47 protein-coding genes and 1 pseudogene (2 of these 48 running past the window's edge) are annotated in these 57,671 nt (G+C 70.6%); 28 read left to right on the top strand and 20 right to left on the bottom strand.

Translation table 11 applies throughout. The annotated features are described in order from the left end of the window. Together ABIC28_RS14495 and ABIC28_RS14500 are read right to left on the bottom strand one after the other, a co-directional pair. Window positions 1-209: the 5' portion of an aldo/keto reductase gene (locus tag ABIC28_RS14495; protein ID WP_097213848.1), read on the bottom strand. Its footprint begins 787 nt before the window's first position; only the first 209 of its 996 coding nucleotides appear in the window; its start codon is at window positions 207-209; its stop codon lies off the left edge, out of view. A 108-nt stretch (window positions 210-317) separates the two neighbouring features. Continuing rightward, window positions 318-1,655 carry an acetyl-CoA C-acetyltransferase gene (locus ABIC28_RS14500; protein WP_097213886.1) on the bottom strand — a complete coding sequence of 446 codons (1,338 nt, stop codon included), beginning with the start codon at window positions 1,653-1,655 and terminating at the stop codon, window positions 318-320. Window positions 1,656-1,771: 116 nt separating this feature from the next. On the opposite strand from ABIC28_RS14500, the gene ABIC28_RS14505 reads away from it, so the two are divergent. Further along, on the top strand, window positions 1,772-3,118 hold the full coding sequence (locus ABIC28_RS14505; RefSeq protein WP_097213847.1) for a 3-oxoacyl-ACP reductase: 1,347 nt from the start codon (window positions 1,772-1,774) through the stop codon (window positions 3,116-3,118). Next, on the top strand, window positions 3,118-4,005 hold the full coding sequence (locus tag ABIC28_RS14510; protein WP_097213846.1) for a MaoC/PaaZ C-terminal domain-containing protein: 888 nt from the start codon (window positions 3,118-3,120) through the stop codon (window positions 4,003-4,005). Before ABIC28_RS14505 ends, ABIC28_RS14510 begins: the two co-directional genes overlap by 1 nt. A gap of 69 nt (window positions 4,006-4,074) precedes the next feature. On the opposite strand, the gene ABIC28_RS14515 is transcribed toward ABIC28_RS14510, so the two are convergent. Together ABIC28_RS14515 and ABIC28_RS14520 are read right to left on the bottom strand one after the other, a co-directional pair. Then, the gene (locus ABIC28_RS14515) at window positions 4,075-4,668 is read right to left on the bottom strand and encodes a TetR/AcrR family transcriptional regulator (RefSeq protein WP_077040206.1); all 594 of its coding nucleotides are present in this window, start codon (window positions 4,666-4,668) and stop codon (window positions 4,075-4,077) included. A gap of 125 nt (window positions 4,669-4,793) precedes the next feature. Beyond that, window positions 4,794-5,924 carry a glycoside hydrolase family 3 N-terminal domain-containing protein gene (locus tag ABIC28_RS14520; RefSeq protein WP_097213885.1) on the bottom strand — a complete coding sequence of 377 codons (1,131 nt, stop codon included), beginning with the start codon at window positions 5,922-5,924 and terminating at the stop codon, window positions 4,794-4,796. A 139-nt stretch (window positions 5,925-6,063) separates the two neighbouring features. Here ABIC28_RS14520 and ABIC28_RS14525 point away from each other — a divergent pair, with 139 nt between their 5' ends. The 4 genes from ABIC28_RS14525 (at window position 6,064) to ABIC28_RS14540 (ending at window position 12,421) form a co-directional block, all read left to right on the top strand. After that, window positions 6,064-6,531 (top strand): universal stress protein, encoded by a 468-nt coding sequence (locus tag ABIC28_RS14525; protein WP_097213845.1) that lies wholly within the window; start codon window positions 6,064-6,066, stop codon window positions 6,529-6,531. A gap of 67 nt (window positions 6,532-6,598) precedes the next feature. Then, window positions 6,599-7,705 carry an isochorismate synthase gene (locus ABIC28_RS14530; protein WP_097213844.1) on the top strand — a complete coding sequence of 369 codons (1,107 nt, stop codon included), beginning with the start codon at window positions 6,599-6,601 and terminating at the stop codon, window positions 7,703-7,705. 83 nt (window positions 7,706-7,788) lie between these two features. Further along, complete coding sequence (locus ABIC28_RS14535; RefSeq protein WP_077040203.1) at window positions 7,789-7,959, top strand: DUF2613 domain-containing protein; 171 nt, start codon at window positions 7,789-7,791, stop codon at window positions 7,957-7,959. Between the two features lie 37 nt (window positions 7,960-7,996). Next, entirely contained in the window at window positions 7,997-12,421 is a 4,425-nt protein-coding gene (locus ABIC28_RS14540; protein WP_354579501.1) for an alpha-(1->3)-arabinofuranosyltransferase domain-containing protein, read from the top strand. Between the two features lie 23 nt (window positions 12,422-12,444). On the opposite strand, the pseudogene ABIC28_RS14545 reads toward ABIC28_RS14540, so the two are convergent. Then, window positions 12,445-13,782: pseudogene (locus tag ABIC28_RS14545) on the bottom strand (acyltransferase family protein); the annotation flags it as partial. Here ABIC28_RS14545 and pgfA point away from each other — a divergent pair. Together pgfA and ABIC28_RS14555 are read left to right on the top strand one after the other, a co-directional pair. Continuing rightward, complete coding sequence (gene pgfA / locus ABIC28_RS14550; RefSeq protein ID WP_209928224.1) at window positions 13,697-14,872, top strand: cell envelope lipid trafficking protein PgfA; 1,176 nt, start codon at window positions 13,697-13,699, stop codon at window positions 14,870-14,872. The pseudogene ABIC28_RS14545 and the gene pgfA sit on opposite strands and share 86 nt — an antisense overlap. Window positions 14,873-14,964: 92 nt before the next feature. Continuing rightward, window positions 14,965-15,720 (top strand): Mut7-C RNAse domain-containing protein, encoded by a 756-nt coding sequence (locus ABIC28_RS14555; protein WP_209928223.1) that lies wholly within the window; start codon window positions 14,965-14,967, stop codon window positions 15,718-15,720. Here the strand turns inward: ABIC28_RS14555 and ABIC28_RS14560 are convergent. Beyond that, window positions 15,717-16,919, bottom strand: a complete 1,203-nt coding sequence (locus ABIC28_RS14560) for a polysaccharide biosynthesis protein (RefSeq protein ID WP_354579504.1) — start codon at window positions 16,917-16,919, stop codon at window positions 15,717-15,719. The two genes, ABIC28_RS14555 and ABIC28_RS14560, sit on opposite strands and share 4 nt — an antisense overlap. A gap of 6 nt (window positions 16,920-16,925) precedes the next feature. Between ABIC28_RS14560 and ABIC28_RS14565 the strand changes: the two genes are divergently transcribed. After that, window positions 16,926-18,749 (top strand): MmpA family trehalose lipid delivery protein, encoded by a 1,824-nt coding sequence (locus ABIC28_RS14565; RefSeq protein ID WP_502945018.1) that lies wholly within the window; start codon window positions 16,926-16,928, stop codon window positions 18,747-18,749. Here ABIC28_RS14565 and ABIC28_RS14570 read toward each other — a convergent pair. Beyond that, on the bottom strand, window positions 18,672-19,910 hold the full coding sequence (locus tag ABIC28_RS14570) for a glycosyltransferase family 4 protein (RefSeq protein WP_209928220.1): 1,239 nt from the start codon (window positions 19,908-19,910) through the stop codon (window positions 18,672-18,674). The genes ABIC28_RS14565 and ABIC28_RS14570 overlap by 78 nt on opposite strands. Before the next feature lie 153 nt (window positions 19,911-20,063). Here ABIC28_RS14570 and ABIC28_RS14575 point away from each other — a divergent pair, with 153 nt between their 5' ends. From ABIC28_RS14575 to ABIC28_RS14590, 4 genes are all read left to right on the top strand, one after another. Then, on the top strand, window positions 20,064-20,819 hold the full coding sequence (locus tag ABIC28_RS14575) for a class I SAM-dependent methyltransferase (RefSeq protein ID WP_136908149.1): 756 nt from the start codon (window positions 20,064-20,066) through the stop codon (window positions 20,817-20,819). Window positions 20,820-20,900: 81 nt separating this feature from the next. Then, complete coding sequence (locus ABIC28_RS14580; protein ID WP_354579506.1) at window positions 20,901-21,812, top strand: ROK family protein; 912 nt, start codon at window positions 20,901-20,903, stop codon at window positions 21,810-21,812. A gap of 89 nt (window positions 21,813-21,901) precedes the next feature. After that, window positions 21,902-23,104 (top strand): phosphotransferase family protein, encoded by a 1,203-nt coding sequence (locus ABIC28_RS14585; RefSeq protein WP_097213881.1) that lies wholly within the window; start codon window positions 21,902-21,904, stop codon window positions 23,102-23,104. Window positions 23,105-23,193: 89 nt separating this feature from the next. Next, entirely contained in the window at window positions 23,194-24,642 is a 1,449-nt protein-coding gene (locus tag ABIC28_RS14590) for an aldehyde dehydrogenase (protein ID WP_097213838.1), read from the top strand. Between the two features lie 64 nt (window positions 24,643-24,706). Here the strand turns inward: ABIC28_RS14590 and ABIC28_RS14595 are convergent, their stop codons facing one another. Beyond that, window positions 24,707-25,219: a hypothetical protein gene (locus ABIC28_RS14595; RefSeq protein ID WP_077040197.1), complete on the bottom strand. Its 513-nt coding sequence runs from the start codon at window positions 25,217-25,219 to the stop codon at window positions 24,707-24,709. Between the two features lie 141 nt (window positions 25,220-25,360). On the opposite strand from ABIC28_RS14595, the gene ABIC28_RS14600 reads away from it, so the two are divergent. Next, a complete protein-coding gene (locus ABIC28_RS14600) occupies window positions 25,361-26,338 on the top strand; it encodes a cation diffusion facilitator family transporter (RefSeq protein ID WP_209928214.1) in 978 nt (325 codons plus the stop codon). A 93-nt stretch (window positions 26,339-26,431) separates the two neighbouring features. Here the strand turns inward: ABIC28_RS14600 and ABIC28_RS14605 are convergent, their stop codons facing one another. From ABIC28_RS14605 to ABIC28_RS14625, 5 genes are all read right to left on the bottom strand, one after another. Continuing rightward, complete coding sequence (locus tag ABIC28_RS14605) at window positions 26,432-28,261, bottom strand: phosphoenolpyruvate carboxykinase (GTP) (RefSeq protein WP_097213880.1); 1,830 nt, start codon at window positions 28,259-28,261, stop codon at window positions 26,432-26,434. A 404-nt stretch (window positions 28,262-28,665) separates the two neighbouring features. Continuing rightward, the gene (locus ABIC28_RS14610; protein WP_245221115.1) at window positions 28,666-29,382 is read right to left on the bottom strand and encodes a hypothetical protein; all 717 of its coding nucleotides are present in this window, start codon (window positions 29,380-29,382) and stop codon (window positions 28,666-28,668) included. A gap of 221 nt (window positions 29,383-29,603) precedes the next feature. Further along, window positions 29,604-29,903: a DUF6802 family protein gene (locus ABIC28_RS14615; protein WP_245221114.1), complete on the bottom strand. Its 300-nt coding sequence runs from the start codon at window positions 29,901-29,903 to the stop codon at window positions 29,604-29,606. Window positions 29,904-29,976: 73 nt separating this feature from the next. Then, window positions 29,977-31,404 (bottom strand): hypothetical protein, encoded by a 1,428-nt coding sequence (locus ABIC28_RS14620; protein WP_209928212.1) that lies wholly within the window; start codon window positions 31,402-31,404, stop codon window positions 29,977-29,979. Beyond that, window positions 31,401-32,081, bottom strand: a complete 681-nt coding sequence (locus tag ABIC28_RS14625; protein ID WP_209928210.1) for a GTPase domain-containing protein — start codon at window positions 32,079-32,081, stop codon at window positions 31,401-31,403. Before ABIC28_RS14625 ends, ABIC28_RS14620 begins: the two co-directional genes overlap by 4 nt. A 356-nt stretch (window positions 32,082-32,437) precedes the next feature. Here ABIC28_RS14625 and trmB point away from each other — a divergent pair, with 356 nt between their 5' ends. Genes trmB through ABIC28_RS14640 form a run of 3 tightly spaced genes read left to right on the top strand, consistent with a single transcriptional unit; the run spans window position 32,438 to window position 36,548 of the window. After that, window positions 32,438-33,199 (top strand): tRNA (guanosine(46)-N7)-methyltransferase TrmB, encoded by a 762-nt coding sequence (trmB, locus tag ABIC28_RS14630; RefSeq protein ID WP_374102905.1) that lies wholly within the window; start codon window positions 32,438-32,440, stop codon window positions 33,197-33,199. Next, entirely contained in the window at window positions 33,196-33,915 is a 720-nt protein-coding gene (locus ABIC28_RS14635) for an NYN domain-containing protein (RefSeq protein ID WP_209928208.1), read from the top strand. The genes trmB and ABIC28_RS14635 overlap by 4 nt, the downstream gene beginning before the upstream one ends. After that, window positions 33,915-36,548, top strand: coding sequence for an MMPL family transporter (locus ABIC28_RS14640; RefSeq protein ID WP_209928206.1), 2,634 nt, complete (start codon window positions 33,915-33,917; stop codon window positions 36,546-36,548). Before ABIC28_RS14635 ends, ABIC28_RS14640 begins: the two co-directional genes overlap by 1 nt. Before the next feature lie 30 nt (window positions 36,549-36,578). On the opposite strand, the gene ABIC28_RS14645 is transcribed toward ABIC28_RS14640, so the two are convergent. The 5 genes from ABIC28_RS14645 to ABIC28_RS14665 form a co-directional block, all read right to left on the bottom strand. Beyond that, a complete protein-coding gene (locus ABIC28_RS14645; protein ID WP_209928204.1) occupies window positions 36,579-38,492 on the bottom strand; it encodes a DUF2339 domain-containing protein in 1,914 nt (637 codons plus the stop codon). 97 nt (window positions 38,493-38,589) lie between these two features. Continuing rightward, window positions 38,590-39,261 (bottom strand): DUF1707 SHOCT-like domain-containing protein, encoded by a 672-nt coding sequence (locus ABIC28_RS14650; RefSeq protein WP_097213829.1) that lies wholly within the window; start codon window positions 39,259-39,261, stop codon window positions 38,590-38,592. A 42-nt stretch (window positions 39,262-39,303) separates the two neighbouring features. Then, a complete protein-coding gene (locus tag ABIC28_RS14655; protein WP_097213828.1) occupies window positions 39,304-39,951 on the bottom strand; it encodes a response regulator in 648 nt (215 codons plus the stop codon). Then, complete coding sequence (gene macS, locus ABIC28_RS14660) at window positions 39,951-41,144, bottom strand: MacS family sensor histidine kinase (protein ID WP_209929208.1); 1,194 nt, start codon at window positions 41,142-41,144, stop codon at window positions 39,951-39,953. Before macS ends, ABIC28_RS14655 begins: the two co-directional genes overlap by 1 nt. A 44-nt stretch (window positions 41,145-41,188) precedes the next feature. After that, entirely contained in the window at window positions 41,189-42,349 is a 1,161-nt protein-coding gene (locus tag ABIC28_RS14665) for an AI-2E family transporter (RefSeq protein ID WP_097213827.1), read from the bottom strand. Between the two features lie 195 nt (window positions 42,350-42,544). On the opposite strand from ABIC28_RS14665, the gene ABIC28_RS14670 reads away from it, so the two are divergent. From ABIC28_RS14670 to ABIC28_RS14685, 4 genes are all read left to right on the top strand, one after another. After that, the gene (locus ABIC28_RS14670; RefSeq protein ID WP_097213826.1) at window positions 42,545-43,999 is read left to right on the top strand and encodes an adenylate/guanylate cyclase domain-containing protein; all 1,455 of its coding nucleotides are present in this window, start codon (window positions 42,545-42,547) and stop codon (window positions 43,997-43,999) included. A 30-nt stretch (window positions 44,000-44,029) separates the two neighbouring features. Beyond that, window positions 44,030-45,211: a lysylphosphatidylglycerol synthase transmembrane domain-containing protein gene (locus tag ABIC28_RS14675; protein WP_307861315.1), complete on the top strand. Its 1,182-nt coding sequence runs from the start codon at window positions 44,030-44,032 to the stop codon at window positions 45,209-45,211. A 209-nt stretch (window positions 45,212-45,420) separates the two neighbouring features. Then, window positions 45,421-47,118 carry a 2-isopropylmalate synthase gene (locus tag ABIC28_RS14680; RefSeq protein WP_209928202.1) on the top strand — a complete coding sequence of 566 codons (1,698 nt, stop codon included), beginning with the start codon at window positions 45,421-45,423 and terminating at the stop codon, window positions 47,116-47,118. A gap of 160 nt (window positions 47,119-47,278) precedes the next feature. Further along, entirely contained in the window at window positions 47,279-47,830 is a 552-nt protein-coding gene (locus tag ABIC28_RS14685; RefSeq protein ID WP_077040183.1) for a YceI family protein, read from the top strand. A gap of 70 nt (window positions 47,831-47,900) precedes the next feature. On the opposite strand, the gene ABIC28_RS14690 is transcribed toward ABIC28_RS14685, so the two are convergent. After that, window positions 47,901-49,445, bottom strand: a complete 1,545-nt coding sequence (locus ABIC28_RS14690) for an FAD-binding protein (protein ID WP_209928200.1) — start codon at window positions 49,443-49,445, stop codon at window positions 47,901-47,903. Between the two features lie 168 nt (window positions 49,446-49,613). Here ABIC28_RS14690 and ABIC28_RS14695 point away from each other — a divergent pair, with 168 nt between their 5' ends. The 3 genes from ABIC28_RS14695 (at window position 49,614) to ABIC28_RS14705 (ending at window position 51,813) form a co-directional block, all read left to right on the top strand. After that, window positions 49,614-50,000: a DUF3054 domain-containing protein gene (locus ABIC28_RS14695; protein ID WP_257017775.1), complete on the top strand. Its 387-nt coding sequence runs from the start codon at window positions 49,614-49,616 to the stop codon at window positions 49,998-50,000. Between the two features lie 53 nt (window positions 50,001-50,053). Further along, complete coding sequence (locus tag ABIC28_RS14700; RefSeq protein ID WP_209928198.1) at window positions 50,054-51,523, top strand: peptide MFS transporter; 1,470 nt, start codon at window positions 50,054-50,056, stop codon at window positions 51,521-51,523. A 113-nt stretch (window positions 51,524-51,636) separates the two neighbouring features. Continuing rightward, entirely contained in the window at window positions 51,637-51,813 is a 177-nt protein-coding gene (locus tag ABIC28_RS14705; protein WP_027502587.1) for a hypothetical protein, read from the top strand. Between the two features lie 91 nt (window positions 51,814-51,904). Here ABIC28_RS14705 and ABIC28_RS14710 read toward each other — a convergent pair whose 3' ends face one another. Beyond that, on the bottom strand, window positions 51,905-53,773 hold the full coding sequence (locus tag ABIC28_RS14710) for a penicillin-binding transpeptidase domain-containing protein (protein ID WP_209929207.1): 1,869 nt from the start codon (window positions 53,771-53,773) through the stop codon (window positions 51,905-51,907). A 210-nt stretch (window positions 53,774-53,983) separates the two neighbouring features. Between ABIC28_RS14710 and ABIC28_RS14715 the strand changes: the two genes are divergently transcribed. The 4 genes from ABIC28_RS14715 to ABIC28_RS14730 all read left to right on the top strand — a co-directional run. Further along, window positions 53,984-54,295 carry a hypothetical protein gene (locus ABIC28_RS14715; protein ID WP_097213820.1) on the top strand — a complete coding sequence of 104 codons (312 nt, stop codon included), beginning with the start codon at window positions 53,984-53,986 and terminating at the stop codon, window positions 54,293-54,295. A gap of 147 nt (window positions 54,296-54,442) precedes the next feature. After that, window positions 54,443-54,997 (top strand): ATP-binding transcription factor AbmR, encoded by a 555-nt coding sequence (gene abmR, locus ABIC28_RS14720; RefSeq protein ID WP_097213875.1) that lies wholly within the window; start codon window positions 54,443-54,445, stop codon window positions 54,995-54,997. 165 nt (window positions 54,998-55,162) lie between these two features. Continuing rightward, the gene (locus ABIC28_RS14725) at window positions 55,163-56,752 is read left to right on the top strand and encodes an ABC-F family ATP-binding cassette domain-containing protein (protein ID WP_209928196.1); all 1,590 of its coding nucleotides are present in this window, start codon (window positions 55,163-55,165) and stop codon (window positions 56,750-56,752) included. Window positions 56,753-56,816: 64 nt separating this feature from the next. Continuing rightward, on the top strand, window positions 56,817-57,671 hold the 5' portion of the coding sequence (locus ABIC28_RS14730) for an amidase (RefSeq protein WP_209928194.1). It continues 558 nt past the right edge of the window; the window shows 855 of its 1,413 coding nt (coding positions 1-855); its start codon is at window positions 56,817-56,819; its stop codon lies beyond the right edge, outside the window.

Here is a 57,671-nt window from a genome sequence, read left to right on the forward strand (position 1 = left end):
AGCACCTCGCCGACGGCCTTCTCACTGTCGCCGTTCCCGTACACGTTGGCCGTATCGAGGAAGGTGACGCCGATGTCGATCGAGTGGTGCAGGGTGGCGAGGGCCTCGGCCGGGTCGACCGGTCCGTAGACGGGGGCCACCGACATGGCCCCGTACCCCAGGGCACTGACGTCGAGTCCTTCGGCGAGCGCAACGGTGCGAACAGTCATGGCTCGTATCCTCACGCACCACAAAGACAAACGCACGGTCTGGGATCAACGTGATTCCAGACCGTGCGTCGACAGCAGCAACAGGCTCGGCGGCCTGCCCGTTCGGTTTTACCGCTCGATGATCGCCGTGACGCCCTGGCCACCCGCGGCACAGATGGAGATCAGGCCCCGGCCGGATCCCTTCTCCGCTAGCATCTTTGCCAACGAGGCCACGATGCGGCCGCCGGTCGCCGCGAACGGATGCCCGGCCGCGAGCGAGGAACCGTTGACGTTGAGCTTGCTGCGGTCGATGGAGCCGAGCGCGCCGTCGAGGCCGAGGCGCTCCTTGCAGTACTCGTCCGACTCGAAGGCCTGCAGCGTCGCGAGGACCACCGAGGCGAACGCCTCGTGGATCTCGTAGTAGTCGAAGTCCTGCAGGGTGAGCCCATTGCGGGCCAGCAGGCGCGGGATCGCATAGGTCGGCGCCATCAGCAGCCCGTCGCCACCGTGCACATAGTCGACCGCCGCGGTCTCCGAGTCGACCAGGTGCGCGAGCACCGGCAGGTTCCGCTCGGCCGCCCACTCATCGGTGGACAGCAGCGCCGCCGAGGCACCGTCGGTGAGCGGGGTGGAGTTGCCCGCGGTCATCGTCGCGTCGCCGAGCTTGGTGCCGAACACCGGCTTGAGGGTGGCCAGCTTCTCCACCGTCGAGCCGGGCCGAAGGTTGTCGTCGCGGGTCAGCCCGAGGAACGGGGTGACCAGGTCGTCGAAGAACCCGCGGTCGTAGGCCGCCGCCATGTTCTTGTGGCTGGCCGCGGCGAGCTCGTCCTGGTCCTCCCGACGGACGCCGAACTCCTTGGCGGTGATCGCCGCGTGGTCGCCCATCGACATCCCGGTGCGGGGCTCGCCGTTGCGCGGGATCTCGAGGCCGAGCATGGAGGGGCGCACGTTGCCGAGCAGCTTGATCCGGTCGCCGGTGGTCTTGGCGCGGTTGATCGAGAGCAGGAACTCGCGCAGCGCGTCGTTGACGCCGATCGGGGCGTCGGAGGTGGTGTCGACGCCGCCGCCGATCCCGGCCTCGATCCGGCCGGAGGCGATCGCGTCGCCGACCGCGATGATCGACTGCAGGCCGGTGCCGCAGGCCTGCTGCAGGTCGTAGGCCGGGGTGTACGGGCTCAGCGCGCTGCCGAGGACGCTCTCGCGCATCAGGTTGAAGTCGCGGCTGTGCTTGAGCACAGCGCCGCCGACCACCATGCCGAGCTGCTCGCCCTGCAGGTTGAAGCGACTCACCAGGCCGTCCAGCGTCGAGGTGAACATGTCCTGGTTCGATGCCTGCGCGTACGCCTTGTCGGAGCGCGCGAAGGGGATGCGGTTGCCGCCGACGATGGCGACGGGGCGAAGCTGCTTGCCGCCCGCGCTCGGGGCTGCTGCGGCCGGCTTCTTGGCGGTTCGGGCTCTGGGGGTCACGTCGGTCTCCATGTATGTGGGATCCTGCCTCGACATTGAACTTACTCCAGAGTAAGTTCAATGTCGACACCGCACCCGAAATCCGGGTGCCCCGATTGCGACAAAGAAGGTGGACCGTGGCAGCCAGCAAGGGCGCTCCCGACCTCTACTCCCAGTTCCTCTCCTCCGCGCCGGGCGCGTTCATCGCCAAGCAGGCCGGACTGCCGCAGCCCGAGAAGCTGCGCCGGTACAAGGCAGGCGAGCCTGCGCTGGCAGGCCCGGTGCTGATCGGCGGCAAGGGCCGCCTGGTCGAACCGCTGCGGAACCTGCTCTCCGACTACCCCGCCGCCGCACCCCACGACGACCGCCTCGGCGCGCTCGTCTTCGACGCCACCGGCATCGGCCAGGTCAGCGAGCTGGTCCAGCTCTTCGAGTTCTTCCAGCCGGTGATCCGCAACCTCGCGCCCAGCGCCCGGGTCGTGGTCCTCGGCACCACCCCCGAGGAGACCTCGGGCGTAGACGAGCAGATCGCCCAGCGCGCGCTCGAGGGCTTCACCCGCAGCGTCGGCAAGGAGGTCAAGCGCGGCGCGACGGCGCAGCTGGTCTACGTCTCGCCGAACGCGTCGACCGGGCTGTCCGGCGTCGAGTCCACCCTGCGCTTCCTGCTCTCCGCCAAGTCCGCGTTCGTCGACGGCCAGGTCATCCGCGTCGGCGCAGCCGACTCCGTGGCCCCGGCCTCCTGGGACCGCCCGCTCGAGGGCAAGGTCGCCGTGGTGACCGGTGCCGCCCGCGGCATCGGCGCGACCATCGCCGAGGTGCTCTCGCGCGACGGCGCGAAGGTCATCTGCGCCGACATCCCGGCCGCGGGCGAGGCGCTGTCGGAGACCGCGAACAAGGTCGGCGGCACCGCGCTTGCCCTCGATGTCACCGCCGACGACGCGGGCGAGAAGCTGGCCGAGCACCTGCTCGAGCGCCACGGCGGCGCCGATATCATCGTGCACAACGCAGGCATCACCCGCGACAAGACGCTCGCGAACATGGACGATGCCCGCTGGAACATGGTGATCGCCGTGAACCTGGCTGCCCCGCAGCGGATCACCGACACCCTGCTCGCGAAGGGTGCGCTCCGCGGCGGTGGCCGCGTGGTGGACGTGTCCTCCATCGCCGGCATCGCGGGCAACCGCGGCCAGACCAACTACGGCACCTCCAAGGCAGGCGTCATCGGCCTGGTGCAGGCCACCGCCCCGGTGCTGGCCGAGAAGGACATCACCATCAACGCCGTCGCGCCCGGCTTCATCGAGACCGCGATGACCGCGGCCATCCCGTTCGCCACCCGCGAGGCCGGCCGTCGGATGAGCTCGCTGCTGCAGGGCGGCCAGACCGTCGATGTCGCCGAACTGGTCTCGTACTTCGCCAGCCCCGCGTCCAATGCCGTGACCGGCCAGGTCGTCCGGGTGTGTGGCCAGTCGCTGATCGGCGCCTGATGTCCGCGCGGAAGGGCGATCTCGTGCAGCTCACGGAACAGCCCAAGACACTCGAGATCTACGCCCGCGCTGCGCTCGGCGCGCTGCCCGTCGTCGGCAAGTCCGGCACCAGGCGCAGCCTGCCGAAGCAGACCCTCGCCCTCGAGGGGCTGCGGGTGGACCCGGACAACCTCGCGGCGTACGCGCGGGTGTGCGGGCTGCGGTTCGGCGACACCCTGCCGATCACCTACCCCTTCACCCTGGTCTTCCCGACCGTGATGAAGCTGATGGTCTCGGCCGAGTTCCCGTTCCCGGCAATCGGTTCCGTCCACACGGACAATGTGATCGAGCAGCTGCGCCCGATCTCCGTCAGCGAGCCGCTGGACCTGAAGGTGCACGCGGAGAACATCCGCAGGCACCCCAAGGGCACCCAGGTGGACCTCGTCAGCGAGGTGTCCGTCGGCCGCGAGCTGGTCTGGCGGCAGGTCAGCAGTTTCCTGAAGATGCACCCGACCGGCGAGCCGAAGGAACCGAAGCAGGTGCACGCGGACGAGGTGCCGCCGCGCCCGATGCGGACGCTGCGGGTCGATCAGTCGACCATCAGCCGCTACGCCGCGGTGTCCGGGGACCGGAACCCGATCCACGTCTCCTCCCTCGGCGCCAAGGCGTTCGGGTTCCCGCGCACCATCGCGCACGGGATGTGGAGCGCGGCCGCGGTGCTCGGTGCGATCGAGGGCCGGATCCCGGACCGGGCCACCTATAGCGTCAAGTTCGGCAAGCCGATCGTGCTGCCCGCCACGGTGAACGTCTACGCCGATCAGGTACCCGGACCGGACGGCACCGGCTGGGACCTGGCCCTGCGCCACCCGAAGAAGGGCTATCCGCACCTGACCGCGACCCTGCGGTAAGGCGGCTCCGCCGCCTGTGCGCGGTTGATGAGTCCAGGGACTCGTCAACCGCGCACAGGCGCGCAGCGCCTACTTTTTCTTGCCGGACAGACCGCGCCAGGCCAGGCGCTCGAGCAGATCGGCCGCGGCGTCCACGGCGATCTCCCCGCCCGCGATCCGGTCCGCGACGGCCTCGCCCGCGCCGACCAGTGCGACGGCCATGATGGAGAAGTCGGTCCCCTCGTCGGGATCCTTGGTGCTCGATTCGAGGAGCTTGGCGGTGAGCTCGATCAGCCGGTCGCGGGAGCCGCGCACCTGGCCTGCGAACGCCTGCTGACCGATCGCCTGCCGATAGAGCACCATCCAGGACGAGCGATTCTGATCGACGAAGCCGAGGAACCCGACCAGGGCGGCGCGCAGCTGCTCGCGCGGGGACAGGCTCGGGTCACCCGCGGGCGTGATCGCCTCGACGAACCGCAGGCCCTCGCGGTGGATACAGGCCGCGAACAGCTCCTCCTTGGAGCCGTAGTACAGGTAGAGCATCGGCTTGGAGATCTGCGCGGCAGCGGCGATTGCGTCCATCGACGTGTCGTGAAACCCGTTGACGGAAAACACCTCGACCGCGGCGTCGAGCATCTGCTGCTCGCGAACCGCCCGAGGTAGGCGTTTGGTCCCGCCAGCCATGTGTCCTCCAGAGGTAAGACCCTTTATCTTACTCTAGAGTAAGTAGATCGATTGACGTCCTACATTCTGCCGGATCCGCCCGGTGCGCCCGCACGCGGCCGGTTGCGCCCAGGAAAAAGCCGCCGCTAGCAGGTGACGACGCCCTTGGCCCGCGCCACCCGCAGCACGGAATCGTCCACCTGCTGCTGACTGAGCTTGCCGGAGGCCACCAGCGCCTCGAGGTGGTCGAGGACCTCGGGGACCTCGTCGGTGGTCAGCCATAGCGCGACGTCGGCGCCAGCGGTCAGGGCCGCAGCCACCGCCTGCGGGGTGTCGAGCTTGTCGGTGATCGCGCGCATGCCGCTGAGGTCGTCGGTGAAGATCGGTCCGTCGAAGGCGGGCGCGCCGTACCCGGTCCCCGTCCGCAGCAGGGTCATCGCGGCGGGGCTGATGCTCGCGGGCACGCCCGGCGCGGTCAGCCCCGGCACCTCCAGATGCCCGACCATCACCCCGACGCCGGTGTCCACCAGCTCTCGGAACGGCACCAGGTCGCGGGTCTGCAGCTGGTCCAGCGGCGGCGTGGTGACCGCACCGGTGTGCGAATCACCCGACGCCGCACCATGTCCCGGGAAATGCTTGATCACGGGCAGCAGACCCGCGTCGCGTAGGCCGCGGGCGTACTCCCCGGCGTATTCGGTGACGACGTCCGGATCGTCGCTGAACGAACGGTCCCCGATCACCGAGTTCGCGGGCTGGCTGCTGACGTCCACGACGGGGGCGTAGTCGACGGTGATGCCGAGGCCCCGCAGGCCCCGCCCGCGTTTCAGCGCCATCTCGTAGGTCTGCTCGGGCGTCATCGTCTCGGCCACGGTGCGCGGCGGCGGATCCTCACCGAGCAGGTCCGCGACCCGCGACACCCGGCCGCCCTCCTCGTCGATGCTGACCATCAGCGGCACCTTCGCCACGGCCTCGACCTGCGGCACCTGCTTGCCCGCCAGCATCGACTCGTCGGTCCAGCTGCCGATGAAGATGCCGCCGATCTGCTCCTTCCGCACCACGTCCACCGCGTCGGCGGTCCCGGTCACGCCCACGTTGAGCAGCTGCGCCAGCTTCTGCCGCCCCGTCAGGGACGCGAGGAAGTCGGCACCGCAGTGGGCAGGCAGGGTCTGGTCCCTTGCCCCGGTGACGAGGTCGCGCTCGGGTGCCGCCGACGGGGACGGCGAGGCGGAGGTCGACGGCGCGGTGTCGGTCGCGGTGCTGCCGCAGGACACGAGCATCCCGAGGCCGAGGACGAGGGCGGCGGCGCGGGGCACTCGAGTGATCTTCACCGTTCGAGGGTAGGACAGATCCCCCGTCCGCCACACCCTCCACCGGGTAGCGTGGGAGGTGGATCGCCCCCGAAACGAGGAGGTCTCGATGCCTGCAGACCTGATGCTCATCGCCTACGACGGCTCCGACGATGCCAAGCGCGCAATCGAATACGCCGGCCGCTTTCTCAGCGCCGAACGGGCAGTCGTGATGACCGCCTGGGAACCGATGGTCCGCCAGGCCGCCAGGATGTCCGGGCTGTCCGGCGTGATGCAGCCGGAATGGGTTCCGGACGAGGAGTCCGAGGACATCGCGCTGACCGACGCCAAGGCCATCAACATCGAGGGCCTGGACCTGGCGCGGGACGCGGGCCTCAATGCCGAGGGCCGAACCGTGGAGTGCGTCACCACCATCTGGACCACCATCGTCGAAGCCGCAGACGAACTGAACGCGGACATCATCGTCACCGGCACCCGCGGCACCACGGGGCTGCGGTCCCTGCTGCAGTCCTCGGTTGCCGACCACGTCCTGCGGCACAGTCACCGGCCCGTGCTGATCGTCCCGCCGGGCGCATAGGCCACCGGGCACCGAGCCACCGGCCGGGCAGGCCGTCGCGGGGGCGCGGGACTATCGTCGTGAACCGATGGACGGTTTCCTGCTCTCCCGCGCCGACCGGACCCTGCGCACCTCCGGGAGCCGGGAACGGTTCCACGAGATCGACGCCGCCGCCGAGGCTCTCGCGCGGCGTGACATACCGCTCGTGGTCGGCGCGCTGCCGTTCGACCCCGCCGGACCCGCCGCGCTGACCGCGCCGGAGACCGCGCGTGTCACCGACGGACCGTGGCGGCCGGACTCGCTGCCCGCCCTGCCCACCGTGCGCTTGACCGAGGAACTGCCCGAGCCCGCGGAGCACCTGCGCCGGGTGGCCCGCCTGATCGACCGGCTCCGCGACGGCGACCTGCAGAAGGTGGTCGCGGCGCGCTCGGTGGTGCTCTCGGCCGCCGCGCCCATCGACCCGTGGTCGCTGCTGGCCCGGCTGGTGTCGCGGGACCACGCGGGCAACGGCTTCGGCGTCGACCTGTCGCCCGCGGGCGACGGCTACGCCGGGCACGCTCTCGTCGGGGCCAGCCCCGAGCTGCTGCTGCGCCGCACCGGCCGCGGAGTCGAGTGCTTCCCGCTGGCAGGCACCGCCCCGCGCCACGCCGACCCCGACGAGGACCGCGCCGAGGGGCAGCGGCTGCTGGCCTCGGCGAAGAACCGGTCGGAGCATGCCTTCGTGACCGAGTGGATCCGCTCCGTGCTCGACCCGGTCTGCACCGAACTGACCGTGCCGCAGTCGCCCCGGCTGATCGGCACCCCCGCGGTGTGGCACCTCGGCACCCCGATCGCGGGCGTGCTGCGCGATCCGGCTCCTTCGGCGTTGGAGCTGGCCCGCCTGCTGCACCCGACGCCCGCCGTCGGCGGCACCCCCACCGACGGTGCGATCGTCGCGATCCGCGAGTGCGAGGAGCCGCGCCGGTTCTACGGCGGCGCGGCCGGCTGGTGCGACCACGACGGCGACGGCGAATGGGTGGTGGCCATCCGGTGCGCCGAGATCGACGCGGACGGCCTGCGCGCGCGAGCGTGGGCGGGCGGGGGCATCGTGGCCGCCTCCGACCCCGATTCCGAGCTGGCCGAGACGTCCGCGAAGCTCCGCACGCTGCTCGGGGCGCTCGGCGTCGACCCCGAACCGGCCGGCCGCGGCGCGTAACCGGTAAGCGAACCCGACCGTCGGGTCCCAGGTGATACCTTGACGCGAGACGTTTCCGGTCAGTAGCAAATGGGAGATCCGAGATGAAGTTCCTTGTCCCCGGTGTGGCAAGCGCAGTGATCGGTGCGGTGCTCGGTCTGGGCGCCGTCTTCGGGGTTACTGCGGCCGCGTCGGACAACACTCGTCCGGACATCGATCGCAGCGGCAACGCCGATTCCTCCCTGCTGAACCAGGTTGAGTACGGCAGCCGTTAAGAACGCTGGAAGCGCGAGTTCCCGCACTCCTTCTGTCTTGGCGTCCGAGGCGCCGAACAACGCCCCACTGACCCGTCGGTGGCTGTTCGGCGCCTCCGCCATAGCGTTTCTTCTTGCGTTCCTGCAGGCCCCCGGCCAGCTGGTCGCCGACACCAAGTTCGACCTCACCCAGAACCCGATCGGGTTCCTCGAGCGCGCGTCGCACCAGTGGAGTAGCCAGGCACCTCTCGGCCAGGTGCAGAACCAGGCCTACGGCTACTTCTTCCCGCACGGCGCCTTCTTCAGCCTCGGCGAGCTCGCGCACATCCCACCGTGGATCACCCAGCGCATCTGGTGGGCGCTGCTGCTCATCGCCGGGTTCTGGGGCATCATCCGGGTAGCCGAGGCCCTCGGCATCGGCAGTCGGAGCTCCCGGATCATCGCGGCCGTGGCGTTCGCGCTGTCGCCGCGGGTCCTGACCACCCTCGGGTCGATCTCCTCCGAGACGCTGCCGATGATGCTGGCGCCCTGGGTGCTGCTGCCGGTCATCCTGGCGACGTCCTCGCTCGTGAGCACTTCCGGCCCCCGGGCGGACCAGAAGTACTCACCGGCGCGGCTCGCGGCCCAGTCGGCGCTCGCTGTCGCACTGATGGGCTCGGTGAACGCCGTCGCCACCGCGGCCGCGTGCCTGGTCGCGGCCCTGTGGTGGGCCGCGCACCGCCCGAACCGGCGCTGGTGGATCTTCACCGCGTGGTGGATCCCGCTCTGCGTGGTCGCGACGGCGTGGTGGATGGTGCCGCTGCTGCTGCTCGGCAAGGTCAGTCCCCCGTTCCTGGACTACATCGAGTCGTCCGGGGTCACCACCCAGTGGACGAACCTGGCGGAGGTGCTGCGCGGCACCGACAGCTGGACGCCGTTCGTCTCACCCGAGCGGATCGCGGGCGCGGTGCTGGTCACCCAGCCCGCCGCGGTCCTCGCGACCGGACTGATCGCCGCCGCAGGCATGGCCGGCCTGGCGATGCGTTCGATGCCGGCCAAGGGCAGGCTGGCGCTGATCCTGTTCGTCGGGCTCGCGGGCCTGGCCGCGGGCTACGTCGGCGACCTCGGCTCCCCCATCGCCGAGCAGGTCCGGGTGTTCCTCGACTCCGGCGGCGCCCCGCTGCGCAACGTGCACAAGCTCGAGCCGCTGGTCCGGCTGCCGCTGGTCCTCGGTCTCGCGCACCTGCTCGGCAAGGTCCCGCTGCCGGGATCGGTCCCGCGCGCCCGCTGGCGGACCGCGCTCGCGCACCCCGAACGCGAGCCGATGGTCGCGCTGACCAGCCTGATCCTGGTCGCGCTCACCCTGGCGACCTCGCTGGCCTGGACCGGCAAGCTCGCGCCCCGCGGGGCCTACCCGGAGGTGCCGAGGTACTGGCACGAGGCCGCGGACTGGCTCGGCGAGCACGTGGCGGGCACCTCCCCCGACGGGTCCGACGCGCAGCGCGCGCTGCTGGTGCCCGGCGCCCCGTTCGCGACCCAGTTCTGGGGGCTGACCCGCGACGAGCCGATGCAGGCACTGGCCGACACCCCGTGGGCGGTGCGCGACGCGGTGCCGCTCGTACCGCCCGGCGCGATCCGCGCGCTGGACTCCGTGCAGCGCCTGGTGGCGGACGGCAGCCCCTCGGCAGGCCTCGCGGAAACCCTGCTGGGACAGGGCATCGGCTACGTCGTCGTGCGCAACGACCTGGACCCGGAGACGTCCCGCTCGACCCGTCCGGCGCTGGTCCACCAGGCGATCGACGGGTCGCCGGGACTGGAGAAGGTCGCGCAGTTCGGTGAGGACATCGGCGCGGGCGAGGCCGACGGGCTGGTCACCGACAGCGACCTGCGGCCCAAGTACCCGGCCGTCGAGATCTACCGGGTCACCGTCCCGGCCCTGCCGAGCGCCGTCGGCTCCGGCCCGTACACCGTGGACTTGAACGGGACGCCGAGGGTGCAGGGCGGACCGGAATCGTTGCAGCGCTTGGCCGCACGACGCGACCTGGGCGACGCCGGCCTTGACCTGCCCGCAGGCCCGGTCCTGCTGGCCGCCGACGCCGAGCGCGCCGGACTGCCGGTGGACTCGGTGGTCGTGACGGACACCCCGACCGACCGCGAGACCGACTACGGCCAGGTCGACAACCACAGCTCGGCGCTGCGTACCCCCGACGACCCCCGGCGAACCCACAACCTGGTGCCGGACTACCCGGTGTCGGGAGCCCCGCTCGTCACGGGCGAATGGGACGGCGCGCGGATCACGGTGTCCAGCTCGGCCGCCGACGCCACCCAGCTCGGCGGCACCGCGCCCGGCAGCGGTCCTGCGGCAACCGTGGACGGCGACCCGGCGACCGGCTGGTTCAGCAACGGCCTGGAAAGTGCTCTCGGACAGTGGATCCGATTGGACTTCGACGCGCCCGTGACCAGCGGCCTGCTGAAACTGCGGACCAGCCCCGGGGCGCTCGGCGTGCCCGTCAAGCAGCTCGAGGTGACCACACCCAACGGCAGCACCGCCGTCCGCGTCGGCAAGCCGGGCGAGGTGATCACGGTGTCCCTGCCAACCGGCAAGACGGACTGGCTCAAGATCACCGCGACCAAGACCGAGGACGGCTCGGTGGGCACCCAGTTCGGTGTCAGCGAGATCTCCGTCGAGGATTTCTCCGATCGCGATGCCCCCGTGCAGGTGCCGATCCGGTTCCGCACCGTGCTGCCGCCCACCCCGGCGGACGCGACCGTCGCGGGCTGGGACCTCGGCCAGGAACTGCCCGGCCGGACCGGCTGCGTCGAGGCGCCGGACCGGGTGCGGTGCAGCCGGGGACTCGGCCTCGCCCCGGAGGAGCCGGGCACCTTCCAGCGCACCCTGTCCGTACCGGCCGCCACCGCGGTGACACCGCAGCTGGTCCTCCGCTCCCGGCAGGGCCCGGCGCTCGACGCGCTACTCGCCGAGCCCGGCCGCGCACAGGCCGTCGGGCAGGCCGCCGTGGGCGACCTGCGCGGGTCCGCCTTCGCCGCCACCGACGGTGACCCCCGCACGGCGTGGACCGCATCCGAGGACACCACCAGCGGCAAGGATGCGAAACCGACTCTGACGGTGAATCTTCCGGAGCCGACACTGGTGACGGGGCTAAACCTGATGTCGAGCCTCGGCGCCCTCCCCGCGGCCCCGACCACCGTCGCGGTCGACCTCGGCACCGGCCCCCAGGTCCGGGAGCTGAGCGACGACGAACCGATCCGCCTCGAACCCGCCGTCACCGACCGCATCGTGCTCAGCCTGGTCGACTGGGAGGACGTCCTCGACCAGACCGCCCTCGGCTTCGCGAAGGTGCAGCCGGCCGGGCTCGCGGAGATCGGCGTCCTCACCACCACCGAGGACGGAACCGACCTGGTGGTGGCAGGCACCGGGGTGGAGGAACAGCCCACCGACCGGACCGTCACCGTCGGCTGCGCCGACGGGCCGACGCTCTCGCTCGCCGGGCGGACGCTGCGCGCCTCCGTCACCGCGACCGTGGGGCAGTTGCGCTCCGGCGCGCCGGTGCCCGCGACCGTGTGTCCGGACGACACCGGCGCGGTCGACGAAACCGAGAGCACCGCAGTCGATCCCGATGCGCTCGCGGCAACCGTGATCTCGCTGCCCGCCGGACGTCAGGACGTCACCGTCGCGCCCGGCGCCGCATTCTTCGTCGACGGACTGCAGCTCGCCGCCACCCCCTCGGCCGGAACGGCCCCGGTGGCACAGGACGCCGTCCGCGTGCCCACCGACGGATGGACCCCCAACCAGCGGGCACTGCGGGTGGCCGCCCCCGACGGCGACCGGCTGCTTGTGGTGCCGGAGTCCCACAACATCGGCTGGGTCGCCACCGCACCGAACGGCGCCGAGCTGACGCCGGTCGTCGTCAACGGCTGGCAGCAGGGCTGGATCGTGCCCGCGGGCACCGAGGGCACCGTCGTCCTCGAGTTCCCGACCGACCGCTGGTACCGGCTCGGTATCTTCGGCGGCCTCCTGCTGCTGATCCCGCTGCTGCTGCTGGCGGTTATCCCCGCCCGTCGACGCGTGGCCGCAGGCCCGGCGCCGCGGACCTGGCACGCCGTCACCGTCGGCTACCTCGGGCTACTCGCGCTGGCGACGGTGATCGCCGGACTGCCGGGCACGATCGTCGCGGCGCTGGTGACCGGCCTGGCCCTGATCCTTCGCGTCCGACGCGGGCCTGCCAGTGCCGCGCGCATCCTGGTCGGAATCGCCGGGGCGGGCAGCATGCTCAGCGCCGCCTTGCTGTCCACCGGTCCGTGGCGGGCGCTCGACGGCTACGTCGGCCACTCGGTGCTCGTTCAGCTCCCGGCGCTGATCGCGGTGGTCGCGGTGGGGCTGGCCGCGTTGCCGCTGGCTTCCTCGGCCCGCGCCGCCCGGGCATTGCGGCGTCTCTCCCAGTTCTTCACCGCGAGGCGGGTCGGCTCCTCGACCAGCGCGTAGCTCGCGGAGGCGACGGCCAGACTCAGGCAGGTCGTCACCACGAGCACGAACACGAAACTCCCGCTGAACGGCACGATGCCGAACACCGGGAAGATGATCGACAACACCGCGAGGTGCCAGATGAACAGCCCGTAGGACCAGCGCCCGATCGTCAGCGAGAGCGGGCTCGCCAGGATCCGGTGCTTCTCGGTGTCGCCGAGCACCAGCGGCGCCAGCAGCGCGAACGCGAGCACCGCGCCCAACGCGATCTTCACCGAGTACTGCCACGGCTCGGCGCGGGTGAGCCCTTCCGGCCCAGCCAGATCCGTGCACGAGAGCGCGAACGCGGCCACCGCGATCGCTCCCATCAACACGCGCCTGCGCGCCAGCCGGTGCACCGGGCCGTCGACCTGCAGCGTGAGTTCGGCCAGCACCATGCCCGCCGCGAACCACGGCAGGTATCCGGGCAGCCAGTTGTCGGAGTGGATGGCCTCCGGGGTCGGCACCGGCACGAACACCCAGCCCAGGCTGAGCGCCGCCGCGCCGAGCAGCACCGGGACCCGCAGTCGCGCGGTCGCACCGCGCAGGCCGACGAACGCCAGCGCGATCAGCGGGAGCAGCGCGTAGAACGCCACCTCCACCGACAGGCTCCACATCTGGGTCAGTCCGCCGGTCAGCGTCAGCGGCACGAACACCTGGGCAAGGCCGAGGTTCGCCAGCCACACCTGCAGCCCGCCGCCCGCCTCAGGGAGGAACAGCAGGATCAGCACGACTGCCACCCAGTAGGCGGGCAGGATACGGGCGGCACGGTGCATCAGGTACCGCGCGACCGGCGGGGTCGAGCCCAGTCCGCGGGCGGCCACCGCGTGCGGGCGCCACAGCAGGAACCCGGACAGCGCGAAGAACAACGCCACCGCCATGTCGAATCGGCCCCAGATGCGGCCGAGCACCGGATCACCCGTCGCGCCGGTCTGAAATGCGACGTGGGTGACCAGCACACCGAGCGCGGCGAATCCCCGCATGCCCTCCAACGCGGGGATGAACCCGCGCGGTGCTGACACGACCTGCTGCGGGTGGGAAGCCTCGGTACTCATTTGCCGACCAGTGTGCCCCAGCCCCGGTGTGTCCGAGGAGGACACCCGGATGCCATGACACGGAAATACGGCGTGCCAGCGCAATCGGACACTGGACACTGTTACTGTCTGGCTCACTGAGTGTCGCAACCCGGACGCTCTGCGATCGGTGCCGCCCACGGCAGCACCTCGGGCTGACAATGATTGACGAAGGAGATTCAGCATGGCGGGACGCTCAGGGCCGAGCAGGACACTTGCCTGCATCCTGGTGGGGCTCGGCGCTTTCCTATTGGCGGCCGCTGTCCTCATCCCGACGTACACCGTCGGCAAGCTGAAGAAGACACCGCTCGACCTCGAGGTCACCACGGTGGCCGAGGGCATCGGCGACGTCCTCGACTCGAAGTCCCTGACCGCAGGCAAGGCCGTCGTCAACAACAACGTGCCGCTGGTCGCCCAGCGTTACGTCACCGTCGTCGACCCGTCCGACGCCGAGAAGATCACCGTCCAGGCCGGACAGACGCTGCGCCGCACCGACAAGCAGGGCGACACCGGCCTGCTGACCGCGAGCGTCGACACCGTCACCCTGGACCGGGTCAGCTCGATGCCGATCCAGGACCCGATCGGGTCGATCCAGACGCAGCCCGACAAGCCGGCCGACGAGGTCGAGCACACCGGCCTGCAGTACAAGTGGCCGTTCGACGCCGAGCAGCAGGCGTACCCGTACTTCGACATCAACTCCCGGTCCACCCACGACATCAATTTCGTCGAGGAGACCGAGATCAACGGCCTGAAGGTGTACCACTACAACCAGAAGGTGGAGCCGGTCGACCTGTCCAAGGTCGTCGCCTCGCCGACGAACAAGCTGACCCTGCCCGCCGCCACCTGGGGCGTCGAGGGCGGCGACGCACCGGTCACCATGACCCGCTGGTACGCCAACGAGCGCGACACCTGGGTCGACCCGGTCACCGGCGTCGTCGTCAAGGGCCAGGAGAAGCTGTACCAGTACTACGCCCGCACAGCCGACAAGCCCGAGGTCACGGTCATCAAGGCCACACTGCCGTTCAACGAGGACACCATCGAGTACCAGATCGGCCAGGCCAAGGACGGCGCGGACAAGCTGTCCATGTTCGGCCGCACCCTGCCGATCATCCTCGGCATCCTCGGCCTGATCTCCCTGATCGCGGGCATCTTCCTCGGCGTCCGCGGAGGCAGCGGACCGAAGACCCCCGCCGCCGCGAACGGCGCGGACACCACCCCGAGCGGCCCCGCGCACGAGTCGTACGACTCCGGCAACGCGGAGACCGAGCAGTTCCCGCGTCACGACTGGACCTCGGACAAGACGGAGGAGTTCCCGGCCGTCGACACCCGCGACCAGGAACCGCCGACCACCCGCCTGTAGGCAAGCACGCAACGCGAAGGGCCCGCACTCATCTCGAGTGCGGGCCCTTCGCGTTGCCGGGCGTAGGTTGGGCGGTAGTCGAGAGTGCGCACATGAGTCCGTCCCGTCGCCACTGCGAGTTCCGCTTCTACGAGGAGCTGAACGACTTCCTGCCGCCCGCGCTGCGCAAGCGCGACGTCGCGCACGACTTCGACGGCACCCCGACGGTGAAGGACCGGATCGAGTCGCTCGGCGTGCCGCACACCGAGGTCGACCTGATCCTGGTCGACGGCGACTCCGTCGGATTCGGGCACCGACTGCACGGCGGCGAACGGGTCGCGGTCTACCCCGTGTTCGAGCGCTTCGATCTGGACGGCCTCACCCGACTGCGCCCGCTGCCACTGCGGGAGCCGCGGTTCGCGGCCGACGTGCACCTGGGCCGGCTCGCCTCCTACCTCCGTCTGCTCGGCTTCGACTGCCTGTACCGCAACGACTTCGCGGACGAGGAGTTGCTCGCGCTCTCGCTGAGCGAGCACCGGACGGTACTGACCCGCGACATCGGTCTGCTCAAACGCGCGGCCCTGCGCCGCGGCGCCTTCCTGCACGAGACCGACCCGCGTCGGCAGCTCCGCGAGGTGCTGGACCGGTTCCAGCTGGATGCGCGAATCGCGCCGCTGACCCGGTGCGCCCGCTGCAACGGGCCCGTCGCCCCGGTGCCGAGGCGGGTCGCGGCGGGACTGGTACCAGCGGGCGTGGCCCGCGAACAGCGCGAGTTCAGCCGCTGCGGTTCCTGCGGCCGGATGTACTGGCCTGGCAGTCACCTGGTGCGGCTGCGTCGGCGGCTGGGCGAGGTCGGGGTGTGGCTCTAGCTCTCCGCGGCGCCGTCGGCGCCGCGCAGGGCCGCGACGCTCACCACCGCCGCCGCCGATGCCGCCGTGACCACCGCGATCGTGATCAACTGCCGGATCGTCGAGGCGAAGCCCAGGATCAGGACGACCTCCACCGCCAGCGCCGCCCACGCGGCCAGCGCCAGCCGGGTGCGCTCGCGGGCGATAGCCGACAGGAGCGCCCCCTGCAGCACCGCGAGGCACGCCCCGTCGAGCGCGAACAACCACAGCAGGCCCTGCACCGGCGCGTAGGCCTGCCCGACCAGCAGCGGCGCCAGCGGCGCGACCAGCGCGACGCCCGCGACCGTGACCGCGCCGAGCCCCACCAGCACGCCGAGCGCCGAGCGCACCGCACGCGCCGAGTGCGTCGGACTGGCCATCCGCGGGTACAGCACCACCCCGACCGCGGCGGGCAGCCAGAAGGCCGCCTTCGTCGCCACCGCGCCCAGTGCGTACTGCCCGGCCTGCGCCTCGTCGAGCACCACCCGGGTCAGCAGCAGGTCCGCCGAGGACAGTGCGATCAGCGCCAGCTGGACCTGAGAGGCGCGCAGCACCGCTGCGACCCCGACCGGGACGGCCCGCTCGGTACCGGCGATCGTGCCCTCGCGGCCGACCAGCACCCGGGCGCCCGCGGCCACCGCGCCGGTCCCGATCGCCGCCACCGTCAGCGCGGCGCCCGCCCCCAACCCGATCGCCAGGGCCGCGACCGCGGGCACCACCTTGGCGATGCCCGTCGCGGCCAGGATCACGCTCAGCTCACCAAATCGGCCGCGTCCCTGCAGGAGTCCCTGTTCGGTGGCCAGCAGGACCAGCAGCGGCGCCGTGAGCAGCGCGGCGGCGGTCGCACCGACCCCGGTGTCCAGCACCGCCGCCACCGGGACCACGAGCGCCGCGGCGAGCACCGCGACGATCACCGCGCACCGGCGGCCGAGGCCGCGCAGCGCGGCGTCGCCCCCGCCGAGCACCACCTCGCGGGCGACCACAGTCTGCAGGGCGAGCGCGGGCACCGCGAGGACCAACTGGGCGGCGAGCAGGCTCGCGAACTCGCTGTAGCCCGCAGGCCCCAGCCAGCGGCTGGCGAGCAGGGCCAGCACGTACGAGGCCAGGTTCGCGGTCATCGAGCCGACCGTCACCATCGTCATCCCGGCCACCGCGGAGGTGGCGGCGGGGCGAGGTGTCATCCGCCCATGATCGCACCCGTTATCGTCGGGACCATGATCGCGCGGCCCGCGGGGCTCACCCGGGCCGTTCCCGCGCTGTACTCGCTTGCGCTCGCGGCGCTCGTCCTCGGGCCGCTGCTCGGACCCGGATACCTCCTGCTGCGCGACGCGGTGAGCACCCCCCGCTCGTACCTGACCGATTCGGCATTGGGGCTGACCGACGCCGCCGCGCGCGCGGTCCCGCAGGACGCCTTGATCGCCGCGCTGACGTCGGTCGTGGACGGCGGTCTGGTGGTGAAGGCGATCCTGCTGTCGGCGCTGTGGCTCGCCGGGTGGGGCGCGGCCAGGATGGTCGCCGCGCTGCTCCCGACGACCGGACTCGGTCCGCAGCTGCTGGCCTCGACGGTGCTGCTGTGGAACCCATACGTGGCCGAGCGGCTGTTGCAGGGGCACTGGAGCCTGCTGACCGGGTACGCGGCGCTGCCATGGACGGTGCTCGCCGCGCTGCGCCTGCGGCGCTCCCCCGTCCCGTGGTCGCCGCGGTCGTGGTGCCCGCTCGGGCTCACGCTGGCGGCCGCCGGGCTCACCCCGACCGGCGCGCTGCTGGCCAGCACGCTGGCCGCAGTGTTGCTGGCCCTTCCTGGCGGCGCGGGCGCGCGGTGGTCGCGGCTGGCGGTGACCGCCGCGCTGGCGGTGGTGGCGTCGGCGCCGTGGCTGACCGCGACGGCGCTCTCCGGCGCCGGGGCACAGGGATCGGACCCTGCCGGGGTGGCGGCGTTCGCCGCGCGCGCCGAGCCGGGACTGGGGACGCTCGGCAGCCTGGCCGGGCTCGGCGGGATCTGGAACTCCACGGCGGTCCCGGCGACCAGGACCGGGATCTTCGCCCTGGTCGGGACGGCGGTGCTGCTGGCGGTGGTCGCGTGCGGGCTGCCCGCGCTGTGGCGGCGCCGCGGCAACCCGGTGATCGTGGCGCTGGCCGTGGTCGCGGCCGCGGCGGTCCTGCTGCCCGCGCTGGCCGCCACCGGCTGGGGCCTGACCGCGGGCGAATGGGCGGCGACCCGGGTGCCCGGCGCCGGGCTGCTGCGCGACGCCCAGAAGTGGGTGGCTCTGGCGGTGCCGTTCTACGCGCTGGCCGCGGCGGCCGGGGCCGGAGCACTGGCCCGGCTCGGCGGCCGGGTGTTCGGCACGGCCACCGCCGGGCGGACCCGAACGGGGGTCGCCGCCGCGGTCGGGATCGTCGCGGTGCTGATCGCGCTGCCCGACCTGGCCTGGGGGGTGGGCGGGGCGCTGCGGCCGGTGCACTATCCGGCGTCCTGGGAGCGCGTCGCCTCGCAGCTGCGGACCGCCGACGAGAGCGGCGACGTCGCGGTGCTGCCCGCGGGGATGTTCCGGCTCTTCCCCTACAGCGGCGACGCCCCCGTCCTCGATCCGGCACCGCGGATGCTGCCCGAGGACGTGCTGCAGACCGGCGAGCTGATCGTCGCGGAGGGCACCGTCGAGGGCGAGGGCAGCAGGGCCCGCGACGTCGAACGACTGCTGCTCGCAGGCGAAGACGCGGATGACCTGGAAAACCTGGGGGTGCGGTGGGTGCTGGTCGAGCACAGCACCCCGGGCCCGCTTGCGCAGTCGCGCCGCACGCTCGATCAGCTCGACGAGGTGTACGCCGACGAGGAGTTGTCGCTGTACCGGGTGGCCGGGCCCGTCGAGATCACCGCCGCCGACCCCGCGCGCCGCGCGGCCTCCGTCGCGGCCCACCTGGTGTGGGCGGCGTTGCTAGCCGGCAGCGCGCTGGGACTTCTGGCCCACAGGGCCCGCGACCGCCGCGGCCGGGGCCGCACCGATCAGGCCTGAGACGGGCCGCCCGGCGGCCGACGCCGACAGCACCGTGCGCACCCCGGACGCGGTCTGCGCCCAGGAGAACTCCGCGGCCCGCGCGCGGGCCTTCTCGCCGAGCTCGGCGCGCTGCTCCGCGTCCGCCAGGAGGGATTCCACCGCCTCGGTCAGGTCCGCGACGTCGCTGTCCGCGACCTCGTCGCCGCCGACCAGCGACCCGGTGACCCCGTCGATGATCGAATCGGTCAGGCCCCGCGAGCTGCGGTAGCCGACGGTCGGGACGCCGTGCAGGGCGGCCTCGATCACGGCGAGACCCCAGCCCTCCTTGCGCGAGGGCATCACGTGCACCCAGGACCGGGAGAGCAGCTCGTGCTTGCGATCCTCGGGGACGTGCCCGTGGAAGGTGACGGCGTCGGCGATGCCGAGTTCGTGCGCGCGGTCCCGGAGGTTCTCCTCCCACCAGCCGCCGCCGATCACGTCCAGGTGCAGCTCGGGGGTGTCGCGACGCAGCGTCGCGACGGCGGAGAGGGCGTCCTCGATCTGCTTGTGCGGCACCAGCCTCGAGAGCACGCACACGCTGGGGTGTTCGGTGCGGGTGTCGTCGGACCCGATCCGCACGGCGGGCGGGACCGAGTCGGCGCCGTTGCGCACCACCGCGATCCGTTCCCGGTCGACGCCGAGCGCGGTGAGCTCCTCCGCGGAGGGCAGAGACACCGTCAGGTACTGGTTGCGGCGGTGTACCCGCGGCGACAGGGTGGACTCGACCCACCAGCCGACGCGCGCCATCAGCCGTCCGGCCACCGGCCACTGCTCGCGGTGGCAGTGGTGCACGAGGACGGTGACCGGGGCGCCCGCGACCGCGCGCGCGAAGAAGGGGATGCCGTTCTGGGTGTCGATCACCGCGTCCGGGCGCACGCCCTTGAGGGGGCCGATGCCGAGGCGGCCGAGCGCGATGGCGGCCAGCGCCCGCGGGTAGACGGTCAGCCGCCCGCCGCCGCGACTGATCGCGATGCCGTCGAGGGTGTCCGTGCGCGGCGCGCCCCGGTAGCGGGCGGTACGCAGCGTGACCTTGACGCCCTGCTCTGCGAGTCCGGCCCCGACCTGCTCCAGGTACCGCTCGCTGCCGCCGCCCTGCGGGTGCCCGCTGTCACGCCAGCACAACAGCAGAACCTCGCGCACGGTCACAACTCCTGTTTCGGATGCCTACGGCCGCGGTGGCGGTCAAGTGGACACAATAACCGCTGCGCAGCGCGATCGTGTCCGCTACGGTGATCCGTCGATCCGTGTGCCTCGGCGCGGCCGCTATGGTTCCTACCCGTGACCGCCCTTCCCGTGACCCGCATTTTCGCCCGTCGGGCCACCCTCCGCCGGTCCGTCGGACTGCTCGGCGACTTCCGCCACGAACAGGACGACCCGGACCTCTTCTACGGCGCGTTGGCACGAGATTCGCTGGAGCTGATCGAGGATCTGTACGCCGGGATGACCGGTCAGGACCTGACCGGCCGGACCGTGCTCGACGTCGGCGGCGGTCCCGGCTACTTCGCGGAGGCCTTCCACCGGGCTGGCGCGCGCTACATCCCGGTCGAGCCGGACCCGACCGAGATGCACGCGGCGGGGCTGACGGTCGGCGGCGCGATCAGGGGTTCCGGGATGGCACTGCCCTTCCGCGACGACAGCGTCGACATCTGCTTCTCCTCCAACGTCGCCGAGCACGTGCCCGAGCCATGGACGATGGCCGACGAGATGCTGCGGGTCACCAAGCCGGGCGGTCTGATGGTGCTCTCGTACACCCTCTGGTGGGGACCGTTCGGCGGGCACGAGACCGGTCCCTGGCACGTGTTCGGGGGCGAGTACGCCGCCCGCCGCTACGCGCGCAAGAACGGCCGCGAGCCCAAGAACCGGTTCGGGGTGTCGCTCTTCGACGTCGGGGCGGCCGACGGATTGCGCTGGGCGCGCACGACAGCGGACGGCGAGCTCCTCGCGGCGTTCCCGCGGTACCACCCGCGCTGGGCCTGGTGGATGGTCCGCATCCCCGGCCTGCGCGAACTGCTTGTGAGCAACCTCGTCGTGGTGCTGCGCAAAAAGTAGGCGCTGCGCGCCTGTGAGTACTTTTGGCCCCGCTCAGGGCTAAAAGTACTCACAGGCGGCGGAGCCGCATACCCTCGCGGGATGACCGGACTGGCCCTGGACATCGGCGGCACCAAGCTCGCGGCGGGGCTGATCTCGCCCGACGGTGAGCTGCTCGCCGAGGAGCGCAGCCCGACCCCGACCACCGGGGTGTGGGACGCCGCCGCGACGCTGCTGCGCGCGGTCGCCGACGGGCACGCGATCACCGGGGTCGGGATCGCGTCCGCGGGTCCGGTGAACATCGAGGCAGGCACGGTCAGCCCGCTGAACATCCCCGACTGGCGCGACTTCCCGATCGTGGACGCGGTGCGCGAGCTGTTCCCCGGGGTACCGGTGCGGATGGCGATGGACGGGACCTGCACCGCGCTCGGTGAGTACCGCTTCGGCGCGGGCCGCGGCACCCCGGACATGCTGGGCATGATCGTCTCCACCGGGGTGGGCGGCGGGGTGCTGCTCGACGGCAGGCCCGTCGGCGGCCGCACCGGGAACGCCGGGCACATCGGGCATGTCGTGGTGCCGGGCGCCGAGGACATCGCCTGCGCGTGCGGCGGCATCGGCTGCCTGGAGGCGGTGGCGAGCGGACCCTCGTCGGTGCGGTGGGCGAACGAACGGGGCTGGACGGGCTCGACCGGACTCGAGCTCTCGGAGTCCGCGCAGGCGGGCGACGCGATCGCGCTGGCCGCGCTGCGCAGGTCCGGGACCGCGGTGGGGGTGGCGATCGCCTCCGCCGCCGCGCTGCTGGACCTGGACCTTGCGGTGGTCGGGGGCGGTTTCGCGCAGTCCGGCCCGCCGATGTGGGAATCGATGCGACGGGCCGCCGCGGCCCGGGCAGGCCTGTCCTTCACCCGGGGGCTCCGGATCGTGCCCGCGGAGCTCGGCGGGCGCGCCACCCTGATCGGCGCGGGCGCCCTGACACTCGGCGATCAGCCGGATCCCGGTTTCGTTCAAGCCTGACACGAAAAGGGGGCTGATTTGCGCCCGGAAGTTCTGTAACGTGTTCTAGTGTGCTTCTCACCACACCTCTGACGACGAATGAGGGCACCGTGAGTACAGCCGACATCACCCAGGACAACGGCGACAACTTTGCCGAGGTCGCCCGCCCAACCGGATCGCAGCGCGACACCGCCGAACTGGGCCGCGAGCTCCAGGAATGGCTGACGGGCCGGCTGCCGGACGGCGCCGATCCCGTGGTCTCCGACGTGCGACTCCCCGCCGCGAACGGCATGTCCAGCGAGACCATCCTGTTCGACGCGACCTGGACCGAATCCGCCACGGACCCGCTTGCCGATGCGGAGCCGGGTACCCGCCGCACCCACGAACTGGTCGCACGCGTCGAGCCCGGCGCCTCCTCGATGCCGATCTTCCCGAGTTACGAGATGGGCACCCAGTTCTCGGTCATGAAGACCGTCCGCGAGCTGTCCGACGTCCCCGTCCCCGCGGCCTACTGGTCCGAGCCGGATGCCGGGCCGCTCGGCGCCCCGTTCTTCGTCATGCAGCGGATCGACGGCGACGTCCCGCCCGACGTGATGCCCTACAACTTCGGCTCCTGGGTCACCGAGGCCACCGAGGAGCAGCGGCGCGCCCTGCAGGACTCGTCGGTCGAGATCCTGGCCGGGCTGCACGCGATCCGGGATCCGCTGGAGCACTTCCCGTTCCTGCGACTGCACGATGCGGGACCCACCGCCGAGCAGTCCTTCCGGGCGCACCTGGCCCGTCAGCGCGGCTACTACGAGTGGGCGACGGCGGACGGGCCGCGCTCGCCGCTGATCGAGCGCTGCCTCGACCGGCTCGAGGCGAACGTGCCCGCCGACGACTCCCCCGCCGTGCTCTGCTGGGGCGACTCCCGGATCGGCAATGTCATGTACCGCGACTTCACACCGGTGGCGGTGCTCGACTGGGAGATGGCCGCGATCGGCCCGCGCGAGATGGACCTCGCGTGGATGATCTTCCTGCACCGCTTCTTCGAGGACCTCACCACGATGGCGGGGCTGCCGGGCCTGCCCGACTTCATGCGCCGCGACGACATGGCCGCGCGGTACCGGGAACTCACCGGGCACCAGCCGGAGAACCTGGACTACTACAGCCTCTACGCCGCCCTGCGGCACGCAATCGTCATGTTCCGGGTGCAGAGCCGCGCGATCGCGTTCGGCCAGTCCGAGCGCCCGGCCGATCCGGACGACATGATCCTGCACCGCAAGGCACTCGAGGCCATGCTCGACGACACGTACTGGGCGCAGGTGCGCTGATGGACGACCTTCACCGAGGAGGACCCCCGACGTAACCCCGCGTTGCCCCTTCACGACGGACCCCCGAACAGACCAGCAAGGAAGCACTCATGACTGATTACGACAAGCTCTACATCGGCGGGGAGTGGGTGGCGCCCGCCACCGACGAGCGCCTCGAGGTGTTCTCGCCCGCGACCGAGGAGCGGGTGGGCAGCGTCCCGGTCGCCGCCCCGGCCGACATCGACGCCGCGATTGCCGCCGCGCGCACCGCACTCGAGACCGGCCCCTGGCCGCAGACCACCCCGGCGCAGCGTGCCGAGATCCTCGTCAAGGCGGCGAAGCTGATCGAGGAGCGTTCCGACGAGCTGTGCACCATGATCTCGGCCGAGATGGGCGCGCCGCGCGCGAGCGTCGAACTCATGCAGAAGACACCGACGCTTGCCACGATGAACAGCTTCGCAACGCTGGCCGAGACGTTCTCCTGGGAGGAGGAGCGCACCGGACCGTTCGGTGTCTGCAAGGTCATGCGCGAGCCGGTCGGTGTCGTCGCCGCCGTCATCGCCTGGAACGTCCCGCTGTTCCTGCTGGTCAACAAGCTGGCGCCCGCCATCATCTCCGGTTGCACCATGGTGCTCAAGCCCGCACCGGAAACCCCGATGAACGCCAACCTCGTCGCGGAGATCTTCGCCGAGGCCGGTCTGCCCGCGGGCGTGCTGTCCATCGTCCCCGGCGGCGCGGAGACCGGCGAGTACCTGGTCTCGCACCCCGGCGTCGACAAGATCACCTTCACCGGCAGCAGCGCCGTCGGCCGCAAGATCGGCGCTATCGCCGCGCAGAACCTCAAGCGTTGTTCGCTCGAGCTCGGTGGCAAGTCCGCCGCCATCCTGCTCGAGGACATGGACGTGCCTGCGACCATGCCGATGCTGGTGCTGTCGGGCCTGATGAACTCCGGCCAGGCGTGCGTCGGCCAGACCCGCATCCTGGCGCCGCGGTCGCGCTACGACGAGATCGTCGAGGCCATGGCCGCTTTCGTCGGGTTCTTGCCGATGGGTATGCCGGACGATCCGGCCGCGCAGCTCGGCCCGATCATCACCGCCAAGCAGCGTGACAAGGTCCTCGGCTACATCGAGAAGGGCAAGGAGGAGGGCGCCCGCCTCGTCGTGGGCGGCGGCGTGCCTGCCGGTCTGGAGACGGGCTACTTCGTCGAGCCGACCATCTTCGCGGACGTCGACAACTCGATGACGATCGCGCGCGAGGAGATCTTCGGACCGGTCCTGTCGGTGATCCCCTACGACAGCGTCGAGGAGGCCATCAAGATCGCCAACGACTCCGACTACGGTCTGGCCGGCTCGGTCTACACCACCGACATCGAGAAGGGCCTCGAGGTCGCCAAGCAGATCCGCACCGGCACCTTCGGGATCAACTGGTACGCCTTCGATCCGGGTTCCCCGTTCGGCGGCTACAAGAACTCCGGCATCGGCCGCGAGAACGGACCCGAGGGCCTGGACGAGTACTGCGAGCTCAAGTCGGTGCTGATGCCCCCCGGCTACGGCGCCTGATCGACAGACAACGCAGAACGGCCCCGCGAACCACTCGGTTCGCGGGGCCGTTCGGCTGTGTGGACTAGCTGCCGAACGGAAGGGCGGAGCTGCCGTCCGAGCTGCCGCCGGGCAGGAGCCCGACCTGCATGATCTTGGGGCTGTCGATGACGGGGTTCATCAGGTCGAGCAGGCTCACGCACCCGCCGATGACGCCGTACACCCCGGTCGGGATCTCGTTGGTGGTGCTGTTGACGGTCATGCCGGGGAGGGCGCCGAACAGCGTCAGCGGGTTCGCCACGTTCGGGTACACGACCACGCCCGGATCGAGGAGCTTGACCGGGTTCTCGACCACCGCGGGCACGTCCGCCGCGTTGACCACGAAGGCCTGGCATCCGGTCAGGCTCAGGATGGGGTTCGGGTTCTTGATGGACATGGTGATGCTGTTGCCCGACGACGAGGCGTTGACCTCGGGCGGCAGGATCGACGCCGCGGATGCCGTGGCCGGCATGGTCATCGTGACGGTGGCGACGGTGGCGACGGCGATCGCCGCACCGCCGGCGAGACGCTTGAGACCGCCCCGGGTTGCTGCCTGCATATTCGACCCTCTCAACTGAACGAATGTCCACATGAACACTGACAAACCGAAAGGGTAAGGCGTCCGGGGGGTCTCGCGTGGACGATCCGTGCAACGGTTGGACAATTCACACGGCTGGGGCGCGGCAACTATTGTTCGGGAGTGAGCCAGTCCGATACACAGCCCGACGCCGGTCCGGAGCAGAACGCGAATGCCGGCGACGAGAGCACGCTCACCGTGCTCCTCGCGTTCGGCGCGAATCTCGCTATCGCAGTGGCGAAGTCGGTCGCCGCCGCGATGACGGGTTCCGCCTCCATGGTCGCCGAGGCGACCCATTCCTGGGCGGATACCGGCAACGAGGTGCTGCTGCTGATCGCCAACCGGCGGTCCAGGCACGCGGCCGACAAGGCACACCCGCTCGGTTTCGGCCGCGAGGCCTACATCTGGTCGATGTTCGCGGCCCTCGGCCTGTTCGCCCTCGGCGCGGGCGTCTCGATCACCCACGGCGTCCAGGAACTGTTCAATCCGGAGCCGGCCAGCGATTTCGGGGTGGCCTATGCGGTCCTCGGGATCTCGTTCGTGCTGGAGGCGATCTCCTTCCGACAGGCGTACCGGCAGCTACGCACGGAGGCGTCCGACGCCGACCGGGATCTGCTCGAGCACGCGCTCAAGACGTCCGACCCGACGGTCCGCGCCGTGTTCGCGGAGGATGCCGCCGCGCTGATCGGTCTGGTGATCGCGTTCGCGGGCGTGCTGGCGCACCAGCTGACCGGGTCCCCGATCCCGGACGCCCTCGGCTCCATCGCGGTCGGCGTGCTGCTCGGCGTGATCGCGCTGATCCTCATCGACCGCAACCGGCGGTTCCTGGTCGGCGAGGAGGCGTCGCCGCAGCTGCGCGGCGCCGGTCTCGAGACGCTGCTGTCGCTTCCCGAGGTGAGCCGGGTGACGTTCCTGCGGATGGAGTACCTGGGCCCCCGGCAGGTGTACCTGGTCGCGGGCGTCGACCTGGTTGGTGACCTGGCCGAGCACACGGTGGCAGGCATCCTGCGCGACCTGGAGGGTCAGCTCGAGGCGCACCCGCACATCGTCAAGGCCGTGCTCACGCTGTCGAACGAGGACGAGCCGAGCCTGCTCGCCTGACGCAGGCCCGCGCCCATCCCCCCTGAACGACCCGATGCCACACCGGTTCACGCGAGGTGAACCGATGTGGCATCGGTGGAGAACTGGGTCGGACTAGCCCAGACGCTGCTTGAGCGCCTCGAACTCGTCGCGGATGCCGGAGGGCACCTTCTCGCCGAGGAACTCGAACCACTCGGTGATGAGCGGGATCTCCTGCTTCCACTCGTCGACGTTGACGGCCAGCGCCTCGTCGACGTCAGCGGCCTCGACGTCGAGCCCGGTCAGCTCCAGGTCGGCCGCGGTCGGCACGTATCCGATCGGGGTGGCCTGTGCGCCTGCCTTGTGCTCGATGCGGTCGATGATCCACTTGAGCACGCGGGAGTTCTCGCCGAACCCGGGCCACAGGAACCGGCCGTCGTCGCCGCGACGGAACCAGTTGACGTAGAAGATCTTCGGCAGCTTCTCCGAGTCGGCGTTCTTGCCGAGGGTGATCCAGTGGTTCAGGTAGTCACCGGCGTTGTAGCCGATGAACGGGATCATCGCCATCGGGTCGCGGCGAACGGTGCCGACCGCACCCTCGGCCGCGGCGGTCTGCTCGGAGGAGAGCGTCGCGCCGAGGAACGTGCCGTGCTGCCAGTCGAAGGACTCGCTGACCAGCGGGACGGTGGTCTTGCGGCGGCCGCCGAACAGGATCGCCGAGATCGGCACGCCCTGCGGGTCGTCCCACTCGGGGGCCAGGATCGGGCACTGCGACATCGGGGTGCAGTAGCGCGAGTTCGGGTGGGCGGCCTTCTCGCCGGACTCGGGGGTCCAGTCGTTGCCCTTCCAGTCCACCAGGTGCTGCGGGTCGCCCTCGAGGCCCTCCCACCACACATCGCCGTCGTCCGTGAGTCCGACGTTCGTGTACAGCGAGTTGCCCGCCTCGAGCGTCTTCATCGCGTTGGGGTTCGAGCCGTAGTTGGTGCCCGGCGCGACGCCGAAGAAGCCGAACTCCGGGTTGACGGCGTACAGGCGGCCGTCCTCACCGAAGCGCATCCACGCGATGTCGTCGCCGAGGGTCTCGGCGCGCCACCCGGGGATGGTCGGCTGGATCATCGCGAGGTTGGTCTTGCCGCACGCGGACGGGAAGGCCGCCGCGACGTAGTACGCCTTGTCCTCCGGCGAGATCAGCTTGAGGATCAGCATGTGCTCGGCCAGCCAGCCCTCGTCGTGGGCCATGGCCGACGCGATGCGCAGCGAGTAGCACTTCTTACCCAGGAGGGCGTTGCCGCCGTAGCCGGAGCCGTAGCTCCAGATCTCGCGGTCCTCGGGGAAGTGGGTGATGTACTTGGTGTCGTTGCAGGGCCACGGCACGTCGGCCTGGCCGTCGGCCAGCGGCGCGCCGACGGAGTGCAGCGCCTTCACGAACGGCTTGTCGGAGCCCAGCTTGTCGAGCGCGGCCTGGCCCATCCGGGTCATGATGCGCATCGAGACGACGACGTACTCGGAGTCGGTGATCTCCACGCCCAGCTTCGGGTCGTCGGCACCGAGCGGGCCCATGCAGAACGGCACCACGTACATGGTGCGTCCGCGCATGCTGCCGCGGTAGAGGTCGGTCATGAGGCCGCGCATCTCGGCCGGGTCCATCCAGTTGTTGGTGGGGCCGGCGTCGATCTCCTCGCGGGAGCAGATGTAGGTCCGCGACTCGACGCGCGCCACATCGGAGGGATCCGAATTGCCGAGGAACGAGTTCGGCTTCTTCTCCGCGTTGAGCCGCGTGAAGGTGCCCGCCTCGACCAGCTTGTCGGTGAGCCGCTCCCACTCCTCGTCGGAGCCGTCGGCGAACACGACGCGGTCGGGCTGGGTGAGCTCGGCAACCTCTTGCACCCAGGCGAGCAGCTCGCTGTGCGAGGTGGGTGCGGTGCCGTCAGTTCCGTTCAGACCGGGAATGGTCGCTGAGGTCATCAAACTCTCCTGGGTGTGCCGGAACCGTCCAACCACCGTCAGCTGCACGAATGCACTTGACGATGTAGTCGGTTTTCCCCTCTCGGCGGGGCGCATCCCGCTGCTCCGTCGACGCATGCGTGCGAACGCAGACGGCAAACGGAGGACACGGGCGCCGGGTGTCCTGGTACGAGGTTAACGCTGAGTGTCCCCCCGTAGGGAATCGGGTCTTGTCCGATGAGTCACAAGACCGATTCAGTGATCTCACGCGGGGCGTTCTCGGCCGCGCGCAGGCTTGAGACGGCCGGAGACAGCCGAACACCCCCGGAGGCGACTGAGGACCGAACGCTCGTCCTCGGAGGGGTCCCCGACGGTCCCCTCCCGACATCTCCGGGGGTGTTCGTGGTCTAGCTGTTCAGAAAGGACTAGCTGCCGTTCTTGAGGACGTTGCTGATGGTGTCGCCGAGAACGTCGCTGATCGAGCCGGTGGAGCTGAGCTGACCCTCGGCGGAACCGGTGCCGGTGCCGTCCGCGACGCTGAGCACGGCCTCACCCGGGTTGGGGATACGCACGGTGAAGCAAGCCGTCAGGTTCGGCAGTTCCGTGCCGACACCGACGGTGCCTGCGACGCCGGTGCCCCGGCTGGTGATCTGCGAGCCGGGGGCGGCATTGGCAGGAACCTTGTAGGTCGTCTTCAGGGTGACCGGGTTGCCGGAGTTGACGAACCAGCCGGTGCTGGTCACCTTCCAGCCGTCGCCGTTCGCCGTGGGGGTGACGTCAGCCTCGTGCTGGCCGGTCGGGATGCCAACCGAGAACGCCGTCACGGTCGCCTTGACGGGAGCGCCGAAGCCCACCGGCGGGATGTCGTTGATGGTGTTGACATACGGGTTTCCGATGCCGGTGGTGCCGACGACCGTCGTGTACGTGACGAGGGTGCCCGGGGCGGCCTGGGTGGCCGAGACCGTCTTGGAGTAGGTGTGGGTGACGCCCCACGTCGAGATGTCGTTCTTGGTGGCCGTGCTGGACTGGCTGCACTCGGCGGCGCTGGCAGTGCCGGCGCCGAGGCCGACGGTCAGACCGGCGGCGACGAGGGCGGCAGACGCGGCCACTGCCGCAGTGCGGCGCATCGGGGTGTGAGACATGTGGAGATCTCCATTCGATCAGTTACAGCGCCAACCACGTAGTGCCGGACTGTCACGGCCGACGGGCGCCGGATTTGCAGGGGGTGGGCGAGGTCATCGCACCGTGACCTTTATACGGACAAGCGTCCAACCCCACAGCCAATTGCGAAAAATCGCCCACGGCACAGCCGGCGACCCCTCGTGATCCACTCCGCTCCGGCCGCGGATCCAACGCTCGGCGCCTACAGGCTGCCGTGGTCGGTCCTGGCCCACCGGACCTCGCCGTCGGCCCCACGGTTGGCCTGCCATGACTCGTACCCACCGTCGCCCTCGATGGCGGTCACATGGTCGGCGAACCCGTCTTCGTCCAGGTCAGAGGCCACATACAGGGTCCCGCCCGTCGAGTAGGTCCTGGTGTCGAGGATCCCGTCGCCGTCGAGGTCCGCGGTGGGAGCGTGCAGCTCCATCTCGCCGGCGTCGGGGCCCATCGGGTGCTGGGCGGGGCCGAGCGTGCCGAGCAGCAGCATGTCGTCGTGCATCATCACCACGACTCCTTCCGTTGGCTGGACTGGTCGCTACTGATTGGACGCAGCGCCGCCGCGGGCGGTTCCACCGTTACCGAACGGTGACGCTCGCGTACACCTCCAGCACGGCGAGGTCACGGTCGCAGGCGGCCAGTTTCCCGGCCCTGCTGCCCGCGCGCTCCCGCAGCTGCCGATCGAGCGCCGCCAGCCGGTCCTCGGACTCGCGCGTCCGCTCCCGATGCCTCGCCAGGATCGCCTCCGCACACCGGGCCTCGGTGTCGACCAGCCGGCCGAGCACCCGCTGCTCCAACACCGACCGCACCGTCGCAAGGGTCTCCACCGCCCACTGGCGAAGGTGTGCGCGATCGGCGAGGTGCCCGCGGGCCCTTGTCAGCCACCACGCGGCGCCGCCACCGAGAAGCAGGGTCACCGGGATGCTGGCGAGGTCGAGCGCGGGCACGGTCGACAGCGGAGCCATCACCATCCGGCCGAGGCCCAGCCCGGCGGACGCCCCGAACACGATCATCATCCGGTCCTCGAGCCCGCGGTGCCGCGGCGCGGGCGGCTCGATCGCCGGCACGGTAGGCGTTCGGTTCTCGTCGTGCAGCGCCCCACCCAGCACCCGCGCGCTGACCTCGGCCAGGCGCGCATCCGCCGCCGCATCCACCCTCGCGGTGAGCGCCGCGACCGCGTCCCGCAGGTGTTGTGGGGATGCCGCCAGCGCGGTGCGGTCGGCCCGGTCGATGGCCTCCCGTGCCGCGGTGGACTCCGCCCGTACCTGGTCGCTCACCTCGTGCACCAGCTCCACCCGGGCCAGCGCGGTGAGCCTGCGCAGGACCGCGGCCCGATCGCCGCGCCACCCGTCCCGGTCTGCCACCAGCGCGGACCGCTCTGCCCGCAGGGCCGCGGTGTCGTCGGTCGCGCGCAGCGATTCGGCGGAGGCCCGGATCAGGGCGGCGGCCTGTTCGGCCGCGCCCGCGGCCCGCACGCGCAGCCGTGCCTGTCGCTCGGGGACGGCGGTGGTCGCCTCGAGGATCGCCGCACGCAGCTCCTCGATGCCGCGACCGTCCGGCACCGAGACCGGATGGATCACGACACCCGCGAATCGGGGCAGGTGCTCGGTGAGCAGCTCGGTGTTCCGCCGGGCGACCGCCGCCCAGTCGTGGTGCGCGTCGACCCCGGTGAGCGCGAAGAGCACGGTGTGCGCGGACTCGGCGCCGGCCCGCAACAGTTCGAGTTCCTCCCGACCGAGCGGTGCCGCGGCGTCGAGCACCATCAGGGCCACGCCTGCCGCGGGATCGGGTGCCTCGGCGAACCGCAGCTCGCGGCTCCCGGCCCCGCCCTCCGTGAGCGCAGCGATCAGATCGCCGCGACCACTGCCGGGCACGCCGAGGACCACCACCGTCACCGCGCCGCCCGGATCCGGCGCGGGCGGCGCGGGCCGCTCCAGACCGGGCAGCGCGCCGGGATTCCACCGGCGCAGGACGGCGGCCAACTCCGGCGGCACCGTCTCGTTCACCGGACCTCCCCGCGGACCCACTGCCGAACCGCGTTCCGGTGCAGCGTCATGGCCGCCCTTGTGCCGCGGGCGTCGAAGCCACCGTTCATCCGGCCCCGCCACGTCCGGGCCCGACGCAGCGCGAGAGCGGGATCGTCCGGCGGCGACTCCGCCGGCATCTCCCCTTCGTGCGGGAGGATCGCCGCGACCGCGACAGTCAGCGCCTCGTCGCCCGCCAGGTACTCCTCCACCGCGTCGCGGACGCTGGCGGTCCCGATCAGCGCCCGCAGGTCCGCCGACAGCGCCGCTGCCCTGGCGGCCAGGCAGGCCTCGAGCCGATCGGTGACCGCGATCCGCAGATCGGCCACCCCGAACTGCGACCGACTGTCCACGGGCAGACAGGGCACACCGAGGACCGCCGCGGCGCGCTCGGCCGCGACAGCGGAGTCGGCCAACGTGTCCGCCTTGTTCAGGACGGCCAGCCCCCGATCCCCCGCGATGCCCGCCGCGGCCACGTCGGCGCGGCGCGGCGGGTCGCACACCACGAGCACGATCAGTTCCGCGGTCAGTGCCGGGTCCTCGGCGCCAGGCACGTCCCAGGCGGGGGTCTCGACGACCTCGGCCCCCTGCATCGGCCCGAGCGCCGTGATGACCGCGGACCGACCGACCCCCGCGCGCCCGGTCACCTGTATCCGCACCGGAGCGCGATACCGCCGCACAGCCCGGCTCACCAGAGCCCCGGCCGCCGGATCCGCCTCCGTAACCGATCGTCGTAACCCGTCGACCGTCGCATCGAATTTCATCGACGCCATCGCGCCACCCCCCCCAAAGAAAAGAACGCGCCCCCCGGCGCGCCCCGAATGATCGCAGCCTCCGTGGCCCGACGCACCACGAGGCCAGGAATTCGTCGATCACATCACCGAAACGCCAGGTCGCGACCTGTTCACCGGCGGCGGCCGCGGCGGCGCGACCCGCGTCCGGACCCCCACCCGGCGGCACCCGCCCGGGAAAGTCTCAACTTTCACTTCAGACCCACCTGCCACAACCCTCCGTCATGCGTGACAATGGTCGGGTGAATGACGCGAAATCCCGGGTGGCAGGGGCCACCGAACAGGGTTCCCGCCTGTACCCCCGGGTGACCAGTTTCCGCTCGCGCCGCGGCGCCCTGACCGACCCTCAGCAGCAGACCTGGGACCGGCTGTGGCCCGAGATCGGCGCCGATGTCTCCGACGCTCCACTGGACGTCGCCGGGTGGTTCGGCCGCGAGGCCCCGACCATCGTGGAGATCGGCAGCGGCACCGGCACCGCGACCGCCGCCATGGCCAAGGCCGAGCCGCACGCGAACCTGATCGCGATCGAGGTGTACCGGCCCGGTCTCGCCCAGCTGCTGCAGGCGATCGAGCGGGACTCGATCCCCAACATCCGGGTGCTGCGCGGCGACGCCGTCGACGTGCTCGAGAACATGCTGGGACCGGAGTCGCTGACCGGCGTCCGGGTGTTCTTCCCTGACCCCTGGCCCAAGGCCCGCCACCACAAGCGCAGGCTGCTGCAGGGGCCGACGTTCAAGCTGATCGCGGAACGGCTGATGCCGGGCGGCGTGCTGCACGTCGCCACCGATCACGCCGAGTACGCCGAGTGGATCGCCGAGGCAGGCAATGCCGAACCGCTGCTGACACCTCTCGACTGGGAGGATCTCGCGCAGGGTCCGGCCGATTCGCCGATGACCCACGAACGACCGGTCACCAAATTCGAGAACAAGGCGCAGCAGGTTGGCCGACCCATCACAGAGCTGATCTGGGGAAAGGTTCGAGCATGAGTGTGAGCGAGCGGTTACCTGACACGACACCGACCGACACCGTGGGGGCAAACTCACTCGCGGACGAGACTCGTGAGGTGCGGCACCAGAAGCGGGTGCTGCTGGTGTGGGACGCGCCGAACCTGGACATGGGCCTCGGCGCGATCCTCGGTGGCCGCCCCACCGCCGCCTACCGGCCACGATTCGACGCCCTCGGGCGCTGGCTCCTCGGCCGGACCGCCGAGCTGTCCGGCACCAGCGGGGTGCGCCTCGAACCAGAGGCGACGGTGTTCACGAACATCGCCTCGGGCAGCGCCGATGTCGTCCGCCCGTGGGTCGAGGCCTTGCGTAATGTGGGTTTCGCGGTGTTCGCCAAGCCGAAGATCGATGAGGACAGCGATGTCGATGCCGACATGCTCGACCACATCGCCCTTCGCGCTCGGGACGGCGGGCTGGCCGGGATCATGGTCGCCTCCGCCGACGGTCAGGCCTTTCGCGAACCGTTGGAGGACATCGCTGCAACCGGTGTTCCGGTGCAGGTTCTTGGCTTCCGCGAACACGCGAGCTGGGCGGTCGCCTCGGAGATCCTCGAGTTCGTAGACCTCGAGGACATCCCAGGGGTGTTCCGCGAGCCGCTGCCACGGGTGAGCCTGGAGTCCCTGCCCGACGAGGGTGCCTGGTTGCAGCCGTTCAGACCGCTGTCGGCCCTGCTCATCGGGCGTCAAGGAGTTCAATAGTGTTCGCCACCTGGGGCCGACTCGTCTACCGCCTCCGATTCGCCGTGATCGGAGCGATGGTCGGGCTGATGCTCGCCCTCGGCGCGTACGGCCTCGGGTTGGAGAACAATCTCAGCCAGAGCGGCTGGGACGACCCCGGTTCCGAATCGGTGGCGGCGGCCAAGCTGGCCGACGGCACCTTCGGACGCGACACCGTCGCCGACGTGATCCCCGTCTACACCGCGCCCGAGGGCAAGACCGTCGACGACCCGGCGTTCGGCGCGAAGATCACCAAGAGCCTGGACGAGCTGGCGGCGAACAACCCGGACGAGATCCTCAAGATCAACGCCAGCTACTGGTCGACCAAGATCGCCCTGATGGCCGATGCCTCGAAGGAACACGCGTTCGCCAGCGTCGCCATCAAGGGCGACAACGACACCGAGGTCGCCGGGAACTTCAAGAAGGTCCGCGACCAGTTCTACATCGATGGGGTCGACGTCCAGCTCACCGGACTGCAGCCGGTCACCGGCACGCTCAACGACACCATGGCCAACGACGTGCACCGCATGGAGATCCTGGCCATCCCCGCCGTCGGCGTCCTGCTCTTCTTCATCTTCGGCGGCGTCGTCGCCGCGGCGCTGCCACTGATCGTCGGCGGCCTGACCATCATCGCCGCCAACGGCGTGGTCAAACTGATCACCCACCTCACCGAGGTCAACGCCTTCGTTGTGCCGGTGGTCTCGCTGATCGGCCTCGGCCTGGCGATCGACTACGGGCTGTTCATGGTCAGCCGCTTCCGCGAGGAGATCGCCGAGGGCTACAGCACCGGCGACGCCGTGCGGCGAACCGTCATGACCGCCGGGCGCACCGTGATCTTCTCGGCGACGATGATCGTCGCCAGCCTCGGCGGCCTGCTGATCTTCCCGCAGGGCTTCCTCAAGTCGGTCGCGTACGGCGCCATCGCGGCCGTCATCCTGGCCGCGGTGATCTCGGTGACGGTGCTGCCCGCGATCCTCGCCATTCTCGGTCGCCGGGTGGACGCGCTCGGACTGAAGTTCATGCGCAAGACCAAGACCACCGACGAGATCGAGAACAGTGTCTGGGGCCGGCTGACCCAGTGGGTGATGAAGCACCCGCTCAAGGTGACCATCCCGATCGTGATCGGCCTGCTGCTGCTCACCATCCCGATCTCGAACATCAAGTTCGGCGGCATCAACGAGACCTACCTTCCCCCGGACAACCCGACCCGCGTCGCGCAGGGCGAGTTCAACGAGCTGTTCCCCAACTCCCGTTCCGAGCCGGTCAAACTGGTGCTCGACGGCGCCCAGGGCGCAGAGATCACCCAGATCGTCAAGGAAGCCAACGGAGCGCCCGGTCTGGTCGAGAAGTTCACGATCAACAACCCGACCAAGGACGGGGTGACCGTCTTCAAGGCCGGCCTTGTCGACCGCAACGACTCCGAGGCGACGATCGACTACCTCCGGGCCATGGACGTGCCCGACGGGGTGACCATGCTGGTCGGCGGCACCCCCGCGATCGAGCAGGACTCGATCGCCGCGCTGCTGGACAACCTGCCGCTGATGATCACCATGGTGGTCCTACTGACCACCCTGCTGATGTTCCTGGCCTTCGGATCGCTGGTACTGCCGATCAAGGCCGTGCTGATGACCGCGCTTGGCCTCGGCGCCACCCTCGGCATCCTGACGTGGATCTTCATCGACGGAAACGGCGCAGGGCTGCTCAACTTCACGCCGGGACCGATCATGTCGCCGGTCCTGGTGCTGATCATGGCCATCATCTACGGCCTGTCCACCGACTACGAGGTGTTCCTGCTGTCCCGGATGGTGGAGGCGAGGGCACAGGGCGCCAGCACCACCGAGTCCGTCCGGGTCGGCACCGCGCACACCGGCCGCATCATCTCCGCGGCCGCGCTGATCCTCATCGTCGTCACCGGCGCGTTCGCCTTCTCCGAACTGGTGATGATGAAGTACATCGCCTACGGCATGATCGCCGCGCTCGTCATCGACGCCACCCTGATCCGGATGTTCCTGGTGCCCGCGACCATGAAGCTGCTCGGCGACGACTGCTGGTGGGCGCCCGCCTGGATGAAGCGCATCCAGGAGAAGCTGGGCCTGGGCGAGCCGGTTCTCGAGGACGAGCGGATGCCGTCCGACGTCCCGGTGATCGTGACTCCCCCGATGCCCGTCCCGGTCGAGCCGCGGCCCGCGAATCCCGTCCCGCTCACCAGGGCCGCGGTCGAGCAGGTCCTGCCCGCGCGCACCGCGGCTCCCACCGCGATCGCCGAGCACGAGGCGCCACTGTCGGAACCTCTGACCGAGCCGATCCCCCGGGCACACCCGCCCGTCGTCGCGCCGGAGCAGGCCCCGCGTCGGGCACCCGCCCCGCCACAGTCGAGCAGAGTTGCACCCGCCCCGGCGCAGGCGGAGCGAGACTCCCGTCCGATCGAGAGCTGGTTGGCCGAGCTGAAGGTGCCGCGGCCGCCGCAGGCGGCTCCTCCGATGACGGCTCCGATGCAGACAAACGGCTCGGACGAGTCCGCGGACGCGGACGAGGATCAGGGCAGGCACCGGCACTCGGCCGGCTCGCCGACGGTGAGCGTCAGCGAGCTGCTCGCCCGCCACCAGGAGGACTGAGGGCGGGGCGAGCAGCCAACGGTCGGGTGGCTATGTCTGCACCCGACCGCGCTGTGCGCCCTCGGCGAAGGCCCGGGCGTACCGGGTCCCCGCCGCCAGCAGCAACAGCCCGACCCCGATGAACGCCAGCACGCGGAACATCCCGTCCAGCGTCGCCAGGTCGAACAGGAAGAGCTTGGCCAGGGCCGCGAAGGTCAGGGTCAGGCCCGCACCGAGCGCGAGATGCGCCCGCTCCTGGTGCGCGAGCCCCCACCGCAGCGACACCGTCGCGAGCACCATCGCGACCAGGGTGGCCGCGCAGTGTCCGGCGATGAAGCCCCGGTCGGCACCCAGCACCGCGACACCGGTGGCCACCACCGCCGCGGTGCCCGCGTAGAGGGCGCCGATTCCGGCCGCGACCCAGGCCACATCGGCCCGCCGATCCTCGAGCAGACCCATCGAGTGCGCCTGCCCGACAACGAGAACCATCAGGACCGCCAGCATCGACCCGGACGCGATGACGGCGAGCGAGCCGACCGCGTCGGCCTGGTTCACCAGTGCCTCCGGCGGGGCGGCGTCGAGGAACAGCAGCGCGCCGATCGACCCGAACCCGATCCCGGCGCAGTAGGCGATCCGGGAACGAGCCTGACCGGCGACCGCGACCAGTCCGAGCGCCAACGCGAGCAGCACCACCGGGAGCGCGTCCCGGGGGCTGGCACCGGCGCTCGCCTGCAGCACCGCCAGGGATGCGACCGCCGCAACGGCGACCCGGGTGTGCCCGGGCAGCGGGCGCACCAACGCCGATACGGTGAGCAGCCCGGCCGCGAGCCCGCACTGCAGCGCCACCTCCGTCCAGCGGCCCGCGACGCCGCCCGAGAACAGCAGCGGCAACGTCGACAGCGCGAGCATCACCGTCGCAGTGACGTCAGAGGTGTTGCGACGCAACAGCACCAGCGCCGATCCGACACCGACCACGGCGACCACCACCGCAAGGGCCAGCAGCGCCACCGCGACCGGGCGGTGCCAGCCGGACCACGGCGAGGCCCCGCTCCAGCTGGCATCGGCGAGTGCGATCAGCATTGCGAGTACCGCCGGAATCGTCCGTGCCGCATGCAGATACGGCCAGTCCCTGCCGAGCTGGGGCGGGAACGCGGCGACCTGGAGCAGAACAAGGAAGACGAGCAGGGTGACGGTGAGTCCGTCCGCCAGGGCCGGGGCGAGCACCGCCACCGCGACCACGATGAGCGCGGCCAGCAGTTGCGACTGCCAGCGCGTCGCCAGCGTCATTCCGCCCGCGGCGATCCCGAAGGCGACCGCGAGGCCGACGACGGGCGGCAGCCAGCCGTAGTACGAGGTCACGGCGACCACGTCCAGGTAGCCACCCGCGACGCCGGTACCGACCAGGGCGAGGCCACCGACGCGTCCGCCTTGGCGCCCGAACACGCGGATGCCCGCCGCGACCAGGGCCACCGAGAACACGGCACCGGCGCTCACCCGGGCCACCGGGCCGAAGAACCCGGCCTGCGCGGCCAGCACCAGCAGCATCAGCACGCCGATCAGGGTCACCGCCGCGCCCGCGACGGCGAGCACCCGGCTGACCATGCCGTCACGCTGCCACCACGGCTCGCGGGGCGCTCGCCCGACGGCCTGCGGGCGAACCGGCGGCCACTGGGCGGGTTGCGCGAAAACCGGCGGAACGGACTGCGGCGCAGGCGGTGCCGGTGTCATCGGCCACTGTACCTGCGGCTGCGGAACCGGGGGCTGCGGTGCGTAGACCGGCGGCGGCGCGGGCGCCTGCGGCGCCGGCTGGGGCGCGGGGATCTCGAGCTGCGACCGGAGCCGCGTCAGATCCGCGGCGACACCGCGCATGTGCAGCCCGAGCGCGTCGAACTCACCGGACAGCCGCGCGACCAACTGCGGATCGATCTGGGGGCTTACGACAGAATTGCCTTCGAGATTGACCATGCGTCAACGATCGGCGCACGGGCCGTCGATCACATGAGTAGTCCTACCCAATCGGAATGGGGGTTTTGCGCGGGGTCCACACGGGCCCCCTCGGGGGTCAGCCGAGCATCCGCTTCCAGGTGGTGCCGAACGGGTGCTTGGCGGTCAGCGAGCCGAACCGCACCTTCCCCCGCACCACGACGTGCAGCGGGCCGATCGGGGGACCGGTGCGGACCTTGTTGGTGGCGCTGCCCGCGACCGTCTCGACGGCATTGAGGTCGACGGTGGCCTCCGGCGGGACGACGATCGAGATGGAGCTGAAGTAGTCCGACACGACGATCTCCACGACCTGGCTGGTCATGATCGCCTCGGTGAAATCCAGGGTGACGTCGGACATCATGCTGTCCACGTGCAGCGTCGGGGACACCTGCCACGGTCCCTGGCGTTTCACCGTCGACATCCGTCCGCGCACCACGCCGCCCTGGTGCCCGACCGTTCCCCGGTACGGCTCGGCGGGGGCGAAGTGCGGCTGAGGCTGGGGATGCGGCTGCGCGTACGGGGCGGGCTGGGGGTAGGGCGCGGCCTGCGGCGCGTGCTCCCCCACGAGCTGTATCCCGGGCAGGTCGACGAGCACCGCGTTCAGCTCGCCCCGTGTCTTCGCGGCGAGCGTGGTGTCCATGCGTTCGGTGAACTCACCGAGCGAGAGCATCCCCTGCCCGACCGCACGCTGGAGCAGCTGCCCGACGTGTTCGCGTTCCGCATCGGATACCCGCAGATTCCTCGCATCCATGTCGCCAGGATATGCGGCTCCGCCGCCCGGCGTGAAGCGGCTCTACAGCCCGCGTTCGATCGCGTACCGGGTCAGCTCGACGCGGTTCGCGAGCTGGAGCTTGCGGAGCGTGGCCTGGACGTGGTTCTCGACCGTCCGGTGACTGAGCGTGAGCCGAGTAGCGATCTGCTTGGCGCTCAGTCCCTTTGCCACCAACCGCAACACCTCCGTCTCTCGCTCGGTGAGCCGGGGCACCTCGGGGGCGCGGTCATCGGAGGGGCCGGATGCGATGCGCCGGTACTCGCCGAGCACCAGCCCCGCCAGGCCGGGGGTGAACACCGCCTGGCCCGCGGCGGTGGCCCGCACGGCGTCCACCAACTCGGCGGCCGAGGCGCTCTTGACCAGGTATCCGGTGGCCCCGGCCTTGATCGCTTCGAGCACGTCCTCACGCTCCGCCGACGCTGACAACACCAGCACGGTCGAGTCCGGCGAGGCCGCCAGTACCGCGGCCGTGGCCTGCGCCCCGTTTCCGTCGGGCAGCTGCATGTCCATCAGGACCACGGCGGGCCGGACCGCCGCGGCGCGCGTGCGCGCCGCCGTCACACCGTCCGCGGTGGCCACCACCGCAAAGCCGGCCGCCTCGAGATCGCGTGCCACCCCGTCCCGCCACATGGGGTGGTCATCGACCACCATGACCGTCAGCGGCTCCATCACGCTCTCCCCTTCCCCGACGCCTGCTTGCGCACCCTGATCTCCCATTCGACACCCTCGCCAGGGGTGTTTTCCAGCGTCGCGGCGCCGCCGAGGTCCGCGACCCGGCCGAGGATGGAGCGCGACACCCCCATTCGCCCCTCCGCTTCGGCCTCGGCGAGCCGACCGGGGGCGAACCCGACGCCGTCGTCGCGCACGGAGACGATCACCTCCTCGCCGAGGTCCTCCAGCAGCACATAGGCTTTCGCGCCCCCGCCTGCGTGGAGCTCGACGTTCGACAGGGCCGTCCGCACCACGGCCGCGACCTCCGCGGCCCGCTCCCGCGCCATCAGGACGGGGACGGCAGGCGCCGACACCCACACCGTGGTGCTGGCCTCGCCGCGCAGCAGCGGTCGCAGGTCCACGTCACCGTCGCTGTGCTGGGGGTACCTCCCGCTTGCGGGGGACGGTACCGCCTGCTCCGAGATCAGCTCCCGCAGCGCCACCTCCTGCTCACCCGCCAGCGTCGCCAATTCCAGTGTCGGGCCACCGATCTCGGTGCCGCGACGGCGGACGTACGCGAGCACCTGCAACACCCCGTCGTGAACCTCGCGTCCGAGCCGCTCCCTCGCCTCCGCGGCGGCGGTCAGCCGCGCGGCACGCTCGAGCTGCGCGTGCGAACGGCGCGCGGTGTTGGCGGCCAGCCCGAGCGCGAGCCCCACCGAGATCAGGATCGGTGCGGTGGCGTCGCGCCACAGGTCGAGATCGATCTGGCCCCGGACCAGCGCGCTGGCCACCGAGATCGCCGCCCCGGACGCGACCCCGAGCCATGGCCCACCGAGGATCGCCGCGGAGATCACCGCGTTCGTGGCCCACAACGTGGTGGGCAGCGTCTGATGCGTGGAGTACCAGTCCTGATCGGACACCAGCCGGGTCGAGGCCATCAGCGCCACGACCACCACCTGGTCGGCGGCGACCAACCACCGACGCGCCGCCGTGTTCCTGGACAGCCCGACCGCCGCGAGGCCCGACCACACCGCCATGAGCGCGACCATGACCCAGCTCAGCGTCGGCCGCGTGTAGTCCGATACCGACGCGACCTGATAGCTGACCGCGTACACCAGCGTGGCCAACCGGAACACCTGCGCGGCCCGCCACAGCGGCTCGGTGGCCCGTGAGTCTTTCCGGTCCTCCTGCGGGCCGAGAAGACTCACGGCGGCGGTGCCGCCCCGACTCACGGCGGCGGTGCCGCCCCGACTCACGGCCACTCGTCCGGGGTCGCCGGGAAGAGCGGAATCCGCGGGTCGGCGACCTCCACCTCGTCCGGCACCTCCTCCTGATCGGAGGCGAGCAGCGAGCGGATCGCGGTGTTGAGCACCGCGACGATCGGCACCGCGAGCAGACCGCCGACGATCCCGGCGAGCACGATGCCGGTGGTGATCGCCAGCACCACCGCGAGCGGGTGCAGCCGGACCGCGCGCCCGAGCAGCAACGGCTGCAGCACGTGCCCCTCGAGCTGCATGATCCCGATGATGATGCCGAGGGTGATCAGGGCGGTGATCAGTCCCTTCGTGACCAGCGCGACGAGCACCGCGACAAAGCCCGTGACGAAGGCGCCGACGATCGGGATGAACGCGCCGACGAAGACCAGCGAGGCCAGCGGCAGCGCCAGCGGCACCCCGAGGATCGCCAGCCCGACCCCGATCCCCACCGCGTCGGCCGCCGCGACCACGACGGTGGCCCGGACGTACCCGACGAGGGAGCCGAAGCCCTGGCTGCCCGCCAGCCGGACCCGCTCGCGCGAGGCGGTCGGGACCACCCGGGTGACGAACTCCCAGATCTGCTCGCCGCCGTACAGGAAGAAGATGACCGTGAACAGCGTCAGCGCGGCGCCGGTGAACAGCTCCCCGATCACCTTGCCGGTGGTCAGCGCGCCGCTGGTCACCGCCTCCTTGTTGTCCTGGATCGACTTGACCACCGAATCGCCGGCCTGCCGGATCTGGTCCTCGGAGAAGTGGAACGGGCCCGCGGTCAGCCAATCCTGGATCTGATCGATGGACTGGGTGAACTGGTCGGTCAGCTCCGGCAGGCCTGCGATGAACTGCTCGACGACGAAGGTCATGATCCCGGCGACGACACCGATCGCGACGACGAGCACCACCACCACGCCCGCCGATCGCGGCACTCCCCTGTGCTGCATCCAGTCCACCAGCGGGTAGAGCAGGGCGGCGGCCAGCAGCGCCAGACCGACGGGGATGAGCACCGTGTCCAGTTTGCTGATCAGGTAGCCGAGGGTGACCAGCCCGGCGAAGAGGACGAGCAACCGCCACGTCCATTCGGCGCCCACCCGCACGATGGGGTGCACCGCCCTGGCGTCACCGTAGGGCGGTGGATCCGATCGCGGCTCGTTCGCGCTCACCCCGGCGAGCCTATCGGCCGATGGGGCGTTGTGCGGGAGGCGGAGATCGGCGCGGCAGGGCGGGCGGTGAGGTCCAGGTCACGCCACGTCGACGCGGTGCGCTCGGCACCGGCACCGCACGACTAAGTTGGTCCTGTGCTGGCATCCTCCTATCGAGCGGTCGCGCTGACCATGCGTAGTCGATGGCCGCTCTACATGGGCTCGATGATCCTGGCCAACTTCTTCGGCGCGGTCCTCGTGCTGGCCTTCATCCGGTACGGCCTGCCCATCTCGGAGTCGCAGGCGATCATCGCGGATCGGGTCCGCAACGTCGTCATCTTCGGCATCTACCTGTTCTTCGCCGGGATCGTCAGCCTCGGCGCGGCCGCGATGATGCTGCGGTCGGTGATCCGCTGGCAGCTGCGCGGGGGTCCGCCGACCCGCGGCGAGCAGATGTCCGCACTGCACGCCCCGCTACGCCAGGCGATCGTGCACCTGATCCTCTGGGTCGTCGGCGGCGTGCTGTTCGTCTTCCTCACCGTCTGGGAGATGCCCGAGCTCGCCGTCGCCGTGATCGTGACGGTGTGCATGGCGGCGACCACCACCTTCGGGTTCACCTACATGCTCGGCGAGCGGATCCTCCGGCCGGTCGCGGCGAAGGCACTGAGCGAGGGGCAGTTCGACCGCCTCCTTGCACCTGGCGTCGGGCCCCGGATGGCGATGACCTGGGGTCTGGGCACCCTGATGCCGGTGATCGGGATCATCCTGCTGTGCGCCACCCAGCTGAGCACCGACCTCCAGTTCTCGACCAATGCGCTGGCCATCGCGATCATCTTGCTGTCCGGACTGGCCATCACCACCGCGTTCTCCCTCTCGATGCTCACCGCCAGCCAGATCTCGGATCCGATCCGGCAGCTCCGCAGGGCCATCGAGCGGGTGCAGCGCGGGGCCACCGATGTCCAGGTGGAGGTGTTCGACGGCAGCGAGATCGGCCGGCTGCAGGTCGGGTTCAACCGGATGATGAAGGACGCGGGCGAGCGCAAGCTGCTCCGCGAGCTGTTCGGCCAGCACGTCGGGGAGGACGTGGCGCGCCGGGCGCTGCAGTTCGGTACGGAGCTGGGCGGCGAGACCCGGTTCGTGGCCGTGCTGTTCGTGGACATGGTCGGCTCGACGGGCGCGGCGGCCGAACAGCCCCCCGGCGAGGTGGTCCGGCTGCTCAACGAGTTCTTCCGGGTGGTCGTCGACGTCGTCGACCAGCACCACGGATTCGTCAACAAGTTCATGGGCGACGCCGCGCTTGCCATCTTCGGTGCGCCTCTCGACCGGCCGGACGCACCGTCCGCGGCGCTGGCCGCGGCGAGGGAGTTGCGGTTCGCGCTCAACGACATCACCGGACTCGACATCGGCATCGGCGTGTCGGCGGGCCTGGCGGTGGCCGGGAACATCGGCGCCGCCGAGCGTTTCGAGTACACCGTGATCGGCGACCCGGTCAACGAGGCGTCGCGGCTGACCGAGCTGGCCAAGCTGCGGCCGAGCCGGGTACTGGCCTCGACCAGCGCACTGTATTTCGCCGACGACGAGGAACAGGCCGAGTGGGAGCTGGGCGATCAGGTACAGCTGCGCGGCCGCAACCGGGTCACCCACCTCGCCTGGCCGGTCCAGTATCCCTAGATGAGTGAAGTGCTTGGTTACGCTGGGCAGGTGGTAGCGCCGCAGCCCGACCGGAGCGAGGTCGTCCCCCACACATCGGAGGGGTCGACACCCGATCGCCCGCGCGGGCGGTTCTGGTGGGTCAAGTGGGTGGCGGGCGTGCTGCTCGTCGCCCTGCTCGTCGCCGAGGGCGTGTACCTGTGGCCGCGCCTGCACGAATCCTGGATCGCACTCTCCGAGATCCACTGGGGCTGGCTGGCCGCGTGCATCCTCGCGCAGGCCGTCTCGCTCAGTGGCTACGGACGCGTTCAGAAGCAACTGCTCCGGGCAGGCGGGGTGGCCGTCAGCCAGCGCAAGTCGGTCTCGGTGGTCTACGCCTCCACTGCTATGGCGGTGACGCTGCCCGCCGGTCAGGTCTTCTCGACGGCGTTCACCTACCGGGAAACCCGGCGGTGGGGCGCCAGCCCCGTCGTGGCGTCCTGGCAACTGGCGATCTCCGGGGTGATCGCGGGGATCGGGCTGGCGCTGATCGGGGTCGGGGGCGCGCTGCTGGTCGGCGGGTCGGTCAGTCCCTTCACACTGACCTTCTCCATCGCAGGCCTGATCGCGCTGATCTTCGCCGTCCGCTACGTCTCCGCGCATCCGAACTCCATCGAGGCCGCAGTCCGCTGGGCGCTCGTGCGCGTGAACGCGATGCGCAACAAGCCGGCCGACACCGGGATGTCCACGGTGCGGGAGATGCTCCAACAGCTCGAGTCGGTGCAGCTGGGCAAACGGGACGGCGCGATCACCCTCGGCTGGTCCGCGGTGCACCGCGTCGCGGACATCGCCTGTCTCGCCGCGGCCTGCTACGCGATCGGTGCCGACCCCGCCCTGTCCGGGCTGCTGATCGCCTTCGCGGCGGGCAAAGCGGTCGCGACCATCCCGCTCGCGCCGGGCGGCCTGGTGTTCGTCGACGCCACCCTGATCGCCACCCTCACCACCGCGGCCGGCATCAGCGCCTCGCAGGCCGTGGCGGCCGCCTTCGTGTACCGCGGGGTTAGCTTCATCCTTGTCGCGATGGTCGGCTGGATCGTCTTCCTCTTCCTCTTCCGCCGCCATCAGCACGAGGATCTGGAGTTCGATGTCGAGCTCGAACGCAGCGAACAGCGGGCGCTGCACGAGCCGCCTGCCGTCGAGATCGAGGGACTCGAGAGCCCGAAGGGCGAGCGGCAACGCCGGGAAAACAACTGATCAGCGGGTAGATCGAGCGCACTCATGCCGCGGGGGTGCCCATTACCCGAATCGGGCAATTGCCTTCTCCGCCGTGGCCGATCTCACATAGCCTAACTCTCATGCCATGTACGGGCGACACGCCGTGAGCCGCGGAGAGAATTGATCAGGCCCCTCTCCACCGCGGGATTCGAGTATGTCGACCGCCTCCTCTCACCCAAGGAGCCGACATGAAGTGGAATCGCCAAGTCCCGTCCGGTATGCCCTCGCACCGCTATCGGTCGCATTACGACCGGGTGCCGACGCCACCGGACGACGGCATCGGGCGTCAGTGGCCGTCCAACCGCCTCACCGAGGCACCGCTGTGGGCGCCAGTCGACCTACGGGACGGGAACCAGGCCCTTCCCGAACCGATGGACACCGCCCGCAAGCGGTTGATGTTCGAGCAGCTGGTCCGGATGGGCTACAAGGAGATCGAGTGCGGCTACCCGGCGTCCAGCCAGGCCGAGTTCGACTTCACCCGCGACCTGGTCACCTTCGACCTGGTGCCGGACGACGTCACCGTCGTGGCGTTCACCGCCGCGCGGCCCGACCTCATCGATCGAACCTTCGAGTCGGTGCGCGGCCTCGCCAATGTGGTGCTCCACGTCTACGTGCCCACCGCCCCGATGTGGCGATCCATGGTGCTGGGCCAGGACCGGAAGGAGTTGCTCGCCCACATCCTGAAGTCGGTGGAGTACGTGGCCCGCATCGGCGACACCATTCCTGGCATGCGGTACCAGTTCGCCCCCGAGGTGTTCAACCTGACCGAACCGGACTTCGTCCTCGAGATCTGCAACAGCATCACCGAGGTCTGGGATGCCAGCCCGGACCGGCCGGTCTCCCACAACTTCCCGACCACCGTCGAGACGGCAACGCCGAACGTCTTCGCCGACCAGATCGAGTACATGCACCGGCACCTCGACCGCCGTGAGTCGGTGATCCTGTCGGTCCACACGCACAACGACCGGGGCACCGGCGTCGCGTCATCGGAGTTGGCGATGCTCGCGGGCGCACAGCGCGTGGAGGGCTGTCTGTTCGGCAACGGTGAACGGACCGGGAACGTGGACCTCGTGACGCTCGGGCTGAACCTGCACTCGCAGGGCATCGACCCGATGATCGACTTCTCCGATCTCGACGCGGTGCGGCGAACGGCGGAGCACTGCAACAGGATCGATGTCCACCCGCGCCACCCGTACGTGGGCGACCTGGTGTTCACGGCGTTCTCGGGTACCCATCAGGACGCGATCAAGAAGGGGTTCACCAAACACAACGCGACGGCGAAGGCGGCCGGAGTGGAGCCCGTGCAGCAGCCGTGGGAGATGCCTTACCTGCCAATCGATCCCGCCGACATCGGCCGCGACTACGAGGCGATCATCCGGGTGAACAGTCAGTCCGGCAAGGGCGGCGTCGCGTACCTGCTGCAGACCGGCTACGGGCTCGACCTGCCGCGCGCCCTGCAGATCGACTTCGCGCGACGGGTGCAGCACACCACCGACGACGGCGGCGGTGAGGTGACCGCCGAGGAGCTGTGGAAGCTGCTGACGGCCGAGTACGCCCACCACGGCGCCCTCGACAAGTGGTCGCTCGAACACCTCGGGAACGGCGACCACCTGACGATCCGCGCGACGCTCGGCGATGTGCAGGTCAGCGGAGAGGCCTCGGCAAGTGGGCCGGTCGAGGCACTCACCCTGATCCTGGCCGACCACGGCTGCCCGGTGGAGGTGCTCGCGATGTCGCTGCAGTCGGTCGCCGAGGGCGCAGGCGGGCAGGCCATAACCTTCGCCCAGTGCCGGATGAACGGCAAGACGCAGTGGGGCATGGGCATCGAGTCGTCTGTCACGGCGTCGGCACTGCGGGCGGTGCTGGCCGCGGCGACGCTCGACTGATCCCTGGTGCTCATCGGGTGATCCCAGGAGGACCGCCGGCCGATTCCCTCGGCCGGCGGTTCTGTGTGGTGCAGGTCACATTGACTCGGAAATATTCGCGGCCGTGGCATCGTTGGACGGGGCACATGCTTGAAATTTGAACTACTTACGAGGAGTCCACATGACCACCGCCATCGCCCTCCCCACCCTGACCACCGGCACCTGGGCCATCGACCCGAGCCACTCCACCGTCGGCTTCTCCGTCCGGCACCTGATGGTCAGCAAGGTCCGCGGACGCTTCCAGGAGTTCTCGGGCGCCATCACCGTCGCCGAGGACGGCACCCCGTCGGTCACCGCCGAGATCCAGGTCGCCTCCATCACCACCGACAACGAGCAGCGCGACAACCACCTGCGCGCGGCCGACTTCTTCGACGCCGAGCAGTTCCCGACCGCCACCTTCACCTCCACCGGCGTGCGCGCCAAGGGCGAGGACTTCGTGGTCGACGGCGATTTCACCCTGCACGGCGTGACCCGCCCGGTCGAGCTCAAGCTCGAGTTCAACGGCGTCAACCCGGGCATGGGCCACGGACCGGTCGCCGGCTTCGAGGCCAGCACCGTCATCAACCGCAGGGACTTCGGCATCAGCATCGACATGCCGCTCGAGGGCGGCGGCGCCGTGGTGGGCGACAAGATCACCATCACCCTGGAGATCGAGGCCGGCCTGCAGGCCTGATCCCCCACGCGCAACAACGCCCCCGTCGCGACCCACCTCCTGGGGTCGCGACGGGGGCGTTCTCGAGTGGTTAGCTGCCCGCTGCCATGTCGAGCACGGCGAGGTGGCTGAACAGCATGCTGGTACCGATCGGGTTGCCGCCACCGGGGTAGACGGTGCCGCTCGGCGCGGCCATCGTGTTGCCCGCGGCGTACAGGCCGGCGATCGGGTTGCCCGACTGGTCGAGCACCCGCGCCGCGGTGTCGGTGCGCAGCCCGCCCTTGGTGCCGAGGTCGGAGATTCCGAACGCGGCCGCATGGAACGGCCCCTGATCGATCGTGACCAGCGGCGGCTCGCCGCCCGAGAACGCCCGGTCGTAGGCCTCGTCGCCGCGGCCGAAGTCCTCGTCGACGCCCTTGGGTACGAACTCGTTGAACCGCGCGACGGTGGCGGCCAGGTTCTCGGCGGGGACGCCGATCTTCTCGGCGAGCTCCTCGAGGGTGTCAGCGGTGTGCCACAGGCCCGCCGCCTGGTACTTCTCCGCCTCGACCATGGAGACGTTGGTGGCCTTGACCGGAGGAACCTCACCCTCCTTGTTGTCGTAGACCATCCAATACGGCAGCGTGACCGTGCCGTGCTCGAGCTGCCGGATCACGTCGCGACCGAGGCGGTCGTACGGCGCGGACTCGTTGACGAACCGCTTACCGTCCTGGTTGACGAAGATGCCGCCGGTGAACCACAGCGCGAACGCGGAGCGGCCATCCGGGTGGGTCATGCCCGGCGACCACCAGGCCTCGCCCATCAGGTCGGTGTCGGCGCCTGCCGCGATGCCGGCCTCGTGTGCCTTGCCCAGGTTGGCCCACGGGCCCATCGTGTCGCGGGCCTCACCGGGCACCCCGAACTTCTGCCGCAGCTCGTCGTTGCCCTCGAAGCCGCCGGCCGCGAGCACGACACCCTTGCGGGTGCGGATCGCGACGCGCTCGCCGTCGCGCTCGACGATTCCGCCGACCACGGCGCCGTCCTCGACCACCAGCTCGACCAGCGTGGTGTTCAGGTTCAGGGTGGCGTTCGGGTACTTCTCGATGGCCTTGAGGAACCGGGCGATCAGCGCGCGGCCGCCGATGAAGTAGTCGTCGGGCGCGGGGGTGCCGAGCCGGTCGACGTCCAGCGGTCCGCGGACCAGCTCGCGCAGCTCGGGGGCCTCCGACACCGGCAGCACCGACGGCATGGTGTGCCGCTGGCCGTCGAGGCGGGCCTTGGGGGCCTTGCCGAAGTAGTCGGGCCACGGCAGCATCTCGAACTTGAGGTTCTCGTCCTGCTCCAGGTACTCGATGAGCGGGCCGCCGCCGCGGACGTACGCGTCCTGCAGGTCACGAGGGGTGCGATCGCCGACGACTGCGTGGTAGTACTCGAGCGCGTCGTCGATGGTGTCGTCGGTGCCCGCGCGCCTGAGCACCGGGTTGCACGGGAACCACACCCCGCCGCCGCCGGAGTACGCCGTGGTACCGCCGAACTTGTCGGTTGCCTCCACCAGGATCACGTCCAGGCCCTCGCGGGCCGCGGTGTAGGCGCCGGTGACGCCGCCGCCACCCGACCCGACCACCAGCACGTCACACGTCTCGTTCCACTGCACCATTCTCTGCACCTCTCACACCGCCGCCCGCCAGGGCGGCATTCGTCGGCTCGACCGGACCGTCTTGGTATGCCCAAGGTAGGCGGCGGCGAGACCTGCATCACATCAACGTCCCAGTCAGAGGGAACATCCCGGTTCGGCGCCTGGGGATCCGCGGCTTACCCTGGATCCGTGAACAAGCGCCCGCCCGTCCTGGCCGTCCTGGCCGTCGACATAGTCCTGGTGGTCGTGTTCTGCGCGATCGGCCGACGGAGCCACGACGAGGCGAACGCGCTCGCCGGGCTGGCGACCACGGCGTGGCCGTTCCTCGGCGGGCTGGCGGCCGGCTGGCTGGCCAACGAGGCGCTGTACCGCAACAAGTCGTTCCCGGCCTCGGTGGTTCCGGCCGGGGTGATCATCTGGCTGAGCACGGTGGTGGTCGGGATGATCCTTCGGGTCATCGGCGGTCAGGGCACCGCGTTCAGCTTCATCATCGTCGCGACCAGCGTGTTGGCGGCCTTCCTGCTCGGCTGGCGCGCGATCTACGCCGCGGTCCGGAAGCGCTCGGCCGCCGCCTAACGAGTTGGCGTCGAGTCCCACCCCGCACCACCCACTCATGAGAAAGTTTGGCGATGAGCGAAATCACTTCGCCACCCCGTGATCCCAAGGCCGACCGCGGCTTCTTCGGCCAGCCAGTGGCGCTCGCGAACCTGTTCGGCGTCGAGATGTGGGAGCGGTTCTCGTTCTACGGGATGCAGGGCATCCTCATCTACTACCTGTACTACTCGGTGGCCGACGGCGGGCTCGGCATCTCCCAGGCCGCCGCGACCAGCATCGTCGGCGCGTACGGCGGCACCGTCTACCTCTCCACCATCCTCGGTGGCTGGATCGCGGACCGCATCCTTGGGTCCGAGCGCACCCTCTTCTACAGCGCGATCCTGGTCATGTGCGGCCACATCGCCCTGGCCGTGATCCCGGGCCTGGCGGGAGTCGGGGTCGGCCTGATCGCGATCGCCGTCGGCAGCGGCGGACTCAAGGCGAACGCCACCTCCCTGGTCGGCGACCTGTACGCCGAGAACGACGACCGCCGCGACGCCGGGTTCTCGATCTTCTACATGGGCATCAATCTGGGCGCTCTGGTCGGTCCGCTGCTGACCGGGTGGGCACAGAAGGAGTGGGGCTTCCATGTCGGCTTCGCGCTCGCCGCGATCGGCATGGCGCTGGGCCTGATCCAGTACACGCTCGGCCGCAAGCGGCTCGCCGGGATCGGCGAGCGGCCGCTGAACCCGATGCCGCACGCGCAGCGGCTGCGGTACGCGGCCCTCGGCGCCGTCGCGATCCTCGGGATCCTCGTGCTCTGCCTGATCGGGCTCATCACCACCGACAACCTCTCCGACGTGGTCGTCGGCCTGACGATCGTCGCGTCGATCACCTATTTCCTGGTGATCCTGACCAGCAAGAAGATCACGAGCACCGAGCGCAGCCGCGTCATCGCCTTCATCCCGATGTTCCTGGCCAGCGCCGCGTTCTGGTCCCTGTTCCAGCAGCAGTTCACCGTCGTCGCGATCTACTCCGACAAGCGCCTAGACCGCAACCTGTTCGGCTGGGACTTCCCGGCCTCCTGGGTGCAGTCGATCAACCCGGTCTTCATCATCATCTTCGCGGGCGTGTTCGCGGCGATCTGGACCAAGCTCGGCCCCCGCCAGCCGTCCTCACCGCTCAAGTTCGCGGCGGGCACCATCATCATGGGCCTGGCCTTCCTCGCGTTCCTGCCGTTCGCGGGCGGCGGGCCGAACAGCACCCCCCTGTTGGGACTGATGTTCATCCTGCTGCTGTTCACCTTCGCCGAGTTGTTCCTCTCCCCCGTCGGGCTCTCACTGTCGACCAAGTTGGCGCCCAAGGCATTCCACACCCAGATGGTCGCGCTGTTCTTCCTCTCCGTGGCGCTGGGCTCGTCGATGGCGGGCACCATGGCGAAGTACTACAACGAGAACGACGAGGTGCCGTACTTCACCTGGGTCGGCGCGGCCTCGATCGCGGTCGGCGTCGTGATGATCCTGCTCGCGCCCTGGATCAGCCGGATGATGCGCGGGGTGCACTAGCAACCTCCTGCGGCCGCGCCCTTGTGCGTGGTGTCGCATCGGGCGGACGATGGTTGGGAGCCATGAGGGGTGGCTCGACCGCAGGTTCGTCCCAATCAAAAGGTGTGAGCACAATGTCCACCAAGATCACGAAAACCCTCGCTGCGACCGCAATCGCCCTGACAGTCGGAGTCTTCGCGGCCCCTGCCGCCTCCGCGAGCGACACCGTGGCCGCTACCCCCGCCCTTGGCTCGGTTGCCCTCTGCTTCAGCGTCCCGCTCGGGTCCGCCGCACTCGTCTGGTGCATCTGAGCCGCGCCGCGAGACGCCCCTGTCGAGCGATCCAGGGGCTAGATCAGCCGCAGAACCGCCGACCCGAACACACCCGTCGGCCGCATCGCCGTCACCGCGGGATCTGGGCCTGAATCGGTCGTAGGAACCGTCCGGCCGCATCGACCGCGGGGGCCGAGCTGTCCGCCCCCGCGACGAACACCGCGAAGGCCACATCGCCGTCGATGCCGACGAACCAGCCGTGCGCGGGGGCGTCACCGACCTCGGCGGTGCCGGTCTTGCCGCGCAGGTCGGCGATGTCCGCGAGCTGGGTGGCGGTGCCCCCTGTAACCGTTTCTCGCATCATGGTCCGCAACTGCTCGGTGACCTGCGGGGGCGCAGGGGCGGGAGTCGTGTTCGCGACGCCCGGCATCCCCGCGACCAGCATCGGCGCGGGCGTGGAGCCCTTGGCGATGGAGGCCGCCACGAGCGCCATCCCGAACGGCGTCGCCGTCACCTGCCCCTGTCCGATCGCGGATTCGACACGCTGCGCCGGGGTGTCCGCGGGCGGCACGCTGCCGGTGACCGTGGTCAGCCCCGGCGTCACGTAGTCCACACCGAGACCGAACTGCAGGGCGGCATGGGGCAGCGCGGTCGGCGGCAGCGCGACCGCGAGCGCGCCCATGGTGGTGTTGCAGGAACGGGCGAACGCGGTGTGCAGCGGCACCGAACCGAGGTCGAAGTTGTCGTCGTTGGGGATGGTGCGGCCCTCGATGTTTGCGCTGCCCGGGCACGGCAGCACAGTGTCGAGGGTGACCGAACCCGATTGCAGCGCTGCGGAAGTGGTGACCGTCTTGAAGGTCGACCCCGGCGGGTACAGGCCGGTCAGCGCGATCGGGCCCTGCGCGGTGGCGGCCGGGTTCTGCGCCACCGCGAGTACCGCCCCCGTGGACGGCCGCAGTGCCACGATCGCGGACTGCTGCGGGAGATCGGCGATGGCCGCCTGGGCTGCGCCCTGGATCGTGGGGTCGAGGGTGGTGGCGATGTCGGGCTGAACCGTGCCGTCTTCACCGGCCAGCCGCTGCGCGGATCCGTTGGCGGACACCAGCTGTACCGCCCAGCCGGCGGAGGCATCCTGGCCCTGCTGCCACAGCTCCCGGAGCCCGTCGAGGGTCGGTGAGGTCATGGCCTTGTCCGCGGTCAGCAGCCGGGCCTGCTTCACCAACTGCACACCGGGGATCGCGGCGAGCCGATCGGCGATCGGCTGGAAGTCCGCGTCCCGCAGCGTGATCGCGGTGACGGTCTTGCCCTGGGATCCGGCCAGGTCCGCCTGCAGCGAGGCCGGGGTGACCGTGGGGGCCACCGGCCCGACCAACTGAGCGACCGCGGCGGCGGTACCGGCCGGGTCTGGGATCGTCGCCGGGTCGAGATTGACCAGGGTGACGGTCTGCTCGGTCATCAGCGGGCGACCTGCGGCGTCGAGCACCTGCGGGGAGCCACCGGCGAGTGTGGTGTAGCGCAGCGTGCTGTCCGCCGTCAGCCCCGGCGCCAGCAGTTGCGGGTCCCATGGGATCTTGCCGCCGTCGGCGACGGCCTGGCCGCCGCCGGTCGTGGTGTAGCTCCATGACTGTGCCGAGTCGGACTCGGTGGCCGCCGCGGTGGTCATCGCCCCGGCGCTGGGGGTCGTGGTGGATTCCGCCTCGGGTTCGGGTTCGGCGCCGAGGGTCCAGTCCGCGTCGAGGGTGAAGGTGCCCGCGTCGCTGTCGGTGCCCGCGACCACGAAGGTCGCATCCCGGGCGGCGAGGCCGTCGAACATCTGGGTGATCGCGGCCGCCGCGGCCGCCGGGTCGCTGGTGAGGTCCGCGGCCGCCTGCGCGTTCCGCTGGGTGAGCGCGTCGGCGAACTGCTGCGCCGCGATCTCCGTTTCCGACTCGGTCTGCCCGATGGTGCATCCGCCCAGCACCAGCGCCGACACCGCGATCCCCGCCACACTCAGCTTCATCCGCATGGCCTCGAGGTTAGGCGGCCCCGCCGCCGGCGCGCAGTTTTCGCACCTCGCGCGGCCGGGGCGGCGCCGATCCTGGGGTGGCGAGGATCCATTCCCTGGGTGGCCTGCGCCGCACCCTTGGGTCGCTTCTGGGTGATGCCCGGACTGGGCAGAGTTGTCCCTGTCACCGACGCACCTCACCCCCATCACCCCAGGAGATACTGAATGTTCAACGCCCGTCGCACCTTTGCCGTCGTCGCTATCGCAGCCCTTCCGATCCTGAGCGCCTTCGGGGCGGCGTCCGTCGCCAATGCCGAGCCCAGCACCCCCATCGGTCCCAACGGTCCGACGGGGCCGTGCCCGATCGTCAACACCGACGATCAGGGCAACGAAACGGTGATCAACAAGAAGCCCGGCGATGTCAGCCACGGCCTGGTCTGCGGCGCGGACGGCGAATGGCACATGCCGGCGAAGGCAGGCGGCGCCGCCGGTGGTCCCGGGAAGATCCAGACGCAGCCGGGGCTGTCGCAGGGCTAGGAGATCGTTCGCCCCCGCCCCGATCTGCCAAGGACCCCGCATCGATACCGATGCGGGGTCCTTGGCGTCGGGCGACCGCTAGCGCATCCTCAGAAACAGGCGTATGACTGTAATCAAGTAATCATCGCAACCTTAGAGGTGAGCTCGATGGGATACACGGGACACGGCGGCCGCAGGTTCGGGCGGCCCGGCGGCTGGCAGCAGGCGGACACCCCCGACGCGAGCGACGCGAGCGAGTGGTTCGCCGGACGACTACCCGAGGACTGGTTCACCGGACCGGCCGCGGTGGTGGTGGACCGCGAGGAGATCGTCGTCACCGGCGAGCTGCCCGCACCGGAGGAGAACTCCCAGGCAGCCGTCGACGGCCGGATCTCCCGGTTCCGGGAGACCACAAGGGCGGACCGGATGCGGATCGCCGACGAGGCCGAGGCCCGCTACGGGCGCAAGGTGGCCTGGGGCGTCACCGTGGGCGAGCGGCACGTGCTGTTCACTCATCTGGCGGTACCGGTGATGACCCGGCTGCGTCAGCCCGAGCGCCGGGTGCTCGACACCCTGGTCGATGCCGGGGTGGCCCGGTCAAGGGCGGACGCGCTGACCTGGGCGGTCAAGCTCGCGGGCGAGCACAGCGAACAATGGCTCGCCGAGCTGCGCGAGGCGATGGGCCGGGTCGACGAACTGAGGTCCGAGGGGCCGAACATCTGAGGCGCCGCTCATAATTCCCTTGCCGAACGACCGGGGTCGTCCTATCGTGGTGGCCGTCTTGTTGTCGACGATCGGAGAAGGGCCCTTGCTCATTCAGAGGTAGTGAACGCATCGCGTCGCGTGCTCGTGCACGCCGTCGCCCCGCACCCACCTCTAGGAGCAACCATGGCCCAGCCCTATCTCGCCCTGTCCGATCTCACCTTCAGTTGGCCCGACGGCGACCCCGTCTTCGATGGCCTCGACGCCGCGTTCGGCAGCGGCACAACCGGGCTCGTCGGCCTGAACGGCGCAGGCAAATCCACGCTGCTCCGGCTGATCGCCGGCGAGCTGGCCCCCGACCGCGGTTCGGTGACCGTGCACGGGTCGTTGGCGTACCTGCGCCAGGACCTGGCCCTCGACCCGAACCGACGGGTGGACGCCATTCTCGGCATCGAGTCTGCGCGAAAGGCACTGCACCGCATCGAATCCGGTGCGGGAACGGACGAGGACTTCGCCGTCGCCGCCGGACACTGGGACATCGAGGAACGCGCCGTCGCCACCCTGGACCGACTGGGGCTCGCACACATCGCCCCCTCGACGGAGGCGCTCGGCCGGACCGTCGGCACGCTGTCGGGCGGGGAGACGATGTTGCTCGGCCTCACAGCCGCGCTGCTCGTCGACCCGCAGGTGCTGCTGCTCGACGAGCCGACCAACAACCTCGACCTGGCCGCGAAGGCCCGGTTGTATACGGCGGTCGGACAGTTCCCTGGCACTGCGATCGTCGTCAGCCACGACCGCGAGATGCTCGAGCGGATGGACTCCATCGCCGAGCTGCGCCGCGGGGAGGTGCGGATGTTCGGCGGCAACTTCAGTGCCTACCGGGCCACCGTCGACGCCGAGCAGGAGGCGGCCCGCGCGGCCGTCCGCGACGCCCGCAGCGACGTGCGCAAGCAGGGCCGCGAGCTCGTCGAGGCGCAGACCAAGATCGCGCGCAGGGTGCGGTACGGGAAGAAGATGGAGGGCAGTGTCCCGCGGATCCTGGCCGGCGAGCGCAAGCGCCAGGCCCAGGTGTCGGCGGGCAAGCTCCGCGGCAGCCACATCGACAAGCTGGAGGAGGCCAGGCAGACGCTCACCGAGGCCGAGGAGCTGATCCGCGACGACCGCGAGATCCGAATCGACCTGCCGGACACCGCCGTCCACCCGGGCCAGCAGGTGATCGAGCTCGAGGACGTCACGCTGGCCTGCGGTCCCACGGTGTCGCTCACCGTGTCCGGGCCGGAGCGAATCGCGTTGGTCGGACGGAACGGGATCGGCAAGACCACCCTGCTGCGCGCGATCGCCGATGCGGGCCCGCGGGTGCCATGGCGGTCCCTTCCGCAGCGGCTCGACATCTTCGACGGCGACCGCACGGTGGCGCAGAACGTTGCCGATGCCGCACCGCACGCGACGCCGGAGCAGATCCGGGCGCGGCTGGCCCGGTTCCTGTTTCGCGGCGACGCGGCCGACACACGGGCCTCGGCGCTGTCCGGCGGGGAACAGCTGCGCGCGGCGCTGGCGATGATCCTGCTCGCCGAGCCTGCGCCGCGACTGCTGATGCTCGACGAACCGACCAACAACCTCGACCTGCCCAGCCTCGCGCACCTCACGTCGGCGCTGGCCGAGTACCGCGGCGCGCTCGTGGTCGCCAGCCACGACCTGCCGTTCCTCCGGGAGTTCGGGGCGACCCGGTGGCTCGAACTCACCGAGGACGGGCTGCACGAGGTGGATCCGCGTTAATCTCGGAGTCGGCCGGCCACACCGCCTGCCTGCCGTGCCTGCAACCCCGATCCGAGGACACCCGATGACCGACGACGCACGCATCCACGCTTTCCGCGACGACGCCATCGGCGACCTCGACGCCACCGGCATCGCGGAGCTGATCGCCTCCGGGCAGTTGTCCTCCCACGAGGCGGTGCTGGCGTCAGTCGAACGCGCCGAGTCGGTCCGGGACTCGCTCAACGCGATCGCCTTCCCCGACTTCGATCGGGCCCTGACCCGGTCCGCTGGGCCGCACACGGGCGTCTTCGCGGGTGTCCCGACGATCGTCAAGGACAACATCGATGTCGCGGGCCTGCCGACGAATCACGGCAGCGCGGCGTTCGTGGCACGGCCCGCCCGCGCGGACAGCGACTTCGCCAGGCAGTTCCTGTCCACCGGCGCGGTAGCGATCGGCAAGAGCAGGCTGCCGGAGTTCGGGTTCAGCGCCTCGAACGAGTACGCGACGGCCGAACCCGTGCACAACCCGTGGAATCCGGCGTTCTCCTCGGGAGCCTCCTCCGGCGGATCCGCGGCGCTGGTCGCGTCCGGAGTACTACCGTTCGCGCATGCCAACGACGGCGGCGGATCGATCCGGATCCCCGCGGCCGCCTGCGGCCTCGTCGGCCTCAAGCCGACCAGGGGGCGCACTGTCGCGGATCCGGCGGACCGGTCGATGCCGATCCGCATCGTCGCCCAGGGCATGCTGTCGCGGTCGGTCCGGGACACCGCGCGGTTCTATGCCGCGGCCGAAAGCTATTACCGCAACCCGAAACTCCCGCCCATCCGGCTCGTCGAGGGCCCCGGCCGCACCCGCCTGCGCATCGGCGTGATCATCGATTCGATCACCGGCATCCCGACCGACGACGAGACCCGCGCCTCCGTCACCGCGACCGCGAAT

Origin of the sequence: Rhodococcus sp. PvR044 (genome assembly GCF_040548995.1) — a bacterium.
In the GTDB taxonomy this organism is placed as follows: Bacteria; Actinomycetota; Actinomycetes; order Mycobacteriales; family Mycobacteriaceae; genus Rhodococcus_G; species Rhodococcus_G oryzae.

What these genes read in the sequence shown, in the direction of transcription:
- ABIC28_RS14610 (WP_245221115.1), bottom strand. Translation starts at nt 29,382, where the DNA reads ATGTCTCACACCCCGATGCGCCGCACTGCGGCAGTGGCCGCGTCTGCC.
- ABIC28_RS14690 (WP_209928200.1), bottom strand. Translation starts at nt 49,445, where the DNA reads ATGGTGCAGTGGAACGAGACGTGTGACGTGCTGGTGGTCGGGTCGGGT.
- ABIC28_RS14560 (WP_354579504.1), bottom strand. Translation starts at nt 16,919, where the DNA reads ATGACACCTCGCCCCGCCGCCACCTCCGCGGTGGCCGGGATGACGATG.
- ABIC28_RS14580 (WP_354579506.1), top strand. Translation starts at nt 20,901, where the DNA reads ATGACCGGACTGGCCCTGGACATCGGCGGCACCAAGCTCGCGGCGGGG.
- ABIC28_RS14670 (WP_097213826.1), top strand. Translation starts at nt 42,545, where the DNA reads ATGGGCTCGATGATCCTGGCCAACTTCTTCGGCGCGGTCCTCGTGCTG.
- ABIC28_RS14590 (WP_097213838.1), top strand. Translation starts at nt 23,194, where the DNA reads ATGACTGATTACGACAAGCTCTACATCGGCGGGGAGTGGGTGGCGCCC.
- ABIC28_RS14510 (WP_097213846.1), top strand. Translation starts at nt 3,118, where the DNA reads ATGTCCGCGCGGAAGGGCGATCTCGTGCAGCTCACGGAACAGCCCAAG.
- ABIC28_RS14715 (WP_097213820.1), top strand. Translation starts at nt 53,984, where the DNA reads ATGTTCAACGCCCGTCGCACCTTTGCCGTCGTCGCTATCGCAGCCCTT.
- ABIC28_RS14525 (WP_097213845.1), top strand. Translation starts at nt 6,064, where the DNA reads ATGCCTGCAGACCTGATGCTCATCGCCTACGACGGCTCCGACGATGCC.
- ABIC28_RS14700 (WP_209928198.1), top strand. Translation starts at nt 50,054, where the DNA reads ATGAGCGAAATCACTTCGCCACCCCGTGATCCCAAGGCCGACCGCGGC.
- ABIC28_RS14635 (WP_209928208.1), top strand. Translation starts at nt 33,196, where the DNA reads ATGAGTGTGAGCGAGCGGTTACCTGACACGACACCGACCGACACCGTG.
- pgfA (WP_209928224.1), top strand. Translation starts at nt 13,697, where the DNA reads ATGGCGGGACGCTCAGGGCCGAGCAGGACACTTGCCTGCATCCTGGTG.
- ABIC28_RS14650 (WP_097213829.1), bottom strand. Translation starts at nt 39,261, where the DNA reads ATGGATGCGAGGAATCTGCGGGTATCCGATGCGGAACGCGAACACGTC.
- ABIC28_RS14555 (WP_209928223.1), top strand. Translation starts at nt 14,965, where the DNA reads ATGAGTCCGTCCCGTCGCCACTGCGAGTTCCGCTTCTACGAGGAGCTG.
- ABIC28_RS14645 (WP_209928204.1), bottom strand. Translation starts at nt 38,492, where the DNA reads ATGGTCAATCTCGAAGGCAATTCTGTCGTAAGCCCCCAGATCGATCCG.
- ABIC28_RS14515 (WP_077040206.1), bottom strand. Translation starts at nt 4,668, where the DNA reads ATGGCTGGCGGGACCAAACGCCTACCTCGGGCGGTTCGCGAGCAGCAG.
- abmR (WP_097213875.1), top strand. Translation starts at nt 54,443, where the DNA reads ATGGGATACACGGGACACGGCGGCCGCAGGTTCGGGCGGCCCGGCGGC.
- ABIC28_RS14680 (WP_209928202.1), top strand. Translation starts at nt 45,421, where the DNA reads ATGAAGTGGAATCGCCAAGTCCCGTCCGGTATGCCCTCGCACCGCTAT.
- ABIC28_RS14710 (WP_209929207.1), bottom strand. Translation starts at nt 53,773, where the DNA reads ATGAAGCTGAGTGTGGCGGGGATCGCGGTGTCGGCGCTGGTGCTGGGC.
- ABIC28_RS14605 (WP_097213880.1), bottom strand. Translation starts at nt 28,261, where the DNA reads ATGACCTCAGCGACCATTCCCGGTCTGAACGGAACTGACGGCACCGCA.
- ABIC28_RS14725 (WP_209928196.1), top strand. Translation starts at nt 55,163, where the DNA reads ATGGCCCAGCCCTATCTCGCCCTGTCCGATCTCACCTTCAGTTGGCCC.
- ABIC28_RS14565 (WP_502945018.1), top strand. Translation starts at nt 16,926, where the DNA reads ATGATCGCACCCGTTATCGTCGGGACCATGATCGCGCGGCCCGCGGGG.
- ABIC28_RS14705 (WP_027502587.1), top strand. Translation starts at nt 51,637, where the DNA reads ATGTCCACCAAGATCACGAAAACCCTCGCTGCGACCGCAATCGCCCTG.
- ABIC28_RS14655 (WP_097213828.1), bottom strand. Translation starts at nt 39,951, where the DNA reads ATGGAGCCGCTGACGGTCATGGTGGTCGATGACCACCCCATGTGGCGG.
- ABIC28_RS14520 (WP_097213885.1), bottom strand. Translation starts at nt 5,924, where the DNA reads ATGCTCGTGTCCTGCGGCAGCACCGCGACCGACACCGCGCCGTCGACC.
- ABIC28_RS14595 (WP_077040197.1), bottom strand. Translation starts at nt 25,219, where the DNA reads ATGCAGGCAGCAACCCGGGGCGGTCTCAAGCGTCTCGCCGGCGGTGCG.
- ABIC28_RS14535 (WP_077040203.1), top strand. Translation starts at nt 7,789, where the DNA reads ATGAAGTTCCTTGTCCCCGGTGTGGCAAGCGCAGTGATCGGTGCGGTG.
- trmB (WP_374102905.1), top strand. Translation starts at nt 32,438, where the DNA reads ATGCGTGACAATGGTCGGGTGAATGACGCGAAATCCCGGGTGGCAGGG.
- ABIC28_RS14685 (WP_077040183.1), top strand. Translation starts at nt 47,279, where the DNA reads ATGACCACCGCCATCGCCCTCCCCACCCTGACCACCGGCACCTGGGCC.
- ABIC28_RS14530 (WP_097213844.1), top strand. Translation starts at nt 6,599, where the DNA reads ATGGACGGTTTCCTGCTCTCCCGCGCCGACCGGACCCTGCGCACCTCC.
- ABIC28_RS14615 (WP_245221114.1), bottom strand. Translation starts at nt 29,903, where the DNA reads ATGATGCACGACGACATGCTGCTGCTCGGCACGCTCGGCCCCGCCCAG.